Annotated in this window: 54 protein-coding genes and 1 tRNA gene (2 of these 55 cut by a window edge); 19 read left to right on the top strand and 36 right to left on the bottom strand. The window is 73.4% G+C overall.

The annotated features are described in order from the left end of the window. The 11 genes from trpA to AC1DXT_RS19095 form a co-directional block, all read right to left on the bottom strand. A protein-coding gene (gene trpA / locus AC1DXT_RS19145; protein WP_477062877.1) for a tryptophan synthase subunit alpha crosses the window boundary here: on the bottom strand, positions 1-448 show its 5' portion. It extends 362 nt beyond the left edge of the window; 448 of the gene's 810 nt are visible here — the first part of the coding sequence; the start codon lies at positions 446-448; the stop codon falls past the left edge of the window. After that, positions 445-1,722, bottom strand: a complete 1,278-nt coding sequence (gene trpB / locus AC1DXT_RS19140; protein ID WP_477062901.1) for a tryptophan synthase subunit beta — start codon at positions 1,720-1,722, stop codon at positions 445-447. The genes trpA and trpB overlap by 4 nt, the downstream gene beginning before the upstream one ends. 35 nt (positions 1,723-1,757) lie before the next feature. Beyond that, entirely contained in the window at positions 1,758-2,570 is an 813-nt protein-coding gene (gene trpC, locus AC1DXT_RS19135) for an indole-3-glycerol phosphate synthase TrpC (protein WP_056094097.1), read from the bottom strand. 136 nt (positions 2,571-2,706) lie between these two features. Further along, entirely contained in the window at positions 2,707-3,180 is a 474-nt protein-coding gene (locus AC1DXT_RS19130) for a DUF2752 domain-containing protein (RefSeq protein WP_477062876.1), read from the bottom strand. A gap of 1 nt (position 3,181) precedes the next feature. After that, positions 3,182-3,700 carry a DUF4190 domain-containing protein gene (locus AC1DXT_RS19125; protein WP_477062875.1) on the bottom strand — a complete coding sequence of 173 codons (519 nt, stop codon included), beginning with the start codon at positions 3,698-3,700 and terminating at the stop codon, positions 3,182-3,184. 57 nt (positions 3,701-3,757) lie between these two features. Then, positions 3,758-4,063, bottom strand: a complete 306-nt coding sequence (locus tag AC1DXT_RS19120) for an HGxxPAAW family protein (protein WP_477062874.1) — start codon at positions 4,061-4,063, stop codon at positions 3,758-3,760. Positions 4,064-4,154: 91 nt separating this feature from the next. After that, positions 4,155-4,745, bottom strand: a complete 591-nt coding sequence (locus AC1DXT_RS19115) for a Trp biosynthesis-associated membrane protein (protein ID WP_477062873.1) — start codon at positions 4,743-4,745, stop codon at positions 4,155-4,157. Beyond that, entirely contained in the window at positions 4,742-6,310 is a 1,569-nt protein-coding gene (locus AC1DXT_RS19110; protein ID WP_477062872.1) for an anthranilate synthase component I, read from the bottom strand. The genes AC1DXT_RS19115 and AC1DXT_RS19110 overlap by 4 nt, the downstream gene beginning before the upstream one ends. Beyond that, the gene (gene hisI / locus AC1DXT_RS19105) at positions 6,307-6,708 is read right to left on the bottom strand and encodes a phosphoribosyl-AMP cyclohydrolase (RefSeq protein ID WP_477062871.1); all 402 of its coding nucleotides are present in this window, start codon (positions 6,706-6,708) and stop codon (positions 6,307-6,309) included. Before hisI ends, AC1DXT_RS19110 begins: the two co-directional genes overlap by 4 nt. 47 nt (positions 6,709-6,755) lie before the next feature. Further along, on the bottom strand, positions 6,756-8,573 hold the full coding sequence (locus AC1DXT_RS19100; protein ID WP_477062870.1) for an ABC transporter ATP-binding protein: 1,818 nt from the start codon (positions 8,571-8,573) through the stop codon (positions 6,756-6,758). Continuing rightward, positions 8,570-10,366: an ABC transporter ATP-binding protein gene (locus AC1DXT_RS19095; protein WP_477062900.1), complete on the bottom strand. Its 1,797-nt coding sequence runs from the start codon at positions 10,364-10,366 to the stop codon at positions 8,570-8,572. Before AC1DXT_RS19095 ends, AC1DXT_RS19100 begins: the two co-directional genes overlap by 4 nt. A gap of 187 nt (positions 10,367-10,553) precedes the next feature. Between AC1DXT_RS19095 and AC1DXT_RS19090 the strand changes: the two genes are divergently transcribed. Further along, positions 10,554-11,201: a TIGR03085 family metal-binding protein gene (locus tag AC1DXT_RS19090; RefSeq protein ID WP_477062869.1), complete on the top strand. Its 648-nt coding sequence runs from the start codon at positions 10,554-10,556 to the stop codon at positions 11,199-11,201. On the opposite strand, the gene AC1DXT_RS19085 is transcribed toward AC1DXT_RS19090, so the two are convergent. The 9 genes from AC1DXT_RS19085 to AC1DXT_RS19045 form a co-directional block, all read right to left on the bottom strand. Further along, on the bottom strand, positions 11,198-12,082 hold the full coding sequence (locus AC1DXT_RS19085) for an FKBP-type peptidyl-prolyl cis-trans isomerase (protein ID WP_477062868.1): 885 nt from the start codon (positions 12,080-12,082) through the stop codon (positions 11,198-11,200). The two genes, AC1DXT_RS19090 and AC1DXT_RS19085, sit on opposite strands and share 4 nt — an antisense overlap. 80 nt (positions 12,083-12,162) lie before the next feature. Beyond that, entirely contained in the window at positions 12,163-13,524 is a 1,362-nt protein-coding gene (pafA, locus tag AC1DXT_RS19080) for a Pup--protein ligase (protein ID WP_056094063.1), read from the bottom strand. A 34-nt stretch (positions 13,525-13,558) separates the two neighbouring features. Further along, complete coding sequence (gene prcA / locus AC1DXT_RS19075; RefSeq protein WP_477062867.1) at positions 13,559-14,260, bottom strand: proteasome subunit alpha; 702 nt, start codon at positions 14,258-14,260, stop codon at positions 13,559-13,561. Continuing rightward, positions 14,257-15,090 carry a proteasome subunit beta gene (prcB, locus tag AC1DXT_RS19070; protein WP_477062866.1) on the bottom strand — a complete coding sequence of 278 codons (834 nt, stop codon included), beginning with the start codon at positions 15,088-15,090 and terminating at the stop codon, positions 14,257-14,259. The genes prcA and prcB overlap by 4 nt, the downstream gene beginning before the upstream one ends. A 6-nt stretch (positions 15,091-15,096) precedes the next feature. After that, positions 15,097-15,294 (bottom strand): ubiquitin-like protein Pup, encoded by a 198-nt coding sequence (locus tag AC1DXT_RS19065; protein WP_056094052.1) that lies wholly within the window; start codon positions 15,292-15,294, stop codon positions 15,097-15,099. Positions 15,295-15,421: 127 nt separating this feature from the next. Next, a complete protein-coding gene (gene dop / locus AC1DXT_RS19060; RefSeq protein ID WP_477062865.1) occupies positions 15,422-17,029 on the bottom strand; it encodes a depupylase/deamidase Dop in 1,608 nt (535 codons plus the stop codon). Positions 17,030-17,075: 46 nt separating this feature from the next. After that, the gene (gene arc / locus AC1DXT_RS19055) at positions 17,076-18,710 is read right to left on the bottom strand and encodes a proteasome ATPase (protein WP_477062864.1); all 1,635 of its coding nucleotides are present in this window, start codon (positions 18,708-18,710) and stop codon (positions 17,076-17,078) included. A 127-nt stretch (positions 18,711-18,837) separates the two neighbouring features. After that, positions 18,838-19,851, bottom strand: coding sequence for a tRNA (adenine-N1)-methyltransferase (locus AC1DXT_RS19050; protein WP_477062863.1), 1,014 nt, complete (start codon positions 19,849-19,851; stop codon positions 18,838-18,840). 11 nt (positions 19,852-19,862) lie between these two features. Further along, positions 19,863-20,954, bottom strand: coding sequence for a site-2 protease family protein (locus AC1DXT_RS19045; protein WP_477062862.1), 1,092 nt, complete (start codon positions 20,952-20,954; stop codon positions 19,863-19,865). 186 nt (positions 20,955-21,140) lie between these two features. Between AC1DXT_RS19045 and AC1DXT_RS19040 the strand changes: the two genes are divergently transcribed. Further along, positions 21,141-22,007, top strand: coding sequence for a RecB family exonuclease (locus AC1DXT_RS19040; protein WP_477062899.1), 867 nt, complete (start codon positions 21,141-21,143; stop codon positions 22,005-22,007). Between the two features lie 9 nt (positions 22,008-22,016). Here the strand turns inward: AC1DXT_RS19040 and AC1DXT_RS19035 are convergent, their stop codons facing one another. Continuing rightward, a complete protein-coding gene (locus tag AC1DXT_RS19035; protein ID WP_477062861.1) occupies positions 22,017-22,709 on the bottom strand; it encodes an HAD family hydrolase in 693 nt (230 codons plus the stop codon). Positions 22,710-22,802: 93 nt separating this feature from the next. Between AC1DXT_RS19035 and AC1DXT_RS19030 the strand changes: the two genes are divergently transcribed. Further along, positions 22,803-23,660 carry a PAC2 family protein gene (locus AC1DXT_RS19030; RefSeq protein ID WP_477062860.1) on the top strand — a complete coding sequence of 286 codons (858 nt, stop codon included), beginning with the start codon at positions 22,803-22,805 and terminating at the stop codon, positions 23,658-23,660. Here the strand turns inward: AC1DXT_RS19030 and mshC are convergent. Continuing rightward, complete coding sequence (gene mshC, locus AC1DXT_RS19025; protein WP_477062859.1) at positions 23,657-24,916, bottom strand: cysteine--1-D-myo-inosityl 2-amino-2-deoxy-alpha-D-glucopyranoside ligase; 1,260 nt, start codon at positions 24,914-24,916, stop codon at positions 23,657-23,659. The genes AC1DXT_RS19030 and mshC overlap by 4 nt on opposite strands. A 40-nt stretch (positions 24,917-24,956) precedes the next feature. Between mshC and AC1DXT_RS19020 the strand changes: the two genes are divergently transcribed. After that, positions 24,957-25,967: a CorA family divalent cation transporter gene (locus AC1DXT_RS19020; protein WP_477062858.1), complete on the top strand. Its 1,011-nt coding sequence runs from the start codon at positions 24,957-24,959 to the stop codon at positions 25,965-25,967. A gap of 4 nt (positions 25,968-25,971) precedes the next feature. Here the strand turns inward: AC1DXT_RS19020 and AC1DXT_RS19015 are convergent, their stop codons facing one another. Further along, positions 25,972-26,859 carry an undecaprenyl-diphosphate phosphatase gene (locus tag AC1DXT_RS19015; RefSeq protein WP_477062898.1) on the bottom strand — a complete coding sequence of 296 codons (888 nt, stop codon included), beginning with the start codon at positions 26,857-26,859 and terminating at the stop codon, positions 25,972-25,974. 78 nt (positions 26,860-26,937) lie between these two features. Between AC1DXT_RS19015 and AC1DXT_RS19010 the strand changes: the two genes are divergently transcribed. Then, a complete protein-coding gene (locus tag AC1DXT_RS19010) occupies positions 26,938-27,897 on the top strand; it encodes an aldo/keto reductase (protein WP_477062857.1) in 960 nt (319 codons plus the stop codon). Here the strand turns inward: AC1DXT_RS19010 and AC1DXT_RS19005 are convergent. Then, positions 27,894-28,196 (bottom strand): primosomal protein, encoded by a 303-nt coding sequence (locus tag AC1DXT_RS19005; protein ID WP_477062856.1) that lies wholly within the window; start codon positions 28,194-28,196, stop codon positions 27,894-27,896. The genes AC1DXT_RS19010 and AC1DXT_RS19005 overlap by 4 nt on opposite strands. A gap of 100 nt (positions 28,197-28,296) precedes the next feature. Here AC1DXT_RS19005 and AC1DXT_RS19000 point away from each other — a divergent pair, with 100 nt between their 5' ends. Next, positions 28,297-28,545 carry a DUF5703 family protein gene (locus AC1DXT_RS19000; RefSeq protein WP_056094012.1) on the top strand — a complete coding sequence of 83 codons (249 nt, stop codon included), beginning with the start codon at positions 28,297-28,299 and terminating at the stop codon, positions 28,543-28,545. Here AC1DXT_RS19000 and AC1DXT_RS18995 read toward each other — a convergent pair. Continuing rightward, complete coding sequence (locus AC1DXT_RS18995) at positions 28,542-29,750, bottom strand: NAD(P)/FAD-dependent oxidoreductase (protein WP_477062855.1); 1,209 nt, start codon at positions 29,748-29,750, stop codon at positions 28,542-28,544. The two genes, AC1DXT_RS19000 and AC1DXT_RS18995, sit on opposite strands and share 4 nt — an antisense overlap. Positions 29,751-29,759: 9 nt before the next feature. Further along, positions 29,760-30,320, bottom strand: a complete 561-nt coding sequence (gene folE / locus AC1DXT_RS18990; RefSeq protein ID WP_477062854.1) for a GTP cyclohydrolase I FolE — start codon at positions 30,318-30,320, stop codon at positions 29,760-29,762. A gap of 67 nt (positions 30,321-30,387) precedes the next feature. On the opposite strand from folE, the gene AC1DXT_RS18985 reads away from it, so the two are divergent. Beyond that, positions 30,388-31,089, top strand: a complete 702-nt coding sequence (locus AC1DXT_RS18985) for a helix-turn-helix transcriptional regulator (protein ID WP_477062853.1) — start codon at positions 30,388-30,390, stop codon at positions 31,087-31,089. 4 nt (positions 31,090-31,093) lie between these two features. Here the strand turns inward: AC1DXT_RS18985 and AC1DXT_RS18980 are convergent, their stop codons facing one another. From AC1DXT_RS18980 to ald, 4 genes are read right to left on the bottom strand one after another with little or no spacing between them, the layout of a single operon-like run. Further along, positions 31,094-32,437, bottom strand: a complete 1,344-nt coding sequence (locus AC1DXT_RS18980; RefSeq protein ID WP_477062852.1) for a M20/M25/M40 family metallo-hydrolase — start codon at positions 32,435-32,437, stop codon at positions 31,094-31,096. 39 nt (positions 32,438-32,476) lie between these two features. After that, on the bottom strand, positions 32,477-34,561 hold the full coding sequence (locus AC1DXT_RS18975) for a M3 family metallopeptidase (RefSeq protein ID WP_477062851.1): 2,085 nt from the start codon (positions 34,559-34,561) through the stop codon (positions 32,477-32,479). A gap of 37 nt (positions 34,562-34,598) precedes the next feature. After that, positions 34,599-35,603: an NAD-dependent epimerase/dehydratase family protein gene (locus AC1DXT_RS18970; protein WP_477062850.1), complete on the bottom strand. Its 1,005-nt coding sequence runs from the start codon at positions 35,601-35,603 to the stop codon at positions 34,599-34,601. Between the two features lie 9 nt (positions 35,604-35,612). Next, positions 35,613-36,731, bottom strand: coding sequence for an alanine dehydrogenase (ald, locus tag AC1DXT_RS18965; protein WP_477062849.1), 1,119 nt, complete (start codon positions 36,729-36,731; stop codon positions 35,613-35,615). A gap of 109 nt (positions 36,732-36,840) precedes the next feature. Here ald and AC1DXT_RS18960 point away from each other — a divergent pair, with 109 nt between their 5' ends. Continuing rightward, complete coding sequence (locus AC1DXT_RS18960) at positions 36,841-37,353, top strand: Lrp/AsnC family transcriptional regulator (protein ID WP_477062848.1); 513 nt, start codon at positions 36,841-36,843, stop codon at positions 37,351-37,353. Here AC1DXT_RS18960 and AC1DXT_RS18955 read toward each other — a convergent pair whose 3' ends face one another. Then, positions 37,354-38,253 (bottom strand): aminoglycoside phosphotransferase family protein, encoded by a 900-nt coding sequence (locus tag AC1DXT_RS18955; RefSeq protein ID WP_477062847.1) that lies wholly within the window; start codon positions 38,251-38,253, stop codon positions 37,354-37,356. A gap of 155 nt (positions 38,254-38,408) precedes the next feature. Here AC1DXT_RS18955 and AC1DXT_RS18950 point away from each other — a divergent pair, with 155 nt between their 5' ends. The 3 genes from AC1DXT_RS18950 to AC1DXT_RS18940 all read left to right on the top strand — a co-directional run bounded on the left by AC1DXT_RS18950 (position 38,409) and on the right by AC1DXT_RS18940 (position 41,481). Further along, positions 38,409-39,314 (top strand): matrixin family metalloprotease, encoded by a 906-nt coding sequence (locus tag AC1DXT_RS18950; protein WP_477062846.1) that lies wholly within the window; start codon positions 38,409-38,411, stop codon positions 39,312-39,314. 123 nt (positions 39,315-39,437) lie between these two features. Continuing rightward, the gene (locus tag AC1DXT_RS18945; RefSeq protein ID WP_477062845.1) at positions 39,438-40,082 is read left to right on the top strand and encodes an alpha/beta fold hydrolase; all 645 of its coding nucleotides are present in this window, start codon (positions 39,438-39,440) and stop codon (positions 40,080-40,082) included. Between the two features lie 46 nt (positions 40,083-40,128). Further along, positions 40,129-41,481: a DNA polymerase IV gene (locus tag AC1DXT_RS18940; RefSeq protein WP_477062844.1), complete on the top strand. Its 1,353-nt coding sequence runs from the start codon at positions 40,129-40,131 to the stop codon at positions 41,479-41,481. Here the strand turns inward: AC1DXT_RS18940 and AC1DXT_RS18935 are convergent. Continuing rightward, a complete protein-coding gene (locus AC1DXT_RS18935; RefSeq protein WP_477062843.1) occupies positions 41,474-41,896 on the bottom strand; it encodes a ChaB family protein in 423 nt (140 codons plus the stop codon). The genes AC1DXT_RS18940 and AC1DXT_RS18935 overlap by 8 nt on opposite strands. A gap of 214 nt (positions 41,897-42,110) precedes the next feature. Between AC1DXT_RS18935 and AC1DXT_RS18930 the strand changes: the two genes are divergently transcribed. The 7 genes from AC1DXT_RS18930 to AC1DXT_RS18900 all read left to right on the top strand — a co-directional run bounded on the left by AC1DXT_RS18930 (position 42,111) and on the right by AC1DXT_RS18900 (position 48,118). Next, positions 42,111-42,554, top strand: coding sequence for a transferase (locus AC1DXT_RS18930; RefSeq protein WP_477062842.1), 444 nt, complete (start codon positions 42,111-42,113; stop codon positions 42,552-42,554). Between the two features lie 36 nt (positions 42,555-42,590). Continuing rightward, positions 42,591-43,274, top strand: coding sequence for a helix-turn-helix domain-containing protein (locus AC1DXT_RS18925; RefSeq protein WP_477062841.1), 684 nt, complete (start codon positions 42,591-42,593; stop codon positions 43,272-43,274). A gap of 85 nt (positions 43,275-43,359) precedes the next feature. Then, positions 43,360-44,490, top strand: coding sequence for an epoxide hydrolase family protein (locus tag AC1DXT_RS18920; RefSeq protein WP_477062840.1), 1,131 nt, complete (start codon positions 43,360-43,362; stop codon positions 44,488-44,490). 84 nt (positions 44,491-44,574) lie between these two features. Further along, complete coding sequence (locus AC1DXT_RS18915; RefSeq protein WP_477062839.1) at positions 44,575-45,186, top strand: dihydrofolate reductase family protein; 612 nt, start codon at positions 44,575-44,577, stop codon at positions 45,184-45,186. 4 nt (positions 45,187-45,190) lie between these two features. Beyond that, complete coding sequence (locus AC1DXT_RS18910) at positions 45,191-46,282, top strand: DNA glycosylase AlkZ-like family protein (RefSeq protein ID WP_477062838.1); 1,092 nt, start codon at positions 45,191-45,193, stop codon at positions 46,280-46,282. Between the two features lie 116 nt (positions 46,283-46,398). Then, a complete protein-coding gene (locus AC1DXT_RS18905) occupies positions 46,399-47,757 on the top strand; it encodes a uracil-xanthine permease family protein (RefSeq protein WP_477062837.1) in 1,359 nt (452 codons plus the stop codon). Between the two features lie 157 nt (positions 47,758-47,914). Beyond that, a complete protein-coding gene (locus AC1DXT_RS18900; RefSeq protein WP_477062836.1) occupies positions 47,915-48,118 on the top strand; it encodes a hypothetical protein in 204 nt (67 codons plus the stop codon). A gap of 65 nt (positions 48,119-48,183) precedes the next feature. On the opposite strand, the gene AC1DXT_RS18895 is transcribed toward AC1DXT_RS18900, so the two are convergent. Then, positions 48,184-48,266: transfer RNA gene (locus AC1DXT_RS18895), tRNA-Leu, on the bottom strand. A gap of 146 nt (positions 48,267-48,412) precedes the next feature. Here AC1DXT_RS18895 and AC1DXT_RS18890 point away from each other — a divergent pair. After that, positions 48,413-49,639 carry an AI-2E family transporter gene (locus AC1DXT_RS18890; RefSeq protein ID WP_477062835.1) on the top strand — a complete coding sequence of 409 codons (1,227 nt, stop codon included), beginning with the start codon at positions 48,413-48,415 and terminating at the stop codon, positions 49,637-49,639. Positions 49,640-49,642: 3 nt separating this feature from the next. Here the strand turns inward: AC1DXT_RS18890 and AC1DXT_RS18885 are convergent, their stop codons facing one another. The 3 genes in view from AC1DXT_RS18885 to AC1DXT_RS18875 are tightly spaced (each overlapping or abutting the next) and all read right to left on the bottom strand, a layout consistent with a single transcriptional unit that may run on beyond the window. Beyond that, on the bottom strand, positions 49,643-53,221 hold the full coding sequence (locus AC1DXT_RS18885) for a PHP domain-containing protein (protein ID WP_477062834.1): 3,579 nt from the start codon (positions 53,219-53,221) through the stop codon (positions 49,643-49,645). Further along, entirely contained in the window at positions 53,214-55,076 is a 1,863-nt protein-coding gene (locus AC1DXT_RS18880) for a DNA polymerase Y family protein (RefSeq protein ID WP_477062833.1), read from the bottom strand. Before AC1DXT_RS18880 ends, AC1DXT_RS18885 begins: the two co-directional genes overlap by 8 nt. Further along, on the bottom strand, positions 55,073-55,644 hold the 3' portion of the coding sequence (locus AC1DXT_RS18875; RefSeq protein WP_477062832.1) for a hypothetical protein. The gene runs 223 nt beyond the window's last position; only the last 572 of its 795 coding nucleotides appear in the window; its start codon lies off the right edge, out of view — the gene reads right to left on this strand; its stop codon occupies positions 55,073-55,075. The genes AC1DXT_RS18880 and AC1DXT_RS18875 overlap by 4 nt, the downstream gene beginning before the upstream one ends.

Raw genomic sequence — 55,644 nt, 5'->3', positions numbered from 1 at the left:
CGAGCCCGTGCGCGTCCGAGGCGGCGATCCAGTCGGCGGCCTCGTCGGGGATGAGGTCCGGCGTGATCAGACCGGCCCCGCCTGCCGCGGCGAGGTCCCGCGCGAACGCGTCCACCCCGTACCGCAGGACAAGGTTCCAGTAGGTCATGACCAGCACGGGAGCACCGCGGCCGGCCACCTGCTCGACGGCGCGGATGGTGTCGCCGACGCGCGTACCGCCGGCCAGCGCCGCGTCGACCGCGCGCTGGATGACCGGACCGTCCATGACCGGGTCGCTGTACGGCACGCCGAGCTCGACGATGTCCACGCCCGCGTCGATCATCGTCCGGACCGCAGCTACCGATCCGTCCACCGACGGGTACCCGACGGGCAGGTACCCGATCAGCGCCGCGCGCCCGAGGGCGTCGAGGTGCTCGGCGACCTGCGACCGGACGGCGACGGCGCTCACAGCTGCTCCCCTTGGTCGGCCAGCACCACGGGCTCGTCCTCGAGAAGGTCGAACCATGCCGCGGCGGTGGCCACGTCCTTGTCCCCACGTCCCGAGAGGTTGATCAGGAGCACGGGCTCGTGGCCGTCGTCGCCGGTCCAGCCGGACAGCTCCTCGCCCAGCTGGATCGCTCCGGCCAGGGCGTGCGCCGACTCGATGGCCGGGATGATGCCCTCGGTCCGGCACAGGATCCGGAACGCCTCCATGGCCTCGTCGTCCGTCACCGGCCGGTAGTCGGCGCGCCCGATGTCATGCAGCCAGGCGTGCTCGGGTCCGACGCTCGGGTAGTCCAGGCCTGCCGACACCGAGTGGCTGGGCAGGGTCTGTCCGTCCTCGTCCTGCAACAGGTACGACTTGGCGCCGTGCAGCACGCCGGGCTGTCCGCCCGAGAACCGTGCGGCGTGCCGGCCCGAGGAGATCCCCGCGCCGCCCGCCTCGAAGCCGAAGAGCCGGACACCCGGGTCGTCGAGGAACGCGTTGAAGATGCCCATCGCGTTCGAGCCGCCACCGACGCACGCGGCGACGGCGTCGGGCAGCCGCCCTATCTCCTCGAGGAGCTGGGCCCTGGCCTCCTCGCCGATGATCTTGTGGAAGTCGCGCACCATCTCCGGGAACGGGTGCGGCCCCGTGACGGTACCGAGCAGGTAGTGCGTCGTCTCGACGTTGGCCACCCAGTCGCGCAGGGCCTCGTTGATCGCGTCCTTGAGCGTCCGCGTGCCGATGGACACCGGGATGACCTCGGCGCCCAGCAGCCGCATGCGGGCCACGTTCAGGGCCTGCCGGCGGGTGTCCTCCTCGCCCATGTAGACGACGCACTCGAGGTCGAGCAGCGCGGCCGCCGTCGCCGTCGCGACGCCGTGCTGGCCTGCGCCGGTCTCCGCGATCACGCGCGTCTTGCCCATGCGCTTGACCAGCAGGGCCTGCCCGAGCACGTTGTTGATCTTGTGCGAGCCGGTGTGGTTGAGGTCCTCGCGCTTGAGGAACACCCGCACGCCGGGTGCCACGTGCTGGGCGAACCGCGGCACCTCGGTGAGCGGGCTCGGCCGACCCGTGTACGTGCGGTGCAGACGGGCGAGCTCGCGGCCGAACGCCGGATCCGTCAACGCCTTGTGGTACTCCGTGTCCAGCTCGTCCAGCGCCGCGATGAGCGCCTCGGGCACGAACCGGCCCCCGAACTCACCGAAGTACGGTCCCGCGTGGGTGGACAGCGGACCGCTGGCCGTGGCCTCGAGCAGCTTGTCCGACAGCGGGCCGACGGTCGACCGACCGGTCACTGCCGCACCGCCCGCAGAGACGGGTGCGCACCCGCGGCCACGAGGTCGGCGACCGACTCGCGCGGGGCGTCGTCCGTGACCAGCGCCTCGCCGACGAGCACCGCGTCGGCACCGGCGCGGGCGTAGTCCATGACGTCGTGCGGGCCGCGGACCCCGGACTCGGCGATCTTCACGATGTGCGACGGGATGGCAGGGGCGACGCGCGCGAACGTGGTGCGGTCCACCTCGAGCGAGCGCAGGTCGCGGGCGTTCACGCCGATCACGCGCGCACCGGCGTCGGCGGCCCGGGAGACCTCCTCGGCGTCGTGCACCTCGACCAGCGCGGTCATGCCCAGGGAGTGCACCCGCTCCACCAGCGACTCGAGCACGGTCTGCTCGAGCGCGGCGACGATGAGCAGCACGAGGTCGGCGCCGTGCGCGCGCGCCTCCCACACCTGGTACGGCGTGACGATGAAGTCCTTGCGCAGGACAGGGATGTCCACCCGGGCGCGGACCGCGTCCAGGTCGGCCAGCGAGCCGTGGAACCGGCGCTCCTCGGTGAGCACCGAGATGACGGCGGCGCCGCCCTTCTCGTACTCGGCGGCCAGGGCCGCCGGGTCCTTGATGGTCGCTAGTGCGCCCTTGCTGGGGCTGGACCGCTTGACCTCGGCGATCACCCGGACCGCGTCCTCCGCACGCAGGCGACCCACGCACTCGATCGCCGACTCGCGGCGGCGCGCCCGCTCCTTGACCGTCGCGAGCGGCGTGGCCTGCTCCCGGACGGCGAGGTCCTGCCTGACTCCCGCGACGATGTCGTCCAGCACGGTCATCGACAACTCACCTTCTCCCCCGGTCGATTCCGGACCACTCTGCTCGCTGCCGAGCACCGCTGTGGCCCTGCGCCTCATCGTAGGGCGGTCCGCGAGTGACCCCGACCACAGGCCGCGTACTGGACACCCCGGTCCGTCAGGGCGCCAGCCACGGCGCGAGCACCGGCACGTTGCGCAGCACCCCGAACACGACGATCACCGCCAGGAACGCCCACGCGGCCCGTGCGGGTGCCGGCCGTACCGCGCGTCCCTGGGCGCGGAGCACCACCAGGCGACCCCAGAGCGCGATCACCACCGGGACGGCGAGCACCCAGAGCGGGTTCATCGACCACGCCGCCGCCAGGTCCCCGTGCGCCAGGTCGTGGGTCGCACGAAGTCCACCGCACGCGGGGCACCACAGCCCGGTGAGCGTGTACAGCGGGCACACGCCGTAGCTGCCGGTCGCGTGCGGGTCCCGCACCGCGAGCACGACGGTCGCCGCGACGACGACGGCCCCGGCGACGAGCGGACCGCGCACCGACGCACGACGGCCCGCCGCCGCCGGCGCGGGTGCGTCGGTCGGGAGCGGGCCGGTCGGCTGAGGCTGCGGACCGTCGTCGACGGTCGTCACGTCAGTAGTCGGAGTAGTTGTAGCCGTCGGTGAACGCGTCGCGGAAGTCCGCGTTCGAGAACAGCACGGCGAACACGATGATCCCGAGCACCGAGAGCACGATCGCGATCCAGCCCAGGATGACGCCCGCCGTGGCCATGCCACCGTTGTTCGCCTCGCCGCGAGCGACGGCCTTCTTGGCGTTGTTGCCGACGATCACCGCGGGGATCCCGGTGAAGAGCCCGCACGACAGCACGAACGACGCGATGCCGAGGACCAGCGACCAGACGGCGAGGCTGTTCTTCGGGTACACGTAGGCGCCGCCGTACCCCGGAGCGGGCTGCTGGTAGCCGGGAGCCGACCCGTACGGCGTGGCCGCGGGGTACTGAGGAGTTCCGCCGGCCTCCGGGTACGGCGCCGCGGGGTACTGCGGCTGCGGCGGCGGGGGCGCTGCCGGGTACTGCGGCACCCCGGTGGGGTCCTGCGGCGGCTGCGGCTCTCCGCTGCCGTACGGGTTCTGCGGCTCGTTGGGGGTGGACATCGGTCCTCCTGGGTCGCGTGCGCCATCCGCTTCCCGGGTGGCGGTGGAACGGGCGGGTCAGTGCCCGCCGGTGCGTGCCTGCCGGGCACGCGTCTTGGCGCCGCCCTGGCCGTGGCCGGAGGCCTGCAGGGCCTTGCCGCCGATCAGCACGAGGGCGACCAGGGCCATGCCGACCCAGAACAGCCACACCTGCGCGAACAGCACGCCGAGGGCAGCGACGACGAACGCGATGACCACGCCGTACGTGGTGAACCACGCGGCGAGCGTCTTGCCGTGGTTGGTCGGTGCGGCCGTCGGCGGCAGGTGCATCGCCTCGGTCGTCGTGGCGTTCTGTGCGCGGTGCGCCAGGGTGTCGTCAGCCATCAGTGGGTGCCCTCCGTGCTCGGTTCTGCGCCCAACCCTATCCGACCATCGGAACGCCGTCCGGCACCCGACGGACGAGTCGGACCGCACGTCAGGACGGGTCGTCGCCCCGGGTGAGGGCGTCCCAGTCGGACCGCTCGTCGGGTGTGGTCGGTGCCGCCGCGCCGGCGACGTTCTCGTGCCGCCGCGTCGGTCCGGACCACGTACGGGACGCGACCACGAGCCACACCCCGGCGAGGACGTCGAGCACCCCGACCGCGACGGCTAGCCAGGGCCACACGCTCGTCGTGACCGGTCCGGCGAGCTTGCCCACCCCGGTCTCCGCCGCGACGACGGGGATCACTGCACCCTCCGGGTCGCCGAGCACACCGAGCGTCGTCCCGACGACGAGCACCCCGCACGCGACGACGACGGCGGCGACCACCCAGCGCCCGACGCGACCGACCAGCCCCACGGCGGCCACCGCGGCGAGGATCGCGACCGCGGCCGCGAGGATCGCCGGTGCCACCTGGGAGCCCGCGGCCTGCACGGTCACCGTTCCCTGCAGCGCGGTCATGCCGGTCGTCGTGAACCACGTGGGCACGGCGACGAGGGCGGTCAGGCCGGCGAGCAGGAGCAGCAGCCCGGCGGCACGGCCACGTCCCGACGGACGCGACCGGGCGGCGTGCGCCGGAACCGTCACGCGCCCGCCCGCCGCAGCCGGGAGGCGATCTGCACCGCCCGGACGGCAGCCGCGGCCTTGTTGCGCGACTCCTCGTACTCCAGCGCCGGCACCGAGTCCGCGACGATCCCGCCGCCGGCCTGCACGCTCGCGCGCCCGTCCCGGATCAGGGCGGTCCGGATGGCGATCGCCATGTCCATGTCCCCGGCGAAGTCGAAGTACCCCACGGTGCCCCCGTAGATGCCCCGTCGGGCGGGCTCGATCTCGTCGATGAGCGCGATCGCGCGCGGCTTCGGAGCGCCCGAGAGCGTGCCCGCCGGGAAGGTGGCGACGAGCGTCTGCAGGGCCGTCGCGCCCTCGCGCAGCCGACCGACGACGGTCGAGCAGATGTGCATGATGTGCGAGTAGCGCTTGACCGCCATGAACTCGACGACCTCGACGCTCGCCGGCTCGCACACCTTGACCAGGTCGTTGCGGGACAGGTCGACCAGCATGATGTGCTCGGCCCGCTCCTTGGGGTCGGCCAGGACCTCGTCCTGCAGGCGGCGGTCCTCGTCGGGCGTGGCGCCGCGGGGTCGCGACCCGGCGATCGGGAACGTGACGACCCGCCCCGACGTGACCTTCACGAGCGTCTCCGGGCTGGAGCCGACGACCGCGAAGTCCCGGCCGTCCGCGTCCTGCAGCTGCAGGTAGTACATGTACGGGCTCGGGTTGATGGTGCGCAGGACGCGGTAGACGTCGAGCGGCTCCGCCGGGCAGTCCAGGTCGAGCCGCTGCGAGATGACCACCTGGAAGACGTCGCCCTCGTGGATGGCCTCCTGGCCTGTGCGCACGGCGTCCTCGAACTCCTGGCGCGTGGTCCGGAACGCGAGCTCGGGCTCGGCGACGTCCGCCAGGACCGCGACGGCCGACTCGGCGGGCTGCAGCAGCGCCGCTTCCATCGCGTCGATCCGGGCGACCGCGTCCGCGTGCGCGTCGTCCACGCGCTCGTCGGTGTCGTCGAAGTTGATGGCGTTCGCGATCAGCCAGACCGAACCGTCGTGGTGGTCGACCACCGCGAGGTCGGTGGCCAGCAGCAGCGTGAGCTCTGGGACGCCCAGCTCGTCGGGGGCGTTCGCGGGCAGGGTCGGCTCCCAGTGCCGCACGATGTCCCACCCGAGCGCGCCGACCAGCCCGCTGGTCAGGGGCGGCAGTCCCGCGATCGACGGGGTGCGCAGCGCGTCCAGCGTGCGCTCCAGCACGTCCAGGGCGTCGCCCTCGGTCGGGACCCCGACCGGGACGTCTCCGACCCAGACCGCCGAGCCGTCGCGGACGGTCAGGGTGGCGCGGGACCGCACGCCCACGAACGAGTAGCGGTCCCAGCTCCCGTCGGCCTCGGCCGACTCGAGGATGAACGTCCCTGGCCGCCCGTCGGCGAGCGTGCGGTACAGGCCGACGGGCGTCACGTCGTCCGCGAGCAGCCGGCGTACGACAGGGACGACCCGGCGGTCGCGCGCGAGCCCGCGGAAGGCCTCGAGCGACGGCCACGTGCTCCCCCAGGGAACCACGGCGACGGTGACGTCGGTGGGGACGGCGGGGGCGGTCACAGGGGTCCTCCGGTCTCGGTGGGACGGGATCCGACGACGACGGGCAGCGGGCCGCCCGCCTCGAAGCACGTGCGGGCGCCGGTGTGGCAGGCAGCGCCCACCTGGTCCACCTCGACCAGCAGCGCGTCCCCGTCGCAGTCGATGTTCACGGCCTTCACGTACTGCGCGTGCCCGGACGTGTCGCCCTTGCGCCAGTACTCCTGGCGCGACCGGCTCCAGAACACGACCCGGCCGGTGGCCAGGGTGCGGCGCAGCGCCTCGTCGTCCATCCAGCCGAGCATGAGGACCTCGCGCGAGTCGTGCTGCTGCACGATCGCCGCCACCAGGCCGTGCTCGTCGCGCTTCAGGCGCTCGGCGACGGCGGGATCGAGGAGGGGTTCGGTGGGGCTGGAAGGCACGTCCCGATCCTGCCACGCAGCAGCGACGGGCACGGACCCGTCCACGGTCAGCGCGTCTGCGACACCCAGGCGGCGTGCATCGCCGCGTAGTGCCCGTCGCGCGCGACGAGCTCGTCGTGGTGCCCGACCTCGACCACACGGCCCGCGTCGACCACGATCACCGTGTCCGCCGCCTCGGCCGTCGACAGCCGGTGCGCGATGGTCAGCGTGCTGCGCCCGCGCGTGAGGGAGTCGAGCGCACGTGCGATCCGGACCTCGGTCGCCGGGTCGACCGCGGACGTGGCCTCGTCGAGGAGCAGGAGGTCCGCCTCGGCCAGGTAGGCACGCGCAAGGGCCACGAGCTGCCGCTCCCCCGCCGACAGCGACTCGCCGCGCTGGCCGACCGGGGTGTCCAGGCCGTCGGCGAGCTCGTCCACCCAGCCGTCCAGACCGAGCGCCTCGACCGCCGCACGGATCCGCACGTCGTCGTCCTGCGCGGCCGTCGTCCCGTCCTCGTGCCGGAGGCCGTACGCCACGTTCTGCGCGAGCGTGCCGTCGAACAGGAACCCTTCCTGCGGGACGAGCACCACCCGGCGCCGCAGGTCGGCGACGGGGATGTCGCGCAGGTCCACCCCGTCGAGCAGCACCGAGCCGCTCGTCGGGTCCATGAACCGCGCGACCAGCTTGGCGATGGTCGTCTTGCCCGAGCCGGTCGCACCGACGACCGCCACCGACGCCCCCGCGGGGATCGCGACGTCGACGCCGCGGAGCACCGGCGGACCGTCCGGGTAGGCGAAGCCGACGTCGCGCAGCTCGACGTGCGCGGGCCCACGGGGACTGGGCACTCCCGAGGCGCCCGCGTCGACCACCTCGATGGGCGTCTCCAGCACGCCGAGCACCCGGCGCCACCCGGCGACCGCGTTCTGCAGCTCGTTGAGGATCTCCGTCGCCATCTGCACGGGCCCGGTGAACAGCTGCACGAGGAACAGGAACGCCAGCAGCCGCCCGACGGACATCTCCCCGGCGATGCCCAGGTACGTGCCCGCGACGACCACCACGGCGAGTACCAGGTTCGCCACCAGCACGCCGCTGGAGAATACGGCGGCAACCAGGTTCTGCGCGCGCACCATCGACGCGCGGGTGGCACCGATCGCCGCGTCGATCCGACGCTGCGTGCGCCCGGCCACCCCGTACGAGCGGATCGTCTCGGCGCCGACGACGGCCTCCGAGATGGAGCCCAGCATCGCGCCGACGCGCTCCCGCACTGCGGTGTAGCGGGCGTTGACGCGCTTCTGCAGCGGCTGCAGGACCAGGAACAGAGGAACGAAGCCCGCCCACACGATCAGGGTCAGCTGCCAGGAGTAGACCGACATGAGCACGGTCGCCACGGCGATCTGCAGGACCGAGACGAGCAGCATGATGCCGCCCCACTGGACGAACAACGAGATCGTGTCGACGTCGGAGGTCACCCGCGAGACCAGCGACCCGCGCCGCTCGGTGTTCTGCGTGAGCACCGACAGGTCGTGCACGTGCCGGAACGCGCGGGTGCGCAGGGCGAGGAGCCCGCTCTCGCTCGAGCGGAAGAGCCGCACGTTGACGTAGGCCGAGCAGACGGCGCCGAGCAGCAGGCCCAGCGCGGCCAGGCCGGCGAGCGCCACGACGCGCGGCACGTCCGGTCCACCGTCGGCGAGGATCCCAGTGTCCACCGTCTGCTGCACGGCGATGGGCACGAGCACGCGGCCGATCGACGCGGTGACGGCGAGCAGCACCGTGACCTGCCAGCCGACGAGCAGCTGCGGGGAGACCTGGATCCCGCGGCGCAGCGTCGCGAGCACGCCGAGGGTGCTGGCCGGGGCGAGGCGGTTCTCCGGGCTCTGCTCGCTCATGCCCGCTCCTCCACGACCTCGAGGGCCTCCTCGTCGGCGACCTCCGCGGCACGGCGCGCGGTCTCCTGCTCGTACGCGGTCGCCAGCTCGCGGTAGCCCGGGTCGCGCTCCAGCAGCTCGTCGTGCGTGCCGCGGTCGATCACGCGGCCACCGTCGACGTGCACCACCTCGTCGGCCAGCAGCACGGACGACATCCGGTAGGCGACCAGGAGCACCGTCGGGCTCGACGCCTCGCCGTCGCCGCGCAGGCCGCGCAGGATCGCCTGCTCGATGCGCGGGTCGACGGCCGACGTCGCGTCGTCCAGGACGAGGACGGACGGGTTCCGGACCAGCGCGCGGGCGAGCGCCAGACGCTGCCGCTGGCCGCCGGACAGGTTGGCTCCCCGCTCCCCGAGGGGGGCGTCCAGACCTCCGGGCAGCGCGCGGACGACGTCGTCGACCCGTGCCAGGTGCAGCGCGGCCCAGACGGCGTCGTCGTCCGGGGAGCCCGGCTCGCCGTCGTCGGCCAGCGTGACGTTGGAGCGCACGGTGTCCTCGAAAACGAACGTGGACTGCGAGACGAGCGCCACGTGCCGCGCGAGGTCGGCAGGACGGACGTCACGCAGGTCGAGGCCGTCGACGTGCACCGAGCCGTGCGACGGGTCGTACAGCCGGTTCACCAGCGACACGAGCGTCGTCTTGCCGGCACCGGTCGGGCCGACCACCGCGATCGTGCGGCCCGCGGGCACGTCGAGGTCGATCCCGTGCAGCAGCTCCAGCTCGCCGCCGCTGGGCAGCGGGACCGAGAGGCCCACGTGCCGCAGCTCGACGCGCGCTCCCCCGGACGGCGCCCACGGCGTGCTCCCCACGCTCAGGGCACCGTGCGAGTCGATGACGCGGGCGATCCGGTCGTAGCCGACGAGCGCCCGGGGCAGCTCACCGAGCACCCAGCCGAAGGCGCGGACCGGCACCGCCAGCAGGGTGAGCAGGTACGCAGCCGCGACCACGTCCCCGGTCTCCACCCGCCCGGCGCGGATCTGCACCGTGCCGACGACCAGCACGAGCAGCGTGCCGATGCTGGGGAGCAGGTCGATCACCGGGTCGAACAGCGCCCGCACGACGCCCACCCGGACGTTGGCGTCACGCAGCTGCTCGGCCCGCTCCGCGAACCTGGCCTCCTCGCGCGCCTCCGTGCCGAGCGACGTGACCAGCACAGCCGCCTCGAAGCTCTCGTGCGCGATGTCCGCGACCTCCGCGCGCAGCTGCTGCGCGCGGATCGCCGCCGGTGACATCCGGTTCTGGAACACCACGTTGGCGATGACCGCGAGCGGCAGCACCACCAGCGCCGCCAGCGCCAGCCAGACGTCGGTGCGCAGCAGCTCGACGGTGGCCACGACGAGCATCACCACGACGCCGATCGCGAACGGCAGCGGGTTGAAGATCGAGGTCGCGGCCTCCACGTCCGCGCTGGCGTTCGACAGGAGCTGACCGGTGGGGTGCTGCCGGTGCCACGACATGGGCAGGCGCAGGTACTGCCGCGTCACCGCGGCGCGGTGGTCCTCCTGGATCAGCGCGAACCCCTTGCCCGCGAACATGCGCCGCCCGGCGACCGTCACCGCGAGCGTCACGGCGACCAGGGCGATCGCCAGGCCCGCCAGCCAGATCCGGTCGCGCGCCTGCGCCGATCCCGCCAGCGCGGGGACGACGACCTGGTCGGTCACGGCGCCGAGCACACGGCTCACCACCACGGTGAGCACCCCGAAGACGGCCGAGGTGCCCACAGCCAGGGCGTAGGTGCCGGGGTGGGCGCGCATCCCCCGGCCGATGAGCTGGAACGCTCGACGAGGGACGGAGCCGGTGAGTGCCACCGACGGCGGTGACGCGTCTCGCGAGGGCACGACAGGACCTTCCGTGGAGCTGTGGGGGTGCCGTCATCCTCTCACGGTGGTGCGAGCGCTTACCCGTCACGCGTCGCCCCTGCTCGCGTGCGATCCTGCGGGGATGACCTGGCACGAGATCGAACGCGAGCAGCTCGCGCAGGCCCTCCGCGACGTCGCTCCCGACGCACCGACGCTCTGCGAGGGCTGGCAGGCGCGCCACCTCGCCGCGCACGTGGTGCTGCGGGAGCGCAACCCCGTGGTGGGTGCGGGGATCGCCGTGCCCGCCCTCGCGGCCCTCGCCGAGCGCAGGATCGCCGCGCTCGCCGACCAGGCGACCACCGAGGGCACCTACCGGGACCTGGTGGCCCGGGTGGCCGACCGCCCCGCGGCGTGGCACCCGGCCGCCTGGGCCGCCGAGGCCAGCAACCTCATCGAGTTCTTCGTGCACACCGAGGACGTGCGCCGGGGCGCCGGACCGGTGGCTGCGCGTGAGCTGGACCCCGACCTCGTCGAAGCCCTGTGGAGCCAGCTCAAGCGGACGGGAGGGCTGCGCCTGCGCAGCGTCCCGGTGGGCGTCGTCCTGGTCCGCTGCGACGGCGTGCGGCACCACCTGCGCTCACCGAAGGGCGATCACGGCACCGTCGTGGTCCACGGGGAGGTCGGCGAGCTCGCGCTCTACCTGCTCGGGCGCGGGGCCGCCGCCGACATCACGATCGACGGTGACCGGAACGATCTCAGCACGATCCAGAAGGTCCTGCCCTCGAGCTAGCCGGCAGCCTGCTCCGGGTGCCCGGTGGCCAGGATGTCGACCACGAAGGCGACCGTCTGGCCTGCCAGCTCCTCGCTGTCGGTGACGCCGAGGGCGTAGGTCGGCGGGACGACCAGCATGACCTGGCTGCCGACCGGTTGGTCGACGAGGCCCTCGGCCCAGGCCTGGACGTCCTGCAGGGAGAACGAGACCGGGAGCCCGTGCGACCACGTGGAGTCGAACGCCTCTCCGGTCGTCCAGGCGAAGCCCGTGTACTGCACGGTCACGACGTCGCTCGCCCCGACCTGCTCACCGGAGCCGCGGACCAGCGGCTGCGCGACGAGGGTCGTCGGTGGCTCGGTACCGGTCGGGGTGATCGACGGGGCGCCCGAGGCGTCCAGCGTCACCACCGGGAGGTTCGGGACCGGCGGCACGGGCTCACCCTCCGCGCGGGTGGGCAGCACGTCGACGACCGTCACGGTCGGGTAGTCCGACGCGCCCGAGCCGCTCCCCGGGCTCACCTGGAGCAGCCGTGCCCCGACCTGCTGCCCCCGGAGCGTCTCGTACAGGTCCGTGCCGAGGTCCTCCTCCGTCAGCAGCATCGCCGTCGGGTTGGACGAGTAGCTCTCCTTGACCAGGGACGCGTCCGTGGCGTCCTCGAGCCAGAAGTCGATGAGCACCGGCGCTCCCTCGGCCAGCTCGGCGCCCGTGCCCGGCCAGATCTGCTCCGTGCGCGTCGCGTCGACCTGCAACGGCGTGACGTAGGTGATCGTCGGCGCCTCACCCGGCTCCCCCGACACCGTGACCGCGGCGGGTTCGGTCTCCGGGGTGGTGCACCCGGTGAGGGTGATCAGCGCGATCGCCAGACCGGCGACCAGGGCTCGGCCCTGCAGTCGTCGCACGTCGTTCCTTCCAGCTCCTGGGTCCGTCACGCGATCGCGCAGGACCGCCACACTGTACGGCGCCGTCCTGGGCGCTCGTCCTACATGGACTCGATGAGCCGGTCCACCCGCTCGTCCACGCTCCGGAACGGGTCCTTGCACAGGACGGTGCGCTGCGCCTGGTCGTTGAGCTTGAGGTGCACCCAGTCGACGGTGTAGTCACGGCGGGCATCCTGCGCGGCCCGGACGAAGTCTCCCCGGAGCTTGGCCCGGGTGGTCTGCGGCGGCACGGCGGTGGCCTCGAAGATCTCCAGGTCCGTGGTCACGCGCTCGACCATGCCCTTGGCGGCCAGCAGGTTGTAGAGGCCCTCGGTGCGGGAGATGTCGTGGTACGCCAGGTCGAGGCGCTGCACCCGGACGTCGGACAGCTCCAGGTCGTGCTTGGCGCGGTAGCGCTCGATGAGCTTGTACTTGATCACCCAGTCCAGCTCGCGGTCCACGAGCGTGAGGTCGCCGGTGCGCATCGCACGCAGCCCGCGCTCCCACAGGTCGAGCACCTGCTTGTTCTCCGGGCTCGGACCGCCCTCGGAGGCCAGGAAGTCCGTCACCCGCGTGAGGTACTCCTCCTGCAGGTCGATCGCGGTGACCGTCCGGCCGTTCGCCATGGTCACCGGGTGCATGCCCGTGAGGTCGTGGCTGATCTCCCGGATCGCGCGGATCGGGTTCTCCAGGGCCATCTCCCGCATGGGGACGCCGGCCTCGATCATCCGCAGCAACAGGTCCGTGGTGCCGACCTTGAGCATCGTGGTGGTCTCGGACATCGACGAGTCGCCCACGATCACGTGCAGGCGGCGGTAGTGCTCGGCGTCCGCGTGCGGCTCGTCGCGCGTGTTGATGATCGGCCGGGACCGGGTGGTGGCGCTGGAGACCGCCTCCCAGATGTGGTCCGCGCGCTGCGACAGGCAGTAGACCGCCCCCCGCGGCGTGGTGAGCACCTTGCCCGCGCCCGTGAGGATCTGGCGCGTGATGAGGAAGGGCACCAGCACGTCCGACAGCCGCGAGAAGTCGCCCTGCCGGCGCACCAGGTAGTTCTCGTGGCAGCCGTAGGAGTTGCCGGCCGAGTCGGTGTTGTTCTTGAACAGGTGGATCGTGCCGGGCAGGCCCTCGTGCTCGAGCCGCTGCTGCGCGTCCGCGACGAGCCCCTCGAGGATCCGTTCGCCCGCACGGTCGTGCGTGACCAGCTGGCGGACGTCGTCGCACTCGGCGGTGGCGTACTCGGGGTGCGAGCCGACGTCGAGGTACAGGCGCGACCCGTTGCGCAGGAACACGTTCGACGAACGACCCCAGGCGACGACCTTGCGGAAGAGGTAGCGCGCGACCTCGTCGGCCGACAGCCCGCGACCGTCCTGGGCGGCGCACGTCACGCCGTACTCCGTCTCCAGGCCGAAGATCCGCCTGTCCATCGCCGTGCTCCCTCCGTCGCCCGGTCCGGTGTCCTCAGTCTGCGTCCAGCAGGTCCTCCAGCAGCGCCCCGGCCAACCGCCGGAAGGTGCGTCGGAGTCGCGTCCGGTCGAGCACCGCGACCTCCAGCTGCGCCGCGGGGATCGTCCGCGCCTCGCCGCCCTCGTCCGCCGGTGAGCCGAGCGTGCGCACGGCGAGCGCGAGAACCTCGGGCAGCGTGAGCCCGGCACGCCACTCCTGGGCGAGCAGCCCGCCGAGCCGTTCGGCCTGGCCGCCCATCACGACGTAGCCGTGCTCGTCGGTCACGGAGCCGTCGTACGCCAGCCGGTAGATCTGGTCGCCGGCCGGGGCCCGCCCCACCTCGGCCACGACGATCTCGACCTCGAGCGGCTTGGACTCCGTCGTGAACGAGGTGCCGAGCGTCTGCGCGTAGGCGTTGGCCAGCCCGCGCGCGGTGACGTCCTCCCGGTCGTAGGAGTAGCCGCGCAGGTCGGCGTAGCGCACACCGGCGACCCGCAGGTTCTCGAACTCGTTGTACTTGCCGACGGCCGCGAAGCCGATCCGGTCGTAGATCTCGGAGATCTTGTGCAGCGCGCGCGACGCGTTCTCGGTGGCGAACGCGATGCCGTCGTCGTACTGCAGGACCACGACGGACCGTCCGCGGGCGATGCCCTTGCGCGCGTAGTCCGCCCGGTCCTTCATCAGCTGCTCGGGCGAGACGTAGAACGGCATGCTCATCGCGCACCCCCACGGCTCTCGTGCGAGCGGCGTCGTTCCTGCTCGACCTGCTCCGCGACCGCGGCCAGGTCGGCATCGCTGACCCGCAGATACCCGGACTCCGTGACGGTCGCGACGACCGGCCAGATCCCCCGCGTGTGGTCCGGACCGCCGGTTGCCGAGTCGTCGTCGGCCGCGTCCACGAGCGCCTCGACGGCCACGCGGATCGCACCGGGGGCGTCCAGCCCCGGCCGCCACAGCTTCTTGAGCGAGCCGCGCGCGAAGACGGAGCCCGACCCGACCGCGTGGTGGTCGTGCTCCTCGTACCGGCCGCCCGTGACGTCGTAGGAGAAGATCCGCCCGAGCCGACGGTCCAGGTCGAAGCCGCCGAACAGCGGGACGACCGCCAGCCCCTGCATGGCCATGCCCAGGTTCCCGCGGATCATCGTCGCGAGCCGGTTCGCCTTGCCGTCGAGCGACAGCAGGCTGCCCTCGATCTTCTCGTAGTGCTCGAGCTCCAGCTGGAAGAGCCGGACCAGCTCCACGGCGAGCCCCGCGGTGCCGGCGATGCCGACGGCTGAGTACTCGTCGGCCGGGAAGACCTTCTCGATCTCCCGGCTCGCGATCATCGACCCCATGGTCGCGCGGCGGTCACCGGCCATGACGATCCCGCCCTCGAAGCCGAGCGCCAGGATGGTGGTGCCGTGCGGCGCGTGCACCTCTCCGGCCGGCCGGTTACCCGGCAGCAGCTGCGGGGCGTGGCCGGACAAGAACTCCACGAACGACGACGAGCCGGGGGTCGTGAACGCGTGCGGCAGCCGCCCGGAAGCGGACGTGTCGTGTGAGCTCATCGGCGGTCACTGACCGCCCTTCTGCACGAACCCGCGCACGAACTGCTCGGCGTTGGACTCCAGGACGTCGTCGATCTCGTCGAGCAGCGCGTCGACCTCCGCGTCCCGCGACTGCGCGCTCGGCGCTGCCGGGGCGGGCGTGTCCGGGCCGTCGTCCGGCTCCGCGTCCTCGCGGCGCGGGCGTACGTGTTCCTGACCAGCCATGGTGACCTCCCGGGGTGCCAGACGACGTGCTGACGCCCACCCTAGGCCCATCTCCCGACGCTCCCGGTCCCGACGCCCACGGTGCGGACGAGCGAGCGGGCGAACTCGTGCCGGCCGGCCGGCGTCGCTACGCGCCGAGCGCGTCGAGCAGGGCCGTGGCGTCGGGGCTCCGGTCCAGGAGCTCGCCCACGTGCGCGTGCGTCCCGCGCAACGGGTCGCGCATCGGGACCCGCTGGAGCGTCGCCGCGCCCGGCACGTCGAACACGACGGAGTCCCAGCTCGCCGCGGAGATCTCGCCGCCGTACCGCGCGACCGCCTCGCCGCGGAAGTACGCCCGGGTGTCGCGGGGCGGGTGCAGCACGGCGTCGGCCACCTGCTCGGGGGTCACCAGCAGCTCGACCGCACCGGCCTGGACCAGCCGGTGGTACAGGCCGCGTTCGGGCCGCACGTCGGACCACTGCAGGTCCATCGCCGCCAGCCGCGGGTGGTCCCACGCCAGCCGGTCGCGGCGGCGCATCCCCTCCAGCAGCCGGAGCTTGGCCAGCCACTCGACCTCCCGGGCGCACGACGCGGGGTCCGTGTCCAGCCGGTCGAGCAGGGACTCCCACCGGGTCAGCACGTCCGTCGTCTGGGCGTCGGGCTCGTCGCCGACGTGAGCCAGCGCCGTGCGCACCGCCGCGAGGTACTCGCGCTGCACCTCCAGGGCCGTCAGCCGACGCCCGTCGGTGAGCTCGAGGCGCGCGGTGAGGCTCAGGTCGTGGCTGACCACGTGGACGGCCTGCACGGGGTCCCGCAGGGTCAGCCGGTCGATCGCAGCCAGCGCTCCCCCGGCACCGCCCTCGGCGACCGCGCGCTCGATGAGCCACAGGACCAGCGACGTGGTGCCCAGTCGCAGATAGGTGGCCACCTCGAGCATCGTCGCGTCGCCGATGATCACGTGCAGACGCCGCCACCGGTCCGGGTCTGCGTGGGGCTCGTCGCGCGTGTTGATGATCGGGCGGCGCAGCGTCGTCTCCAGGCCGATCTCGGCCTCCACGTAGTCGGCCCGCTGCGACAGCTGGAAGCCCTGCTCCTCGCCGCGCTGACCGAGACCGACGCGGCCGGCCCCCGTGAACACCTGGCGGGTGACGAAGAACGGGATCAGCCGGGCCGCCAGGTCGCTGAAGGGCACGGCCCGGTCGACGAGGTAGTTCTCGTGCATGCCGTAGGTGGCGCCCTTGCCGTCCACGTTGTTCTTGTACAGGGCGACGTCCGGCAGCGCGGCGGTGGACGCCAGGGCCCGCACCGACGCCAGCATGACGCGCTCGCCGGCGCGGTCCCAGCGCACAGCGTCGAGCGGGTTGGTGACCTCGGGCGACGAGTACTCCGGGTGCGCGTGGTCGACGTACAGGCGTGCGCCGTTGGTGAGGATGACGTTCGCCGCGCCGGGGTCCTCGTACTCCTCGGTGGTGGCGCGCGGCAGGGCCTGCGGCCCGTCACCGGAGGGCGCCGGCTTCTCCGGGTCGTCCGTCAGCAGGGACGGGTGGGCCGACGCGCGCTGCAGGTGGAACCCGCGGGCGTCGTGCAGCGGGTCCTCGTCGTCGTAGTCCCACCGCGCCTTGGTGCGGGCACCCTCGCGGGCCGCCGCGTGCACCGCGACCACGTGGCTGGACAGCAGCATGGGGTTGGCCAGAGGACGTCCGGGCTGGAGGATCCCGTACTCGGTCTCGATCCCCATCACGCGGCRCACGGTCACCCGTCCACCCTAGGACGGTGCGACCGCGCGCCAGGACATCCGTCCGTCAGAGGTACTGCCCCGTGCTCGTGACGTTCTCGATGGTGCGCGAGCCCTCCGCGCCCTTCTTGCCCTGCACGATCGTGCGGATGAAGACGATGCGCTCGCCCTTCTTGCCGGAGATGCGCGCCCAGTCGTCCGGGTTGGTGGTGTTCGGCAGGTCCTCGTTCTCGCGGAACTCGTCCACGCACGCCGTCAGCAGGTGCTCGACGCGGATCCCGCGCTGACCGTTCTGCAGGAAGTCCTTGATCGCCGACTTCTTCGCCCGGTCGACGACGTTCTGGATCATCGCCCCGGAGTTGAAGTCCTTGAAGTACAGGACCTCCTTGTCGCCGCTGGCGTACGTGACCTCGAGGAACCGGTTCTCGTCGCTCTCCGTGTACATCCGCTCGACCACACGCGTGATCATCGCCTCGACGGCCGCCGACGTGGAACCGCCGTGCTCGGCGATGTCGTCGGGGTGGATGGGCAGCGTCGGCACCAGGTACTTGCCGAAGATCTCCCGCGCGCCCTCCGCGTCCGGTCGCTCGATCTTGATCTTCACGTCGAGACGGCCAGGCCGCAGGATCGCGGGGTCGATCATGTCCTCGCGGTTCGACGCGCCGATGACGATGACGTTCTCGAGCCGCTCGACGCCGTCGATCTCGCTGAGCAGCTGCGGCACGATCGTCGTCTCGACGTCGCTGGACACGCCGGTCCCGCGGGTTCGGAACAGCGACTCCATCTCGTCGAAGAACACCACGACCGGGTGCCCCTGCGACGCCTTCTCGCGGGCCCGGGCGAAGATCAGCCGGATGTGCCGCTCGGTCTCGCCGACGTACTTGTTGAGCAGCTCCGGACCCTTGACGTTGAGGAAGAAGCTCTTGGTGTCCGCCGTGTCCTCGCCCCGCGCGGCGGCGGCCGTGGCGGCCAGCGAGTGCGCGACCGCCTTGGCGATGAGCGTCTTGCCGCAGCCGGGAGGGCCGTAGAGCAGCACGCCCTTGGGCGGCTTGAGGCCGTGCTCGAGGAACAGCTCGGGGTGCAGGAACGGGAGCTCGACGGCGTCGCGGATAGCCTCGATCTGCGGACCGAGCCCGCCGATGTCCTCGTAGTCGATGTCCGGCACCTCTTCGAGCACCAGCTCCTCGACCTCGGCGCGCGGGATGACCTCGAACACGAAGCCGCTGCGCGAGTCGATCGTCAGCGCGTCGCCGATGCGCACGTGCGCGTCCCTGACCTGGCCGGCGAAGCGCACGACGCGCTCCTCGTCGCCGCGGCCGACCACCAGGGCGCGGTCGGTGCCCAGCAGCTCCTTCACGGTGACGAGCTCGCCGACCTCCTCGTAGCCACCGGCCTCGACCACGGTCAGGGCCTCGTTCAGCATGACCTCCTGGCCCGGCTGGAGGCGCGAGACGTCGAGGGACGGGCTGGCGCCGACGTGCATCTTGCGGCCGGAGGACACGATGTCCACGGTGCCGTCGGCACGTGAGCCGAGGAACGTCGCGTACGTCCCGGGAGGCTTGGCCAGGTCGTCCACCTGGCGCTTGAGGTCGATGATCTGCTCACGAGCGGCCACGAGCGCGTCGCTGAGCCGCTCGTTCTTGGCCGCGAGCAGAGAGAGCTCGCGGTGCAGGTCCCGCCCAGGGGCTGCCGGATCAGTCATCTCGTCGGCCTCCGTTCCGCATGGTGCGTGGTCGTCACTCCGTCCACCGTGCACCGCGCTGTGCCTGCTGGTCCGATGACCCTAACCACCAGTGTCAACCGTCGGCGCACGACGCGCGCGAGCCCGTTCAGATGGTGGGAGGCGCCTGGCCGACGTCGCGGCGCGCGCGGCGCAGCTTCTTGTCGGACACCAGCCGCTCCCCCATCGCCTCCGGCGACCACAGCTCGGAGTCGTCCACGGCGGGCGCGCCGTCGGGGGCCACCGGGTACGCGCCCTTGGCGGGCCGGCGACGCCGCTGCGGCGCCTCGACGCCGTCCGCGAGCCGTCGCGTGGTGATCAGGAAGCCGGTGTGCCCGATCATCCGGTGCTGCGGACGCACGGCCAGCCCCTCGAGGTGCCAGCCGCGCACCATCGACTCCCACGCCTCCGGCTCGGTGTACCGGCCGTCGCTGCGGATGTCCTCCGCCAGCCGCGAGAGCTGCGTCGTCGTGGCGACGTAGGAGATGAACACGCCACCGGGTGCGAGCGCCTCGGCGACCGCGTCGAGGTTCTCCCAGGGCGCGAGCATGTCGAGCACCACGCGGTCGATGGTGCCGGGCTCGGCCACGGTCGGCAGGACGTCCGACAGGTCGCCGACCGACAGCTGCCACGCCGGGTGGGGTCCGCCGAAGAACCCCTCGACGTTGCCGCGGGCGATCGCCGCGAAGTCCTCGCGACGCTCGATGGAGTGCAGCGAGCCGCCGTCGCCCACCGCGCGCAGCAGCGACATGGTCAGCGCGCCGGAGCCGACGCCCGCCTCGATCACACGGGCGCCCGGGTAGATGTCCGCCATGGCGACGATCTGGCCGGAGTCCTTGGGGTACACGACGGCGGCGCCGCGCGGCATGGACAGCACGTAGTCGGCCAGCAGCGGGCGCACCGCGAGGTACTCGATGCCGGCGGTGTTGCGGACCACCGAGCCCTCGGGCGCTCCGAGCAGCAGGTCGTGGCTCAGGTAGCCGCGGTGCGTGTGGAACGAGGCGCCCTCGGCGAGCGTGATCGTGTGCAGCCGCCCGCGCGGGTCGGTGAGCTGCACGCGGTCGCCCGCACGGAGGAGGCCGCGGCGTTGCGCGGCCCCGGTGGACGTCTGGTCGGGGTTCACGGTGCCCGAGTCTAGGAGCGGATGGCGGCGACGACGTCCATCGCGCGGATCAGCCCGACCACCCGACCGTCCACCATGGCGACGACCACGGGTGAGTGCTCGGTGGCGCGACCGACGGCGGACACGAGCTCCTGACCCGTGAGGAGCCCGTCGACGACGGCTCCGCCGGGCAGCGGGACGGCGACCGCGGTCACCGGGGTGGTGCCGGCCACGTCCGGCGGCACCGACGCGGCCGCGGCACGGTCGACGTAGGCCGCGGGTCGTCCGTCGGGCGACAGGATGACGACCTCCTCGGCGCCGGCCGACGCGGCGAGCGCCCCGGCGTGCGCGATCGACTCGGTGTGCCCGACGCCGATCGCCCGGCGGCCCACCGAGCTGACGGTGATCAGACCGACCGCCCGCTGCGTCCGGCCACCGCGCACGGCCGCGGAGGCACCCGACCACAGGAACGCGCCGATGAGCGCGCCCCAGACCACGTCGTAGAGATCCGGCTGCTGGTTCAGCGCCAGGGGCAGCAGGAGCGCCCAGGCGAACACGAGGATCGCGACGCCCCGGCCGACCCACCCGGCGGCGACAGTCCCGGTGTGCCGGTTCTTGGTCGCCCCCCACACGGCCGCCTCGAGCAGGTAGCCGCCGTCGAGCGGCAGCCCGGGGACGAGGTTGAACAGCCCGACGAACGCGTTGGTCAGGCACCCGGACCAGATGAGCAGCCCCACGAGGCTCCGCTCGTCCACGCCCTGCGCGACCGCGAGGAACCCTCCGGCCAGCACGAGGTTCGCGATCGGTCCGACGACCGCGATCAGCGCGCTGCTGCCCGGCGTCGGGGTGGCGCCGCCGAACGCGGTGTGCCCTCCCCAGAGCGTGAGCACGAACTCGCGCGGCTGCTGTCCGCGGGCGCGCGCCATGAGCCCGTGCGCCAGCTCGTGCACGAGGACCGAGGCGAACAGCAGGACGACGAAACCGAGCGCGACGACGTACACGAGCCCGCCGAGGTTCTCGGAACGGGCACGGACGGTCGGGGCGAAGATGAGGGTCAGGACCACCGCGGCGATGAGCCAGCTCGGGGCCAGGATGATCGGGGCGCCGACGGCGCGACCGATCACCCAGCCTGAGGATCGTCGTGCGGGGGGTCGGGAGGCGCTCACCGCTCAAGAGTAGGTGGGTCGCTGGCCGGTCGTGTCGGCGGTCGCGCCTACGCTCGAGGGGTGACGGTGCAGCATCTCGACCAGGACTCCCCCGACGTCTCGCCCGACCTCGGCGTGACGGTCGACGACGCGGTGGAGACGGCGATCGAGGTCGCCGTCGAGGAAGCCGTCACGGAGCGTCCCCCGTCGCGTCCGGGGCTGTCCCCCTCGCGCGCCAACGACTTCCTGCAATGCCCGCAGCTGTTCCGGTTCCGGGTGATCGACCGGCTCCCCGAGCCGCCTAGCTCGGCCGCGGCCCGCGGGACGCTCGTGCACGCGGTCCTCGAGCACCTCTTCGACCTGCCCGCCACCGAGCGCACCCTCGCGGCCGCGCACGGGCTGCTCCCCGACCAGTGGGCGACCCTCCTGGAGCGCTCCCCGCAGATCGGCGAGCTGTTCGCGGAGCCGGCCGACCTGGCCGAGTGGCTGACCAGCGCCGAGGTGCTGCTGGCGACGTACTTCACGCTGGAGGACCCCACGCGGATCGAGCCGCGCGAGCGCGAGCTGCTGGTGTCCACCGAGCTCGACGAGGGCGGCCCGCTGCTGCGCGGCATCGTCGACCGGGTCGACGTCGCGCCCAACGGGTGGGTCCGGGTGGTCGACTACAAGACCGGCCGGTCGCCGCGCGCGGGGTTCGAGAGCTCGGCGCTGTTCCAGATGCGCTTCTACGCCTACGTCATCTGGCGCACCCGCGGGGTGCTGCCCAAGCGCCTGCAGCTCGAGTACCTGGGTGACGGCGTCATCCTCACGCACGAGCCCACCGAGCCGGAGATGGCCACCATCGAGGCGCGGGTCCGCTCCATCTGGGCGGGCATCGAGGACGCGGCCCGGTCCGGGGACTGGCGTCCGCGGACGTCGAAGCTGTGCGACTGGTGCTCGTTCAAGGCGCTCTGCCCGGCGTTCGGCGGCACGCCGCCCGAGATCCCCGCCGGCGCGGTGGAGCGGTCGATCGGCGTCGTCCCCGCGGCCTGAGCGCGCTCGTCAGCCCGCGCGGCGCAGGTCGAGCACGTCGCCGCGCACCATGCGCGCCACGGCGGGGAGCGTGAGGTCCGTCAGCGACGCGATCCGGCTCAGCCCGGGCTGCGGGGCGACCGCCTGCAGCACCTCGATCGCCACCGTGCGAGCGCCCGACGCGAGCGCGCTGGCGATGCCGGCGTGCGAGTCCTCGACGGCGACGCAGTCCGCGATGTCCACACCGAGCAGCCGCGCCGCGGTCAGGTACGGCTCGGGGTCCGGCTTCGGCTGCGAGACCTCGTCGCCGCTCACCACGACGTCGAACATCCCCGCGGCCGCCGCGAACGGTTCGGCGAGCATCCGGAAGGACGAGGTGACCAGCGCCATGGGCACCCCGGCATCGCGCAGGTCGGCGAGCACCTGCTGAGCCCCCGGCTGCCACGGGATCCCCGCGGCAACGGCGGCGGCCACGCGGTCGTTGAGGAAGTCGACGATCGCGTCGGCGGACAGGTCGACGCCCCGCTCCTGCAGCCGCGCGGCGGACGCGAGCATCGGGTTACCGACCAGCGACAGGCCGTCCTGGTGCGTCCAGACACCGCCGTGGGCCTCGACGAGCTCGGTCTCGGCGCCGATCCAGTGGGGCTCGGTGTCGATGAGCGTCCCGTCCATGTCCCACAGGACGGCGGCGGGCAGCGTGAGGTCGGCGAAGGCGCGGGGCATCGCTCCATCGTACGAGCCCGCTCTCCCGTCGCCGACGCGCGAGCGGGCACGCCCGTCCGGGGTCGTCGCTCCGAGTCGCTCTAGGCTGGACGGATGAGCGAGACCCCACCGGCGGACCTCCCCGCCCGCGAGACCGTCCTCCTCGCCGCGTTCGAGGGCTGGAACGACGCAGGATCCGCGGCGACGCAGGCTCTGGAGCACCTGCACGAGGTGTGGGACGCCGAGCAGGTCGACGAGCTCGATCCCGAGGAGTACCACGACTTCCAGGTCAACCGGCCGGTGGTGGGGCCCGGCCTGGACGGCCGCCGCGAGATCACCTGGCCGACCACCGCGGTGGCCGTCGCGACCACCCCCGTCAGCGGGCGGCGGGTGGTCCTGGTGCACGGCATCGAGCCCTCCATGCGCTGGCGCCGGTACTGCACCGAGCTGCTCGACATCGCCGCCGGGCTCGGCGTCGACACCGTGGTCACGGTCGGCGCCCTCCTGGCCGACGTCCCGCACACGCGCCCGATCCCCGTCAACGCCACCAGCGAGGACGCCGACGTCCGCGACGTCTTCGGGCTCGAGCCCAACACGTACGAGGGGCCGACGGGCATCGTCGGGGTCCTCCAGCACGAGGCCGCGGCGCGCGGCCTGCGGTCCATGTCCCTGTGGGCGGCCGTCCCCCACTACGTCGCGCACCCGCCGTCGCCGAAGGCCACGCTCGCGATCCTGCACCGCCTCGAGCAGCTGCTCGGCGAGCCGGTGCCCCTGGGCGAGCTGCCCGACGACTCCGCCGCCTGGCAGCACGGTGTCGACGAGCTGGCCGCGGAGGACTCGGAGATCGGCGAGTACGTGCACCAGCTCGAGGAGGCCAAGGACACGGCCGACCTGCCGGAGGCGAGCGGCGAGGCGATCGCGCAGGAGTTCGAGCGCTACCTGCGCCGCCGCGACAAGGGCACCGGCGGCTAGAGGCGGATGCCCAGCAGGGCGTCGAGGGTGCGGCTGATCACGCCGGGAGCACCCTCGACCGGGTCGGCCGTGCCTGCCAGCGACAGGTGCGACCAGTCGTCGATCAGGGCCAGCGCGGTCGGGGTGTCGAGGTCGTCGGCGAGTGCCGCACGGACGCCCGCGAGCGTGCTGTCCGCGTCCGGTCCCCCGTTGCCCGACACCGCGCGGCGCCAGAGCTCGATCCGCTCCTGCGCCGAGCGCAGGGACTCGTCCGTCCAGTCCCAGTCGTCGCGGTAGCGGTGCGCCAGGATGGCCGCGCGTACGGCCATGGGGTCCACGCCCTCCTCGCGCAGGCGGGAGACCAGCACGAGGTTCCCCCGCGACTTGCTCATCTTGTGCCCGTCGAGCCCGACCATCCCGGTGTGCAGGTGGACGCGGGCGCCCTGGCCCTGGTCGAGCAGCCGGGCGTGCGAGGTGCTCATCTCGTGGTGCGGGAACTGCAGGTCGGAGCCGCCGCCCTCGACGTCGAAAGGCAGCCCGAGGGCGTCCCGCGCGATGACCGCGCACTCGATGTGCCAGCCCGGCCGACCGCGACCGAGCGAGCCGCCGTCCCAGGCGGGCTCGCCGGCACGCTCACGCCGCCAGAGCAGCGGGTCGAGCGGTGCGCGCTTGCCGGGCCGGTCCGGGTCGCCGCCCCGCTCGTGCGCGAGGGTGCGCATGGTGTCGTCGTCGAGCCCGGCGACCGCACCGAAGTCGATGTCGGCCGTGAGGTCCGCGTACACGTCCCCGAAGCCGTCGTCGACGAGCGCGTCGGGGGTGGGGACCCGGTAGGCCGCCCCTGCGGCGAGCAGCACCTCGACGGCCTCGACGACCGCGGGGATGACCTCGACCACGCCGGAGTACACGTCGGGCGGGATCACGGCCAGCGCGGTCATGTCCTCGGCGTACAGGGCGGTCTGCTCGGCAGCCAGGTCCCGCCAGTCGACGCCCGTGGCCGCCGCGCGCTCCAGCAGCGGGTCGTCGACGTCGGTGACGTTGGACGCGTAGCGCACGCGGTGGCCGGCGTCCCGCCATGCGCGGCCCAGCACGTCGAACGCGACGTAGGTCGCGGCGTGGCCGAGGTGCGTCGCGTCGTACGGGGTGATGCCGCACACGTAGAGCGTCGCGTCCTGACCGGCCGCCGCGACCACCAGCCGGTCGGTCGAGGAGTCGCGCACCTGCACGGGGAGACCTCGTCCGGGGAGCTGCGGGATGTACGGGGTGGGCCAGGTGAGCACGGCGGAAGCCTAACCGCGTCCCAAGGTCCACAATGCCCAGGTGACGCACGAGACCTCGATCGACGACCCCCGTGAGCGCGTCTGCGTGAAGACGTCGGACGGCTGGACCCTGCGCGCGCCGGGCGAGTCGTCGAGGGGTCCCCGGTGGGTGATCGTCGGGTCGATGGCCGACCTGCCCGACGCGGCCCGCCGGCACGGCATCGGTGAGCACGCGATCGCCCTTCTGCTGCACAAAGGGCCCGGCGCGCACCCGGCGTCGGCGGACCACCCGTTGCGTGCCCGGCTCGACCGGTCCCCGGACGGCGAGTTCGTGCTGACCGCGCCGACGCTCTCCTTCGTCGAGGCCACGAACGACGTGAACACGGGGGCGCTGACCTGCGTCGTCGGCAAGGACGTCGTCCTCATGTGCGAGCTGGGCGACGCCGACGTGATCGGGCACGCGGTGGAGAAGCTCACCGGCGGCTACCCGGTGCCGGACGAGGGCGTCCACCAGGTGCTCGCCGCGGTCGTGCTCTCGCTGGTCGCGGAGGCGTCCGACGTGGAGATCGCGCTCGGCGACGCGGTGGCGGACGTCGAGCGGCTGGTGTTCTCCTCGACCCGGCACCACAACCCGCTCGAGAAGATCTACGACCTCAAGCGCGAGATCGCCGAGGCCCGCCGCGCGCTCGGCCCGGTGACGTCCGTGCTGCCGGAGCTCATCGCCGAGGCCGAGGAGTCCCGCGAGCGCCGGCACTCCCAGCCGTGGCTGGGCCGCGCGGTCGCGTGGGTCGACCGCCTCGACAAGCATCTCGACGGCTACGACGACCTGCTGGGCGACATGCTCTCGGTGCACCTGTCGCAGGTGTCGGTCCGGCAGAACGAGGACGTCCGCAAGATCTCGTCCTGGGCGGCCATCGCGGCGGCGCCGACCCTCGTCGCCAGCATCTACGGGATGAACTTCCACCACATGCCGGAGCTGTCCTGGACGTTCGGGTACCCGCTGGCGATCGCCGTGATGGGCGGCGTCTGCTTCACGCTCTACCGGCTGTTCCGCCGGTCCGGCTGGCTCTGAGCCCCTACGTCGTGACGGGCGCGCTGTTGGCGTCGAGCGCGCCGGTGAGCAGCAGGATCACGACCAGCGCGGCGAGGCCGAGCCGGTAGTACACGAACGGCTTGTAGCTGAAGGTCGAGACGATCTTCAGGAACACGATGATGACGAGGTACCCGACGACGAAGGCGACGAGCGTCGCGACGAGGGTCGCCCCGAAGCCGGGCGTGCCGCCCTTGCCGAAGTCGTCCACGCTCTTGGCGAGCTGGAACAGCCCGGAACCGAACACGGCGGGGATGGCCAGCAGGAACGAGTACCGCGCGGCCGCCGACCGGGTGTAGCCCATGAGCAGCCCGCCGGTGATCGTGCCGCCGGAGCGGGACACCCCGGGGATGAGCGCGAGCGCCTGCCAGAAGCCGAACTGGACCGCGTGCCGGCCGGTGAGCTGGCTGAGCTCGCGCTGCTTGGCGCCCCGTCCGTCGGCCCAGCCGAGCACGAGCGCGAAGCCGGCGAGGGTCAGCGCGATGAGCCACAGGTTGCGGAACGTCTGCTCGATCGCGTCCTGGAACAGCAGACCCAGGATGACGATCGGCAGAGACCCGAGGGCGATGAACCAGGCCATCAGGGCGTCGTGGTCGGCCGTCTGCCCCGCCGGCATCCCCGCCCGCGACCGCCAGTCGGTGCCGTAACCACCCCGCAGCGCCCGCCACCATGCCGTCGCGATGCGCACGATGTCGTGCCGGAAGTACAGGAGCACCGCCGTCTCGGTGCCGAGCTGGGTGATCGCCGTGAACGCCGCCCCGGGATCGGACCCCATGAGGTCACCGACGATGCGCAGGTGCGCGCTCGACGAGATCGGGAGGAACTCGGTCAACCCCTGCACGAGCCCCAGAAGGATCGCTTCACCCAGTCCCATGGCCTCAGTCACGACCGGAACGATAGCCGGGGTGCGTTGCCGCGGATGACACGCGCGCGCCGATTAGTGTTGCGCCTCATGGAACAGCGCCACCTGGGCCGCACCGGTCTGCGGGTCTCCCGGCTCGGGCTCGGCACGATGACCTGGAGCCGCGACACCGACGCGCACGACGCGACGGAGCAGCTGCGGGACTTCACCGACGCCGGCGGCACGCTGATCGACACGTCGGCCTCCTACGCCGACGGCGGCGCCGAGGAGCTGCTCGGTGAGCTGCTCGACGACGTCGTCCCGCGCGACGAGGTCGTGCTCTGCACCAAGGCGGGCATCCGGCGCACCAGCAACGGCGGGGTCGTGGACGCGTCGCGCGGAGGGCTGCTCGCGTCGCTCGACGGGTCCCTGCGGCGCCTGCGGACCGACCGCGTGGACCTGTGGCTGGTGCAGACGCCCGACCCGCGCACCCCGCTCGACGAGACGGTGTCGGCGCTGCGGCTGGCCGTCACCAGCGGGCGCGCACGCTACGTCGGGCTGTCCAACCACGCCGGCTGGCAGGTGGCCCGCGCGGCCAGCCTGCTGGAGGGCGAGGTCGGCCTCACCGCGGTCGAGGCCGAGTACTCGCTGCTGCAGCGCGGCATCGAGCGCGAGGTGGTCCCGGCCGCAGTCGCGCTCGGTGTGGGCGTGCTCGCCTGGTCCCCGCTCGGACGCGGGGTGCTGACGGGCAAGTACCGGCGCACCATCCCCGCGGACTCGCGCGCGGCGTCCCCCCACCTGGCCGGCTTCGTCGAGCCCTACCTCGCGCGGGCGTCGGCGACGATCGTCGAGGCCGTGGCCACCGCGGCCGAGGGGCTCGAGCGCACGCCGCTGGAGGTCGCGCTCGCCTGGGTGCAGGCGCGGGGTGTCGCCTCGGCGATCGTGGGCGCCCGGACGGCGACCCAGCTGCGAGGGTCGCTGGCGGCCCAGGACCTCGTGCTCCCGGACGAGCTCCGGCGGGCGCTCGACGAGATCAGCGCGCCGACGCTCGGGTACCCCGAGCGGTTCTAGCGGGTGGTGGTCTCGTCGGCCAGGTCGTCGACGTCCGCGTCGTCGTAGTCCTCGTCGTCCTCGTCCTCGTCCTCGTCGTCCTCGTCGTCGCCGTCGTCCTCCTCGGCGAGGTAGAACGGCGTGGCCTCGCCGTGCACGGTGCCGAGGGCGTCGTCGTACACCTCGAACGCGTCGGCCAGGATGTCGTAGGCGTCGTCGACCGCGGGGTCGTCCTCGCCGTGCGGCGCGGCGACGGCGGTGTAGTGGGCCTCGAGGGCTGCGATCAGGCGGTCCAGCGCGGCACGCGGGTCGACGGTCATGCGATGACCGTAGCCTTACGCGAGGCACAATGGCAGCGCGTAAGGTTCTTCGGCACCAGCAGTGAGACGTGGGCGCAGAGCGCGCGGGACGGGGTGGTCGATGGCTTCGAGTCAGACAGGGACGAAGCGGCCCGACTGGGTCGCGCAAGGCGGTCAGTACGAGTACCGCGTGCTCCGGATCCCGGCGACGACCTCCCGGAACGACGCGCGGCGGATGCTGACCGAGCACGCGGAGCTGGGTCGGTGGGAGCTGTCACGGACGCTGCTGTTCGCCGGGGGCGAGCGCAAGGTCTGGCTGCGTCGCAAGGTCATCCGCGTGCGCAGCACCCTGGCGGAGACCTCGGACTAGAGCTCGTCGAGCGGCACGTCCTGCCGGGTGAGCCGGTCGGGCGCGATCTCCCGGCCGACGAGGCCGCGCAGCTGTTCGTTGACGTCCCAGACGTTGACGTTCATCGCGGCACGGACGCGCCCGTCCCGCAGCCAGAACGCGATGAGCTCACGGGTGCCCCGGTCTCCACGGATGACGACGGTGTCGTCCGCGTCGGCATACCCGACGTACTCCATGCCGAGGTCGTACTGGTCGGTGTAGAAGTACGGCTGCCAGTCGTAGACGGCGTCCTGCCCCAGGATCGACCGGGCTGCGAGGACGCCCTGTCTGATCGCGTTGTCCCAGTGCTCGACGCGCAGGCTGCGCCCGAGGGCGGTGTTGTGGGCGTTCGCCACGTCGCCCGCCGCGAGCACCGCCGGGTCGGAGGTGCGCAGGTGCTCGTCGACCGTGATCCCGGCCGCGGCGTCCGCCGCGAGGCCCGCCCGCACTGCGAGCCCCACGTTCGGTCCCGCGCCGACACCGACCAGCACCGTGTCGGCGGGCACGAGGTCGCCGCCCACGCGGACGCCCGTGACCCGACCGCCGGAGCCCTCGAACCCCGCGACCCCGACGCCCGTGCGCACGTCCACCCCGTGGTCCCGGTGCAGGGTGGCGAAGAACGCACCGAGCTCCGGGCCGAGCACGCGCAGCAGCGGCTGGGCGGCGTACTCGAGAACCGTCACGTCGAGCCCGGCCAGCCGCGCGGCCGCCGCGACCTCCAGCCCGATCCACCCGCCGCCGACGACCACCAGGCGTGACCGCGCGGCCAGCTCGTGGCGCAGGGCGTCGCTGTCGGTCAGCCGGCGGAGCGTGTGGACGCCGTCGAGCCCCGCCCCCGGCACGTCGATGGTGCGCGGGCTCGATCCGGTGGCCAGCACCAGCTGGTCGTAGCCGAGTGCGGAACCGTCCGCGAGGGCGACGGTGCGCGCCGCCCGGTCGATCGCGGTCGCTTCAGTGCCGAACCGGGTGGTCACCTCGTTCTCGGCGTACCAGCCGGGCTCGTGGACGAAGACGTCCTCGCGCGGTGATGCCCCCTGCAGGTAGCTCTTGGACAGCGGCGGTCGTTCGTAGGGGCGGTCACCCTCGTCGCCGACGAGGGTGACCGGGGCGTCGTACCCCTGCTCGCGCAGCGTCGCGACGACGTGCGCCGCGGCGAGCCCCGCTCCGACGACGACGGTTCCTGCCATGTCGACCCCCTACGAACGCACCGCGGCGAGGAACTCGGCGCGGCTGGACGGCGAGTCGCGCAGGACGCCGGACAATGCCGACGTCGTCGTCACCGCCCCGCCCGCGCGCACTCCTCGCATGGTCATGCACAGGTGCTCGGCCTCGATGACGACGCCGACGCCCTGGGGTGCCAGCTGCGCGTCGATCCAGTCCGCCACCTGGCGGGTGAGGCGCTCCTGCACCTGGGGGCGACGCGCGAACATCTCGACCACCCGAGCGAACTTGGACAGGCCGAGGATCCGACCCGCCGGCAGGTAGCCCACGTGGGCGACACCGACGAAGGGCAGCAGGTGGTGCTCGCACAACGACTGGACCGGGATCGAGCGGACGACCACCAGCTCGTCGTACTGCTCGTCGTTGGGGAACGTCGTCATCTGGAACGGGCGGGGCGTGAGCATCGCCGCGTACGCCTCGGCCATGCGGCGGGGGCTCTGCTCGGTCCCGGGGCTGTCGCAGGGGACGCCGAGCGCCTCGAGGAACGCCCGCGCTGCTTCTGTCGCGACGTCGGTGCGGGTCGGGGCGAGGGTCACCGCGGGGCCTCATTTCTATCGGACGCTTTTCTGTACGTTAGAAACTTCCGCCGGTAGTGTCAAGGTCATGGGAGGCACGCACACCGGCACCTTCGCCGCCGACGCCGAGACCGTCGGAGCGCTCGCGGACCCCGTGCGGCTCGCCCTCTACCGGTTCGTCTGCGCCCAGCCCGAGCCCGTCAGCCGGGACCAGGCGTCCGAGGGCGTCGGCATCCCGCGGCACCAGGCCCGGTTCCACCTGGACAGGCTCGCCTCCGACGGTCTGCTGCAGACCAGCCACGCCCGGCTCACCGGTCGGTCAGGTCCCGGCGCAGGCCGGCCGGCCACGCTCTACCGGCGCGCCGCCCGCGAGATCGCGATCTCGCTCCCCGACCGCGAGTACGAGCTCGCGGCGCGGCTGCTGGGCGACGCCGTCGCGGAGTCGGCGCGATCGGGGACGCCGGTGATCGACGCGGTGAACGGGGCCTTCGCGGCGTACGGCGAGGCGGCCGGACGGGCGGCCGCGCCGACGGGATCGGACGGGGACGCGCTCGGCACGGCCGTCCGCGTGCTCGCCGAGCACGGCTACGAGCCGCGCCGGACCGAGGACCACGTCGACCTGCACAACTGCCCGTTCCACGCGCTCGCCCAGGTGCACACCGAGCTCCTCTGCGGGGCGAACCGCTGCCTCGTCGCGGCGCTCGCCGACGGGATCGCACCCGACCGGCTCGACGCCCGGCTCGAGCCGCGGCCCGACCGCTGCTGCGTCGTCCTCGACGCGCGCCCGTAGCCGCTCAGCAGGTCCGCAGGAGCCGGTCGAGCACGCGGGTGCCGAAGCGCAGCGCGTCGGTGGGCACGCGCTCGTCGACGCCGTGGAACATGCCGGCGAAGTCGAGGTCGGCCGGCAGGCGCAGCGGCGCGAAGCCGTAGCCCTTGATGCCCAGCCGAGACAGCGACTTGTTGTCCGTGCCGCCGGACAGCGTGTACGGGAGCACGGTGGCGTCCGGGTCCTCGGCCAGCAGCGACTCGACCATGCGGTCCACCAAGTCGCCGCTGAACGGCACCTCGAGGGCGGTGTCGTGGTGGATCCGCTCGATCCGCACGTGCTCGCCGGCCAGCTCCGTGACGGTCCGGACGAACTCGTCCTCGAGGCCCGGCAGGTAGCGGCCGTCGACGGTCGCCTCCGCGGAGCCCGGGATCACGTTGGCCTTGTAGCCGGCGGTCAGCTGGGTGGGGTTGGTGGTGTGGCGCAGCGTGGCGCCGACGAACTTCGACGCGGGGCCGAGCGCGGCGACGAGCCGGTCGACGGCCGCCGGGTCCTCCGGGTCGAACGGGAGCCCGGTGAGCCGGGCGACGCCGTCGAGGAGCGCACGCACCGTCGGGGTCAGCTGCAGCGGCCAGGGGTGGCGACCGAGCCGCGCGACCGCCTCCGCCAGGTGCGTGACCGCGTTGTCGGTGTTGACCTGGCTCCCGTGCCCGGCGCGGCCGTCGGCCACGAGCCGCAGCCACGACAGGCCCTTCTCCGCGGTCTGCAGCAGGTAGGCGCGGTGGCCGTCGACGTCGACCGAGAAGCCGCCGACCTCGCTGATCGCCTCCGTCGCGCCCTCGAACAGCTCCGGGCGGTGGTCGACCGCCCAGCGCGCACCCAGGCTGCCGCCGGCCTCCTCGTCCGCGAACATCGCGACGACGACGTCACGCGCAGGCCGGCGGCCCTCCCGGGCCATCTGCCGCACGACGGACAGGATCATCGCGTCCATGTCCTTCATGTCCACGGCGCCGCGACCCCAGACCAGGCCGTCGGACTCCTGCGCGCCGAAGGGGTCCACGGTCCAGTCCTCGGCCCGCGCCGGCACCACGTCGAGGTGCCCGTGCAGGACGAGCGCCGGCCGGGTCCGGTCTGCGCCCTCGAGGCGGACCACCACGTTGGCCCGACCCGGGGTGCTCTCGAACAGCTCGGGGTCGAGGCCCACCTCGGTGAGCAGGCCCATGACGTGCTCAGCGGCGGCGCGCTCCCCCGGTCCCGAGTCGTCGCCGTAGTTCGACGTGTCGATGCGGATCAGGTCGCGGCAGATCTGCACGACCTCGTCCTGCGCGGTCACGGTGACGGGCGTGCCGGAGGCCGGGTGGGTGACGGGCATGCCGTCCACCGTACCGGCCCCCGGGACAGGCTCCGCCGCTCAGTGCGCGGAGGCCCCGAGCAGGCCGCGGCGGGCCAGCAGCGGGTCGATGAGCGGGTCGCGACCGCGCAGGTCGCGGAACGCCTGCATGGGGTCGAGCGAGCCGCCGCGGGAGAGCAGCCGTGCCCGGAACGTGTCGCCGTTGGCCCGGTCGAGACCGCCGTTCTCGCGGAACCACTCGACCGTGTCCGCGTCCAGCACCTCGGACCAGATGTACGAGTAGTAGCCGGCCGAGTAGCCGCCACCGAACACGTGGTTGAAGTAGGTGCTGCGGTAGCGGGGCGGCACGGGGGCGTAGTCCACGCCGGCGCGCTGCAGGGCGGCCGCCTCGAACGCCTCGACCTCGTCGACGTCCGTCGGCACCTGGTCGGGCGTCAGCCGGTACCAGGCCTGGTCCAGGAGCGCGGCGGCGAGGTACTCCGTCGTCGCGAACCCCTCACCGTCCTGCCGGGCTGCCAGCAGGGTGTCGATCCACTCCGCCGGCATCGGCTCGCCGGTCTCGTGGTGCAGCGCGAACGACCGCACGATCGACGGCTCCCACGCCCACATCTCGTTGACCTGCGAGGGGTACTCGACGAAGTCCCGCGGCACCTCGGTGCCGGACTGCGACGGCCAGCGGACCGCGGAGAACAGACCGTGGAGGGCGTGGCCGAACTCATGAAACATCGTGATGAGCTCGTCCCACGTGAGCAGCGTGGGCTCGCCCGGTGGCGGCTTGGGGATGTTCAGGTTGTTCACCACCACGGGCCGCTCGTCCAGCAGCGTCGACTGGTCCACGAGGTTGTTCATCCAGGCGCCGCCGCGCTTCGACTCGCGCGTCCAGTAGTCGCCCAGGAACAGGCCGAGCCCGCTGCCGTCCGCGTCGAACACCTCGAAGACGCGGACGTCCGGGTGGTAGCCGACGAGGTCGTGGCGCTCCGCGAACGTGAGGCCGTACAGCTCGGTGGCGGCGCGGAACACCCCGTCCGCCAGCACGCGCTCGAGCTCCAGGTACGGGCGCAGGACCGAGTCGTCGAGCGAGCGCCGCTCCTTCTTGACCTGCTCGGCGTAGAACTGCCAGTCCCACGGCTGGAGCTCCGCGCCGGGGTGGTCGTGGTCGAGCGCCTCGGCGAGGTCCGCTCCCTCGGCGCGCGCGTTGGCGACCGCCACAGGCGCGAGCCGCTCGAGGATGTCGGCGACCGCCTCGGCGGTCTTCGCGGTCGCGTCCGCGGCGATGTACTCGGCGTGGTGCGCGTACCCGAGCACCTGTGCGCGCTCGGCCCGCTTGCGCGCCAGGCCCAGCAGAGACGCGCGCGTGTCGTGCGGACCGGAGGTACCCCGGCCGGCTGAAGCCCGGAACACCCGCTCGCGCAGGGCACGGTCGCGAAGCACCGCCAGGGGCGCCTGCTGCGTGGGCAGGGCCAGCTCGAGGAACCAGCCGTCGTCGTGGCCGCGGTCGCGCGCCGCCTTCGCAGCGGCGGCACGGGCGTCGTCCGCCATCCCGTCCAGCTCGTTCTCGTCCGTGACCAGCACCCCGGCCGCGTTCGTCGCCGCCAGCACGTCCCGTCCGAACGCGGTCTCCAGGCTCATGATCTCGGCGTTGAGGGTCCGCAGCCGGTCCTGGGACGCGTCGTCGAGACCCACCCCCGAGCGCACGAACTGCGTGTGCGTGCGGTGCAGGAGCCAGGCGGTGTCGGGCTCGAGCTCGAGGGCGCCGGAGTCGACGTCGGCCTGGAGCGCCGAGATCCTCGCGAACAGCCTGGGGTCCAGGTAGATCGCGTCGTGGTGGGCCGCGAACAGCGGCGCGATCTCCTCCTCGATCGCCTCGATCCCGGGCGTGGAGTCCGCGCTCGACTGGTTGTAGAAGCTCACGGCCGCGCGGTGCAGCAGGCGTCCGGACCGCTCGAGCGCCTCGAGGGTGTTCTCGACGGTCGGCGGGGCCGGATCGGCCGCGATCGCGTCGATCTGTGCGCGCTGCTCCGCCATGCCGGCGAGCAGGGCCGGGCGGTAGTGCTCCTCGCGGATCTGCGCGTGGTCGGGAAGGCCGTACGGAAGGGTGGACGGTGCGCCGAAGGGGTTGTCGGCGGCGAGGTCGGTCTGCTGCATGGCGGCAATCATCGCCGAGCTTCGCGGCCTCCGCTCGTCACGACGACCGCGCCAGGTAGGCGTCCTCGGCGGCGTACGCGAAGAAGTCGCCCATCGCCTCCATCCGCACGAATCCGGGGAACGCCTCCCGCCAGTCACGCGCCGACGCCGCCTCGACGAGCCACTCGACGCACGCACCGACGGTCTCCTCGTAGCCGCCGGGAGCCACGTACCCGAGCTCGTCGGCAGCGCGCTGCAGGTCGAGCACGACCGGTCGCGGGACCGCCCAGGGTGTGAGTCCCACTCCGTCCACGGGGTCGCCAGGCACGGTGACCAGCCGTGACGTGACGCCCATCGTCGCGTCGACGGCGGCGGCGATCTCGGCGACCGTGAGCGCGCGCGGGTCGGCGGCGTTGAGCACCCGGTGGCCCTTCCGCTGTGCCGCGAGCCGGACGAGCTCGCCCAGGACCACGGTCGCCGTCGTGTGGAACCGGCTCGCCCCGTCGTACGCGAGCACCCGCACGTCACGCCCGTCGAGCACCCGCTTCACGAACGTCCACTCGCGCGGCTGGATGCAGCCCGGGCCGTGGATGGCCCCCGGCCGCAGGATCGTCGTCGGGACGTCCGAGGACGCCCACGCCTGCTCGAGCGCGACCTTGCCCGTGGCGTAGGAGTCGCGTCCGGGCGGGACGGTCGGCTGGTCCTCGGTGAGCGGGACCGGGAACGCGGCGAACTCGTCGGTCTCGAACCCGCTCCCCGCGGCGTCGACGTACACCGCGGCGCTGGAGATCACGACGGCGGACCCGATGCGGTCCGCCCTCGCGAGCAGCGGCGCCGCCTGCCGGTCGTCGTACGCCACGACGTCCACGAGCACGTCCACGCCGTCGGCCAGGGCGTCGTCGAGCGCGTCCGGATCCTGGCGATCACCGAGGACGAGCTCCGCCCCGCCGACGTCCACGGGGTGGCGGGCGAGCACCCGCACGTCCCACCCGTCCGAGAGCAGCGCGGGCACCACGGCCCGGCCGATCTGTCCGCTGCCACCGATCACCAGGGCCGTCGCCATGGAGCGAGGCTAGGCGAGGGCGCTGGTCCGGGTCGCGTGCGTCGGGTAGCCGTGCGCCTGACCGACCGCCGCGTTGTAGAGCTCCCCGGCGTGCGTCGTGAGTCCCGCACCGAGCGCGGGGTCCGCCGCGACGGCGGCCGTCCAGCCGAGGTCCGCGAGCGCGCTCAGGTACGGCAGGGTCACGTTGGTGAGCGCGCGGGTCGAGGTGACGGGGACGGCGCCCGGCATGTTCGCCACGCAGTAGAAGACCGAGCCGTGCACGCGGTAGGTGGGCTCGTCGTGCGTGGTGGGGCGGGTGTCCTCGAAGCAGCCGCCCTGGTCGACCGCGACGTCGACCAGCACGGAGCCGGGGCGCATGCGGGACACCAGCTCGTTGCTGACCAGGTGCGGTGCGCGCGCGCCGGGGACCAGCACGGCGCCGATCACCAGGTCGGCGTCGAGCAGCTCGCGCTCGACGGCGTAGGCGCTGGAGGCCACGGTGCGCACGCGCCCGCCGAACGCGGAGTCCGTGTCCCGCAGGCGCGGCATGGACACGTCGAGCACCGCGACGTCGGCGCGCATGCCCACGGCGATCTCGGCGGCGTGCCGGCCGACGACCCCGCCGCCGAGCACCACCACCTTCGCGGCGTCGACGCCGGGCACCCCGCCGAGGAGCACTCCCGAGCCGCCCTCGTTCTTCATCAGGTGGTACGCCCCGACCTGCGTGGACAGCCGGCCGGCCACCTCGCTCATCGGCGCCAGGAGCGGGAGCGTGCCGTCGGGCAGCTGCACGGTCTCGTAGGCGATCGATGTCGTGCCCGCGGCGAGCAGCGCGTCGGTGGCCGGACGGTCCGCGGCGAGGTGCAGGTAGGTGAACAGGAGCAGGTCGTCGCGCAGGTACCCGTACTCGGACGCCACCGGCTCCTTGACCTTGCAGACGAGGTCGGCGCTCCCCCACACCTCGGCGGCCTCGGCGACCACCTGGGCCCCGGCGGCGGCGAACTGCTCGTCCGTGATCGCCGAGCCGGTACCGGCACCGGCCTGGACCAGCACCTGGTGACCCGAGCCGACCAGCTGGTGCACGCCTGCTGGCGTCACCGCCACGCGGTACTCGTGGTTCTTGACCTCGCTGGGGATGCCGACCTTCATGGTGGTCTCCGTCCGGGGTGGTGTTCTGCAGATGCCTCGATTCTGAACTTCCTGTGTTGCGAACGCGTGACGACGATCCAAGATTCGCTATGTTCACCCCATGTCGATCATGGATTCGCCACAGCGGCCGTCGACCGGTCCGCACCGAACCGCGTTCGGCACCGTCGTGCTCGACGACGTGGACCGCCGGCTCCTGAGCGAGCTCGAGCGCGACGGACGGATCTCCAACAAGGAGCTCGCCGCCCTGGCCGGCATCGCCCCGTCCACCTGCCACGCACGGGTCCGGGCGCTGCGCGAGTCCGGCGTGCTCCGCGGGTTCCACGCCCAGGTGGACCCCGAGGCGGTCGGCCGAGGCCTGCAGGCGATGATCGCCGTCCGCCTGCAGCCGTCGGCACGCGCACGGCTCACCGAGGTGGCGCACCGGTTGGCGCAGCGGCCCGAGGTGCGGGACGTGTACCTGCTGGCGGGTGTCGACGACGCGCTCGTGCACGTGGCGGTGCGGGACTCCCCCGAGCTGCGGGCCTTCGTCCTCGAGCACCTGAGCACCCGGCCCGAGGTGGCCCACACGCAGACGAGCCTGGTGTTCGAGCACGTGCACGCGCCCGGCACCGCCTCGCTCTGATCAGGCGAGCAGCCCGCCCCAGACGGCCGCCTGGTCGAGGCTGCGTCGGGCGCCGGGCTCGTCGCGCAGCTCGTCCCACACCCACAGCGCCGACTCGGTGCACCGCGCGAGCCCCCACGCGCCGACACGGTCGGGGTCGAGGTCGAGCATCTCGGCCATCAGCTCGATCCGCGCGCGCAGGACGGTGGCGGGGTCGGGGTGAGCGAACGGGTCGTCCACCTGCTCGAGCAGCGGCCACAGGTCGTACGCCGGGTCCCCGCGCAGGGGCTTCGGGTCGATGGCGAGCCAGCGGCCGTCACCGCCGGCCAGGATGTTGCCGGGGTTGAGGTCGCCGTGCACGAGCACGTCCGACGCACCGGGGAGGCTGCGCAGCAGGTCCGCCGCGACCCGGACGTCGACCCCGTGCCGGGAGCCGCGCTCCTCGAGCAGGTCCGCCCACCCGGAGCAGACCTCCCGCATGTCCGGCACCTCGATGTCGGTCCGCGCGGACCACAGTGCCCGCGCCACCGAGGCTGCGGTCGCCAGGCGCTCCTCGGCCGATCCGGGTGCCACGCTCAGAGCCGTGCCGGGACGGACCCGGTCCACCAGCAGGGCCCAGTCGTCCCGCTCGAACCCGAGCAGCCCGGGGACGCCGTGCCCGTGCCAGGCGCGCAGGGCCGCCGCCTCGTGCCGCGCCTCGTCGTGCGGGAACGAGATCTTCAGGACGACGGGCCGCCCGTCCCGGAGGGTTCCCGGCGCGCACCACGACGCGGCGCCGCTCGTGAACGGGTCGTCGAGCGTGAGCTCCCACCGCCCGGTGGCGCGCTCGACGAGGTCCGGCAGCCGGTCGATCCAGGCGCGGCCGGCGGCGGTGCGACCCAGCCCGTCCCACAGGATCACGGGGACGACGAGACCGGTCACGCCCTGCTCCTCCCCCGGTCCCGCTCCTGGCACCGACGCGACGCCAGTATCGCCGCCGTGGACACGTTGCTCCTGCCGGGTGAACGCCGGGCCCCGGGCGGCACCGTGTGCGATCCTGCGCGCACCGACGGGCACAGCGACAGAGAGGGCACGGCGTGAGCGCTGGCGAGCCGCAGGGGCTCAATCCCTGGGTCGGCGCGCGCGGCGAGGACCCGTTCCCGGTCCTGCTGCCCCATCCCCGCGGCCCGGCCGAGGAGCGTGTCGTGCGCTTCCTCGGTCCGGCGGTGCGCGTCCGGCGCGGGCCGAGGCTCGGCTTCCTGCTGGTCATGGCCCTGATGGTCGGCGGGCTGTTCCTGGGGGGTCAGTGGTGGATGTCGACGTCGTCCGCGTTCGGGCCTCCGTCCGGATGGGAGGAGGAGGCCCAACCACTGGGCACCCCGCCGCCGGTGCCCGCCACGCCGGGAGTCTTCGCCTTCACCGGGCTGCAGCCCGAGGGCGGCGGACCGATCACGTACAGCCCGTGCCGACCCATCCACTACGTGGTCCGGCCGGACGGCGCTCCCCCTGGCGGCGAGGAGCTGGTCCGAGGAGCGATCGCGAGCGTGTCGGCCGCGACCGGCCTCCAGTTCGTCGACGACGGCGCGACGCAGGAGGCCCCGAGCGCCGACCGCAAGGCCTACCAGCCCGACGCGTACGGTCGCCGGTGGGCACCGGTCCTCATCGCCTGGTCCACCGCCACCGAGTCCCCCGACCTGGCCGGTGACGTCGCGGGGGTCGCCGGCTCGGCCTCGGTGACCCGCGCGGGGCGCTCGGTCTACGTCACCGGGTCCGTCACGCTCGACGGCGACGACATCGGGGCGCTCGCCGCGGTGCCGGCCACCCAGGCCACCGCCCGCGGGATCGTGACCCACGAGCTGGCGCACCTCGTCGGGCTCGACCACGTCGACGACCCCACGCAGCTGATGTACCCGAGCACCCAGCTCCACGTCACCGAGCTCGCCGCGGGTGACCTGACGGGCCTCGCCGCCCTCGGCGCCGGCGAGTGCGCGCCGCACCTCTGACCGAACTCTTCACACCGGGCGTGCAGCTCCACCCGGGCGCCTCCCAGGTCGCACGCGTACGCTCGCCAGAGGCCACCCCCGCCTCTGCCCCTCGAGGAGTCCCTCATCCACCGTCGACCCATCGTGCTGGTGCACGGCACGCGGACGTCGTCCGTCATCTGGCGACGACAGGTGGAGGCCCTCGAGCGATCGGGTCACCGCACGATCGCCCTGGACCTGCCCGGGCACGGGCTGCGGGCGCACGAGCGCTTCAGTCTCGCGGGCGCGCTGGCCGCCATCGACGACGCCGTGGACTCCTGCCCCGAGCCTCCACTGCTGGTGGGCCTGTCCCTCGGCGGCTACACGAGCCTGGCGTACGCGCGCCAGCACGAGGACAAGGTCGCGGGCGTCGTCCTGGCGGGATGCTCGACGGAGATCAAGGGCAAGCCCTTGAACGCGTACCGGCGCGCCTCCGGCATGCTCACGCGCGCGCTGCGGATGGGCGGTCCCGACTGGCACGTGGTGACCGACATGCTCACGGAGCTCGCCGGGTACTCCCCGCTGGCGGACCTTCGTCGCACCGCGGTGCCCGTCTGGCTGGTCAACGGGCGGCGCGACCCGCTGCGGCTCGACGAGCGCCGGTACCTCGACGCACGTCCCGGCACCCGGCTCACCGTCGTCCCGCGCGCCGGCCACGACGTCAACTCGCACGCGCCCGTCGCGTTCAACCGCATCCTGCTCGACGCGCTGCACGAGCTGCGCAACCGCGGCGGACTCGCGATCGCCTGAGCGCGCGCGGCGCAGCAAGGCGCCCACCGCCAGGCACAGTAGGGGTGTGGACCCCGCGCAGCTCGCCGACGCCTCGCGGCTGCGCACCCGTGCGACCGTGCTGCACGCCGACGCGGACTCGTTCTTCGCGGCGGTCGAGCAGCGCGACAAGCCGTCGCTGCGCGGCCGCCCGGTGCTCGTCGGCGGCACCGGGCCCCGAGGCGTCGTGTCCACCGCGTCCTACGAGGCACGCCGCGCCGGCGCACGCTCGGCGATGTCGATGAGCAGGGCGCGCCGGCTCAGCCCGGCGGCCGCGGTCCTGTTCCCCCGGTTCGAGGCGTACTCGGCGTACTCGCGGATCATCATGGCCACGCTGGGCACGCTGTCGGAGCTGGTCGAGCCGCTGAGCATCGACGAGGCGTTCGTCGACCTGGAGGCGGGTCCCTTCGCCGACGACCCCGCCGGCGCGGCCGCGGACGTCCGGGCGCAGATCCGGGAGCGCACCGGCCTCGCCGTCTCGATCGGCGTCGGCCGGAGCAAGCTGATCGCCAAGCTCGCGTCGGACGCCGGCAAGCCGGACGGGCTGCTGGTGGTCGAGCCTGCCGACGAGGACGACTTCCTCCTGCCGCTGCCCGTGCGCGCGGTGCCCGGCATCGGACCGGCGACGGCGGCGGCGCTCGAGCGGCTGGACGTCCGCACGGTGGCCGACCTGCGCCGGCAAGAGCTCGACGTCCTGACGATGACCGTCGGCGAGTCGTCCGGGGTCAACCTCTTCCGGCTGGCCCGCGGCATCGACCTGCGCCCCGTGGCACCCGGCGGCGAGCGCAAGTCGGTCGGTGCGGAGCGCACGTTCGCGGAGGACATCTTCGGTGCCGAGCTGATCGCGGCCGCGATCGACCGGGTGGCCGACGAGGCGCTGCGTCGGCTGACCGCGCACGGCGGCGGCGCGCGGACCGTCGTCGCGAAGGTGCGGTTCGCCGACTTCACCACCCTGACCCGGTCGGTCACGCTCCCCCAGCCCTCCGCCGAGCCCGCCGAGCTCCGGGCGGCCGCCCACCAGGCCGCGCGCGCCGCGGGGATCAGCGACTCCGTGCGGCTGCTCGGGGTGTCGTTCCATAACCTGTCCGCGCACGCGCAGCTCACCCTGCCGTGGGGCGACGACGAGCCCGCTCCGGATGTCGACGACGACCTCGACGACACCCCGGCGACCCTCGGCCTGCTCACGGAGGAGAACGCGCGACCCGGCCTGGACGTCGAGCACCCGAGCCTCGGCCGCGGCTGGGTGGTGCACGTCCGCGGTCGGCAGGCGACCGTCCGGTTCGAGAGCGTGGACACGCCCCCGGCACGATCACAGGTGCTCGACCTCGACACCGACCCGCTGCTGCTGGTGCCGCCGCTGCCCCCTGAGGGGGTCACCTGAGCACCTGACGGCTCCGTCGGTCGTTCTCCCGGTCGATGGCCTCGACCAGCTCGGCCTTGCTCATCCGCGAGCGCCCGTCGATCCCCAGCTCCTTCGCGAGGTCGTACAGGTGCGCCCTGCTCGCGTTGGCGTCCACCCCGCCCGCCGTCGGGGCGTCCGAGCCGTACCCCTCCTCGGCGCGCCGGTCGGACGGCCCGGACTCCGCCTTGGGCCGCCAGCTGTCGCCGACCTTCTCGTGGGTGTGCTTGAGCGCGGCGAACGCGACGCGGTGCGCTCGCTCCTCGTCGCCGTCGTACTGGTCGATCGCCGCGTCGTACGCCTGCGCGTACGTGCGCTGCGCCTTGGCGTCGGAGCGCTGCAACGTGCTCGGCAGCTCGCTCTGCTTCGCGTCCCCGGATCGTGTCGTCTTGGGCACGGTGCACCCCCTCACGTGTCTCCTTGCGACGATCGTGGTCCGCCCACCGCGGCACCGCCACCGCGCCCGCAGGCCGTGGGCCGTTGGTCACTGGTCCGCGGGGCGGCTCCCTCGGACGATGGATCTGTCCCTGTCAGCCGGTCGCCGGACGTCCGCGCCCTCGGGGGCCTCGGGCGACGGCGCCCGAGCCGCCGCGACGACCGGGAGAGCAGACGTGTCACGCAGCAAGGCGCAACCCAGGCCCGGGCACGTCGAGATCGAGAGCGCTCACGGCAGGGTGGCCGCGTACGCGCGGCACCCGAACGGCGGCGGGCTGGTCGAGGTCACGGCGCGCGTGCACGTGGGCGCGACCGTGCACGAGTCCGCGTACGTCGAGGCCGGTGCGGTCGTCGGCGACGGCACCCACATCGGCGCCAGCAGCTGGATCGACTCGGACGTGATGATCGGCGCGCGCGTGCACATCGGCCGCAACGTCCACCTCGGCGCGGGGTCGCGGATCGCCGACGGGGCTCAGATCAACGCCGGAGCCCGCATCGGCGAGGCCGCCGTCGTCGCCACGGGGGCGCGGGTGAGCACCGACACCGTGGTCCCGCACGGGGCGGTCGTGCTCGGGCCCGCCCGCCGGTCGCCCCGCTCGGACTTCGGCACCGCCGCCTAGGTCCACGCCGGACGGGCCGGTCTACGCTGGGCGGGCATGAGCTTCCTCTACGAGGAGCGCACCTCGCCGTCCCGCTTCGTCGACGTCGTCTGGCACACGGTCGACACCACCGACGGCACCTATGTGGCGTCCGCCGACGCGCGGTGGGACATGATCTTCACCGTCATGGGCAACGCCCACCGCGTCCTGCTCAGCGGTCCGTCCTCGCAGCCGACCCTCGTCCGCTACACCGCGGGCAACCGGAACCTCGGGATCCGCTTCGCTGCGGGCGCCTACTTCACGCACGTCCCCGTCGAGGCGATGCGCGACCAGACCGTCGAGCTCCCGATGGCCTCCCCCGCGAGCTTCGTCCTCGACGGGACGCGGTGGCCGTTCCCCGGGACCGACGACGACCGCGTCGAGGACCTCATCGGGTTGCTGGCCGGGCGCGGTCTCCTGGCGCTCGACGACGTGGTGGACTCCACGCTCGCCGGCCGTCCGGTCCCGCTGTCCACCCGCAGCGTCGAGCGGCACTTCACGCACTCCACGGGGATGAGCCCGCGACGCGTCCGGCAGATCGCCCGGGCACGCGAGGCCGTCGGACGGCTCCAGCACGGCACCGGCATCGCGGACGTCGCGCACGCCCTCGGCTATGCCGACCAGTCCCACCTCACGCGCGACCTCAAGCGGCTCACCGGGTACACCCCCGCGCAGTCCCAGGACCGCGACGAGCCCGTCTGAGTGTCGCCCGGGTTCAAGACACGGCGCCCCCTGGCGTGGCTGACTCACCAAGTCGGACACCAGCACGAGGGAGAGGACGCACGCCGTGGACATCCGACCGTACGAGATCGCCATCCCCGCCGCCGAGGTCGACGACCTGGCCGAGCGGCTCACCCGCACCCGATGGCCCGCCGACCTCACGTCCGGGTGGGAGCGCGGCACCCCCGTGTCCTACGCACAGCGTCTCGCCGAGCGCTGGCGCACGTTCGACTGGCGTGCGCAGGAGGACCGGCTCAACCGGCTGCCACAGTTCCTCGCCGACGTCGACGGCCAGCCGGTCCACGGCCTGCACGTGCGATCGAGCCAGGACGGCGCCACGCCGCTGCTCCTGTGCCACGGCTACCCCGCGTCGTTCGTCGAGTTCGCGACGCTCGCACCCGCCCTCGCCGAACCCGAGGACGGCGGCCCGGCGTTCCACGTCGTCGCGCCCTCGATCCCCGGGTTCGGGTTCTCCACCCCGCTCGCCGGCCACGGGTGGGACCTCGTCCGGACCGCCTCGGCGTTCGACCGGGTGATGGTCGGGCTCGGCTACGACCGGTACACGGTCTTTGGCGGCGACGTCGGCGCCGGCATCAGCGAGCAGCTCTGCCTCGATGCGGGAGACCGCGTGATCGCCTCGCTCGTGTCCACCGATCCCGGGGCCATCGCGACCGCGTACACCCCGCCGACCGACCACCTGACCCCCGAGGAGAAGGAGCGGCACGAGGCCCTCAAGGCGGCGCGCGCCGAGGACTTCGGCTACCTCCAGGTCCAGACGACCCGGCCGCTGAGCGTCGCCTACGGGCTGACCGACTCGCCGGTCATGCAGCTGACGTGGATCGCGGAGAAGTTCCAGGAGTGGACCGACCCGTCGCGCGAGCTGCCCGAGGACGCCGTGGACCTGGACGACCTGCTCACGCTGGTCAGCGTGGCGTGGTTCGGCCGCGGTGGGGACGGCGGCGCGAACCTGCTCTACGAGGCCGCGCACGCCCCCATGGCGTGGGGGCGCACGCACGACCGCCCGCAGGGCATGGTGGCGTTCGGTGAGGAGCCGCTGATGCGTCGCATCCTCGATCCGCACGGGCATCTCGCCTACTGGGCCGAGCATCCGCGGGGCGGTCACTTCCCCGCGATGGAGCGCCCGCAGGAGCTCGCCGGGGACATCCGGGCGTTCCTCGCGTCGGTCCCGGTGGGCTGAGGGTCTGTCGGGATGTGGGTGGTGTGCGGTCTGATCGTGTCGGGCGGTCGCGTGGGCGGCCGCTGACGACCCAGGAGGACCGCGATGGCGACGATCGTCTCGACCCTGTTCATCTCTCTCGACGGCGTCGCCGAGATCGACCCGGCGTGGCACTTCCCCTACTTCGACGAGAACATGGGCGCCGCGGTCGGCGAGGACTACGAGGACGTGGACGTGCTGCTGCTCGGGCGCGTCACCTACGACAGCTTCGCGGGCGCGTGGCCGGAGCGGGAGTCGGCGGGCGGCCAGGACGCCACGTTCGCCGCGCAGCTCGGTGACGTCCGCAAGGTGGTGGCGACACGCGGTGCGCAGGAGCTGGGCTGGCGCAACGCCGAGGCGGCACCGGACGTCATCGCCGCCGTCACGGCGCTGAAGGCCGACCCCGGCATCGGGAAGGTCCTCGTCGCCGGGTCGATCTCCGTGGTCCGCCAGCTGCTCGCCGCCGGACTCCTCGACGAGCTGCGCCTGCTGGTGCACCCCGTCGCCGCGCGCGCCGGCGAGCGGCTGTTCGACGACGGCGAACCCATCTACCCCCTGCGGCTGCTGCGCTCGGACGTCTTCCCCACAGGGGTCGTCCGGCTCGTCTACGCGCCGAGCCAGCTGCCGGGAACCCAGGGGTACGACGACGTCACCGACAAGGTGCCCGGTGCCGCCTGACCGCGTGACGTGGCCCCAGGCGCTCGCCTGGCGCATGCGACGACAGCTGCTGGACCCGATCGGCGACGCGACGCCCGCCGAGGTGGTGCGGACGCTGGGCGCCGTCCCCGCGCAGAACGACGCCTCGACGGAGCTGGCGATCGGCGCCCGGCAGCGTCGCCCGGAGCCGGGCGCGGTGGCTCGCGCGATCGCCGAGGGCGCGCTCGTCCGCACGTTCGCGTTCCGCGGCGCCGTCCACCTGGCGACGCCCGAGGACGCCGGCGTCTACCTCGCGCTGCGCGCGTCCAGCCGGATGTGGGAGCTGCCCAGCTGGCGGACCTACTACGGGCTCGCCCCGTCGGACTGGCCCGCGTTCCGGCAGGCGGTGCGCGACGCCCTCGCCGGCGGGCCGCTCACCCCCGCGGCTCTCGGGGCCACGCTCACCGCCGAGCCCACGTTCCACCATCTGGAGAAGGTCTTCGCGGACAACCCGTGGACGCTGATCAAGGCGCTCGCCTGGCAGGGCGACCTCTGCTTCGGTCCGTCGCGCGACGGCCAGGCGACGCTCCAGCGGCTGGACGCCAACCCGCTCTGGGCCGGTCTCGTGGAGGTCGACGACGCCGGACCCCGGGCGGTCGAGTCCTACGTCCGGGCGTACGGGCCGACGACACCCACGCACCTGCAGTACTGGCTCGGCGAGGGGCTGGGCGTCCGGCGCGGGCACCTCCGGACCTGGATCGCCGGTCTCGGGGAGCAGCTGGCCACCGTAGAGGTGGAGGGCGAGCCGGCGCTCGTCCTACAGGAGGATCTGGAGGAGCTGGTGGCGGCCCGCCCGACGAGGACCGTCCGGCTGCTGCCGCGGTACGACCAGTGGGTGCTCGGACCTGGGACGGCCGACCTGCACGTCCTTCCTCCCGCGCAGCGCGCTGCGATCAGCCGGGGCGCGAACATCGCCGTGGTCGGGGGCGCCGTGCGCGGGACCTGGTCCCAGTCGGCCGACGAGGTCCGGGTGACGTGGTTCGACGCGGCGCCCCCGCGGGCTGCGGTCGAGGACGAGGTCGAGCGGCTGGGGACGATCCTCGCGACGCCGCTGAGGCTCGCCGCCGACCCGCGCTGAGCGTGCGAGACCGCGCTGCTGGCGCAACCGCTGGCCGCGTTGCTAGCGTCCGCGTGCCGCACAGGCGCACGGGGCGACCGTTGCCCCATCGACTTCCACGAGTAGGGACTGGCCCCATGAGCATCGGATGGCGTCTGCACGGCGATGGACGCACGGTCCCTGTCGGCGAGGTCGTCGCCCCCGACGAGCGCCTCAGCTGGCCCCGCACGGTCGGCATCGGCATGCAGCACGTCGTGGCGATGTTCGGGGCCACGTTCCTGGTCCCGCTGCTGACCGGCTTCTCCCCGGCGACGACCCTGTTCTTCTCCGCCGTCGGCACGGTGGTGTTCCTGCTCATCACGCGCAACAAGCTGCCGAGCTACCTGGGCTCCTCGTTCGCGTTCATCGCCCCCATCGCCGCAGCGACCGCCACCGGCGGGCAGTCCGTGGCACTGGGCGGCATCGTCGTCGTCGGTGTGCTGCTCGCCGCCATCGGCGCCGTGGTGCACTTCGCCGGGTCGGGGTGGATCGACACGCTCATGCCGCCCGTCGTCACGGGCACGATCGTCGCGCTCATCGGCCTGAACCTCGCCCCGGTGGCCTGGGGGACGTGCTCGCAGAGCGTCGTCGATGGGGCCATCGTCGAGACGTGCAGCAACGGCTTCCGCGCGGCACCCATCACCGCGCTGGCCACCCTGCTCGCGATCATCCTGAGCACCGTGCTCTTCCGCGGCATCCTCGGTCGGCTGTCGATCCTGGTCGGCGTCCTGGTCGGCTACGCGGTGGCCAACCTGCGCGGCGAGGTCGACTTCTCGGGTGTCCGCGCCGCCGACTGGGTCGGGTTCCCCCAGTTCCTCACCCCCCGGTTCGACGTCGCCGTCCTCGGGCTGTTCGTCCCCGTCGTACTGGTCCTCGTGGCCGAGAACATCGGCCACGTCAAGTCCGTCGCCGCGATGACCGGGCACGACATGGACCCGCTGGCCGGCCGCGCCCTCTTCTCCGACGGCATCGCGACCACCCTGGCCGGGCTCGGCGGCGGCTCGGGCACCACCACCTACGCCGAGAACATCGGCGTCATGGCCGCCACCAAGGTGTACTCCACGGCCGCATACTGGGTCGCCGCGGCCACGGCCCTGGTGCTCTCCCTCTCGCCGAAGTTCGGTGCGGTGGTGGCCTCGATCCCCGCAGGCGTCCTCGGCGGGGCGACGACCGTCCTCTACGGGATGATCGGCATCCTCGGCGCCCGGATCTGGGTGCAGAACAGGGTCGACTTCTCCGACCCGAAGAACCTCACCACGGCCGCCGTCGCCCTGGTCATCGGCATCGCCAACTTCACCTGGGCCCCTGGCGACCTCGTCTTCGGCGGCATCGCGCTCGGCACCGCCGCCGCGCTGATCATCTACCACCTGATGCGCGTGCTGGCCGACTGGCGCGGCACCAGCCAGGAGCCCGCCTCCCCGGCCTCGGTCCCCGCGGTCGACCCTGTGGGCCGGTAGCCGCCGCCGGACCCCGCCGGACCTGACGGGTCCGGCGGGTCCGGATCCCAAGACGGTGGATGACGTCCGCGCCGTCTGGTCGCATCATGGCTGCACGCCGGCAACGGGGCCGGCGTCGCACCGGTGACGACACCGGACCCGAGCTGGGCGGTCGACGATGACGAACCCGCGAACGACGGCCCTCTGGGCGGCCGCTGCCCTCGCCCTCGCCCTCCTGGTCGTGCTGGTCTCGTCCAGCGACACTCTCTGGACGTCGTGGCCCGGCGCCGCCGTGCGGTTCGGGGGCATCGTCGCCGTCGCGGTGGGGCTCTACACGCTGGCCGGTCGCTGGGACCGCCGAGCCCGGTCCGAACGGGCCTGAGAGACGAACAAACCCCCGATCCGCGTCTCCGCAGATCAGGGGTTGCTCGTCGCTGTCTCAACGAGTGTCCGGAGGGGGACTTGAACCCCCACGCCCGTTAGGGCACTAGCACCTCAAGCTAGCGCGTCTGCCATTCCGCCACCCGGACAGGTGGACCGCAGGGCACCCGGAGGCGCCCTCAGGTGCGGCAGAAAAGATAGCACGGCGCGGCGGGCGAGCACGCATCGGCCCCCCGAGGCAGACTGGCGGCAGACGCCGAGACAGCAAGCCCTCGGCCGCGAAACAAGGAGCCCGATGACCGACACGAGCACCTCGACGGGACGGGCTCCTGCCAGCCCCACGGCGCGGAAGGTTGCCGGTGCCCGCCGCAACCCGAGCGCCTACGGCACGGAGCACACCGCCCCGCGCTGGCTTCGTGGTGCTGCGGGTGTCTCGTGGCGGCTGCTCGTGGTCATCGCGATGGTGGCGCTCATCTTCTACGCCACGTCCCAGGTGCAGCTGCTGTTCATCGCCGTGTTCCTCGCGTTCGTGTTCACCGCGGTCCTGCGGCCGGTCGTCGACTTCCTCGCCCGGTGGATCCCCCGCGGGGTCGCGACCGCGCTCGGCCTGCTCGGCGGGATCGTGTTCTTCCTCGGGCTGCTGACGTACGTCGGCTACTCGATCGCCAACCAGTGGACCGACCTGACCAAGCAGTTCAGCAACGGCATCGACCAGATCACCGAGTTCCTGGAGAACGGCCCGCTGCCGTTCACCATCACGAACGACCAGATCGCCGAGTGGATCAGCAACGGTCAGCAGTGGGTGCAGGAGCACGCCGGGGACCTGGCGGGCCAGGCGGCCGCGGGTGCGGGGTCGGTGGTCGAGGTGTTCACGGCCCTGGCGCTCGCGATCTTCTGCACGGTGTTCTTCCTGGCGCGGGGCCGCGAGATGTGGACCTGGTTCCTCAACCAGCTCCCGTCGCGGGTGCGCGAGAGCTGGAAGACGGCAGGTGGCGCCGGCTGGTACACGTTCTCCGGGTACACCCGCGGCACCGTGATCATCGCGGTCACCGACGGCATGCTCGCGTTCATCCTGCTGAGCATCCTGCGCGTCCCGCTGTCGGCGCCGCTCGCCGTGCTGGTGTTCATCGGTGCGTTCATCCCGCTGATCGGTGCGCCGCTGGCGATGGTCATTGCGATGATCGTCGCCCTCGCCGCGAACGGCCTGCTCTCCGCCGCGATCGTCGGTATCGGCATCGCCCTGATCGGGCAGTTCGAGGGGCACATCCTGCAGCCGATCGTGATGGGCAAGCAGGTGTCGATCCACCCGGTCGTCATCGCGCTCGCCGTCACCGCGGGAACCTTGACCGCCGGCATCCTCGGCGCGGTCATCTCGGTGCCGCTCGTGGCGGTGTGCTGGGCGATCTTCTCGCGGCTGCGCACGCTGGACCCGCCGATGGAGGAGGACGAGTCGGACGACGCGGTCGAACCCGTGGAGAGCGTCGAGGAGATCGACGACGACGAGGCCGTCAAGCAGCCCTGAGCCTCAGCGGAAGTCGCGCGACGCCGACCTGACCTTCAACGACATCGGGGCCAGGTGCTCCGCCACCAGGTTGGTGGCACCGTCCGCCCGTTCCAGCCGACCGCGCACCACCAGGGCGCGGGACGTCCGGGCGACCTTGCGGAACTTCTGCCACAGGCCGGCCGAGCAGATGACGTTGAGCAGCCCGGTCTCGTCCTCCAGGGACAGGAACGTGGTCCCGCCGGCGGTGCCGGGGCGCTGGCGGTGCGTGACGACGCCGGCGACAGCCACCCGTCGGCCGATCTCGTGCGTGTACGCCTGCTCGACCCGCAGGACGCCGGCTGCGTCGAGCCCGTCGCGCACGAACTGCGTCGGGTAGGAGTCGACGGACACGCCCGTGGCCCACACGTCCGCGGTGGCGATCTCGACGTCGCTCAGCCCGGGCAGCGTCGGCGCACTCACCCCCACCGAGACGCCGGGCAGCGTGTCCGGCCCTTCCTGCGCGAGCGCCCCTGCCGCCCACAGCGCCTCCCGCCGCGTGACGCCCAGGCTGTCGAGCGCCCCGGCGGTGGCGAGCGCCTCGAGCTGCGCGGTCGACAGCTGCACCCGCCGCACCAGCTGCCGCAGGTCCGCGAACGGGCCGTGCGCGCGGCGCTCGTCGACCACCCGCTGCGCCACGTCCTCCCCCACCGACCGCACCGACGCCAGCCCGAGCCGGACCGCCAGCGACCGGTCGCCGTCCCCCGTCCGCACCCCCGGCGCGGTCACCGGACCGGTCCCGCTGGGCGTCGGGACCAGCCGCGGCTCACCGCCCGCGGGCGTCGGACCCAGGCGCTCGACGCACGCCTGCACGTCGGACGCCTGCACGTCCGGGCGCAGCACCTCCAGGCCGTGCCGACGGGCGTCGGCGGCCAGGCTCTGCGGGGAGTAGAAGCCCATCGGCTGCGCCGCGAGCAGCCCCGCGTAGAACGCGGCCGGGTGGTACACCTTCAGCCACGCGCTGGCGTAGACCAGGAACGCGAACGAGTACGCGTGCGACTCGGGGAAGCCGAAGTCGGCGAACGCCTTGAGCTTGTCGAAGATCTCCGTCCCGGTCTGCTCGTCGATCCCGTGCCCGGCCATGCCCGACATCAGCCGGCCGCGCATCGCCTCCATCCGCTCGGTCGACCGCTTCGAGCCCATCGCGCGGCGCAGCTGGTCCGCCTCCGCGGGGGTGAAGTCGGCGACGTCGATGGCCATCTGCATGAGCTGCTCCTGGAACAGCGGCACGCCCTTGGTCTTGGCCAGCGACTTCTCCAGCAGCGGGTGCAGGTACGTGACCGGCTGGCGGCCGTGCGCGCGCTCGATGTACGGGTGGACCGAGCCGCCCTGGATGGGACCGGGGCGGATGAGGGCGACCTCGATGACGATGTCGTAGAACGTCCGCGGCTGCAGGCGCGGCAGCGTGCCCATCTGCGCGCGCGACTCCACCTGGAACACCCCGACGGTGTCCGCGGCGCTGAGCAGGTCGTACACGCGCGGGTCCTCCGCAGGCAGCCCGTGCAGGTCCAGCTCCTCGCCCTCGTGGTCGCGCACGGACGTGAACCCGATGCGCAGCGCGGTGAGCATGCCGAGGCCCAGCAGGTCGAACTTCACCAGCCCCGCGTCCGCGCAGTCCTCCTTGTCCCACTGCAGCACCGTGCGGCCCGGCATGCGTGCCCACTCCACCGGGCACACCTCGATCACCGGCCGGTCGCACATGACCATGCCGCCCGAGTGGATGCCGAGGTGCCGCGGGAGCCGCAGGAACCGGTCCGCGAGGTCGATGACGTGCTCGGGGATCTCGTCGAGGTCGCTGGCCGACGGTGGTCGGACCGCCGGGACCACGTCGTGCCCGTCGGCGGTGGCCAGACCCGGCGTGTCGACGCCCTTCGGCGCGCGCAGCACCGACGGCGGCTCCCACGTGTTGCCCCACATCGAGGCCTGCGTGCGGCGACGCACCTCGCGGTCCGTGGTGGGCACGGGACCGACGTGGTCCACGTGCGGGCGCGCCGGCCGTCCCGATGACGACGGCTTCTCGGGCGGAGGCGGAGGCGCGTCCGACCGCAGGCTCCCCCACCGCTCGATCGACGACGCCCACGCATCCTGCTGCCCCGCGTCGTACCCGAGCGCCCGCGCCGCGTCCCGGACGGCCGACCGCGGCCGGTAGGAGATGACGTTGGCCACCTGCGCGGCGTGCGTCCGCCCGTGCTTCTCGTAGACGTACTGGATGACCTCCTCGCGGCGCGCGGACTCGATGTCCACGTCGATGTCCGGCGGACCGTCCCGCTCGGGCGCCAGGAACCGCTCGAACAGCAGGCCGTGCCGTACCGCGTCCACGGCCGTGACCCGCAGCGCGTAGCAGACCGCCGAGTTGGCGGCCGAGCCGCGGCCCTGCGCGAGGATCCCGTTCCTGCGGCAGAAGTCGACCAGGTCGTAGACCACGAGGAAGTAGCCGGGGAAGCCGAGGTCCTCGATGACGGTCAGCTCGTGCGCCAGCTGCGCGTACGCCCCGGGCACCCGCTCCGACTCCGGCGGCCCGTACAGCTCCAGCGCGCCCCGGCGTACCAGCTCGCGCAGCCACGTGGCCTCCGTGTGGCCCGGTGGCACCGGGTAGGGCGGGAGCTGGGGCGCGACGAGGGACAGATCGAACGCGCACTCGTCGGCCAGGTCCGCCGCGGTCACCACGGCCGACGGGTGCCGCCGGTGCAGCGCGAGCATCTCCGTGGCCGACCGCAGGTGCGCCATCGGGCCGCCGGGCAGCCAGCCGTCCAGGTCCTCCAGCGAGGAGCGCGCGCGGACGGCGGCGAGCGCGGCAGCCAGGTCGGCGTCCCGCGGGGTGGCGTAGTGCACGTTGCCCGTGGCCACGAGCGGGAGCCCGGCGTCGGCCGCGAGGAGCGCGAGGGCGTCGGCGCGGTCGGCGTCGTACGGGTCGCCGGCCGCGGTGACCTCGACCGCCACGTTCTCCCGACCGAACAGGGCGACAAGCTTGTCGAGCTCGGTCCGGGCCGCCTCGACGCCGGCCGCGGTCACCTCGGTGACCCCCGACGGGTCGCCGCCGGCGAGCGCGCGCCGGACCGACCCCTTGCGGCAGCCGGTGAGCACCAGCCACTGCCCGGCCGCGGTCGCGGCGAGCTCGTCGAGCCGGTAGTCCGCGGCGCCCTTCTTGCCGGTGCGCAGGTGGGCCTCCGCGATCGCGCGGGACAGTGCACGGTAGCCGTCGGGTCCGCGCGCGAGCACCAGGAGGTGGGACGCGCGCGGGTCGGGGACGCCCGTCGGCAGGTCGAGCACGGGCGGTCCGGGCGTGACGCGTGCGGCCTCCCGGGGGTGCCGCCGACCGTCCGGCGCGGGCAGGTGCAGCTCTGCCCCGAACACCGTGGGCAGCCCGACGGCCTTGGCCGCCTGCGCGAACCGCACCACGCCGTACAGCCCGTCGTGGTCCGTGAGCCCGAGCGCGCGCAGGCCGAGCCGGGACGCCTCCGCGGCGAGCTCCTCGGGCTGGCTGGCGCCGTCGAGGAAGCTGAAGGCGGAGTGGGCGTGCAGCTCCGCGTACCGCGGCGGGAACGCCGCACCACGGTCAGTCATACGTCGCCTCGCACGTCCAGCCGGTCGCCGTGCAGGCCAGGAGCACCGCCCGGCCGTCGTCGAACGTCACCTGCAGGTGCGCCCGCAGGCCCGGGCGGTCGTCGGCCGCCACCCACCAGCGCTCGCTCAACAGCCACGGCCCGGCCCACCCGACGACGGCGCGCGGCTCGTCGGCGGCGGACCGCGCCCGCTCGACAGCGACGTCCCACGGCTCGGCCCGACGACGCCCACGTGACGCGTCCACGGGTGCCTCGCGCCCATGCGGGGCACCCCTGCGCCGGTCTGGGCGTGCCACACGGTCGTCGTCGAACTCCCGCGGCAGCCACCGCACCCACGCCGGCTCCCTGCTCATCCCGCTGCGCACGTCGAGCACCACGGGTTCCCCGCTGGCGTCGCGCACGTCCACCCGGTCGGGCGGGTCCAGCACGGTGGCCGGCGCCGGATCGGGCAGCCGCCCGGGCCAGGGCCGGTCCACCGGCCGCGCCGGCTCGGTCTGCTCGCCCCACGGCTGCAGGTGCACCTGGTCGCGCACGTCCCGGCCGCCCTGCAGCGTCGCGACGAGGATCCCCGACCCCCCGACGATCCCCTGCACCCGGTCGAGCGCTCGGTGCGCACGCAGGTCACCGCCCGACGGTCCGCCCCACAGCCGCCCCTGCTCGGCGCCCGCGGAGGCGACGTCCAGAGCGGTGATCGCGAGGTGGACCAGGGTGACCGGGCGGGACTCGTCGTCGGGCCACGGATTGGTCGGCAGGTCATCGTGCGCCCACGGGTCACGCCCCGACGCGACGGCGTCCCGCGCCGTCCGCGAGCGGGCGCGGGCGGCGGGGTCGTCGGCCGCCCGGCTCCGCGCGGTCTCGATCGCGCTCGACGCCAGCCAGCCCTCCAGCTGCCACCGGATGCGGTCGGTGATCCGGGCGGGGGTCAGCCCGCCCCAGCCGCCCAGGTCGGTCCGCCAGGTGCGCACCAGGTCGGTGCCCTCGTCGGTACGTGCCGCGATCTGCAGGCGGCCGCACGTCACGGAGTGCTGCATGAGCAGCGCGTGCAGCTCCTCGGCCAGGCGGCGACCGGCGAACGTCGCCGAGTCGACCCGGTCGAGCGGCGGGTCGAGGGCGGTGGCCACCTCGAGGTCGGCCTCCGGTCGACGCCGGGCGGGCGGGCGTTCGTCGTCGCCGCGTGCGAGCAGCTGCGCCCACGCGCCCAGCCGGCCGAAGCGGGCGTGCACGTCCGTGGGCGGCAGGGCGGCGAGCTGCCCGAGCTGCCGCAGCCCCAGGCGGTGCAGCAGGTCCACCAGCTGAGCCACCGCGGTGGCGGCCTCGTCGGTGACCGCCGCGTGCACCAGCTCGCTCATCGCCCGAGGCGCCAGGTACGCCGCCGACGCCCCCGCAGGCACCACCGCGCCGGTCCGGGTGGCCAGCACCGCGGCCAGCAGCCCGTCGGCCGTGCCCACCGCGCACTCGTGCCCCGACCCGGCCGCGACCGCGTCGATGAGCAGCTCCGCGAGCGCCTCCTCCGACCCGTGGTACCGGCTGGCCCCGCCCGCGGGCAGCAGCAGCATCCCGGCGCGGACCACCTCGATGCCCGCCACCACGGTCTCTGCCGCCGCCGCGACCGGCTCGAACAGCCGCACGTCCCGGGCGTCGTCCGCGGGCAGCAGCACCAGCTCGGGGCAGACCCCCTGCGCCTGCCGCCGCCGCATCCCCCGGCGCACCCCCTCCGCCCGGGCGAGCGCCGACACCGCGGTGAGCTGCCGCCCGTCGTGCACGGCGGTCGGCACGTGCGGCGGCACCTCCTCGGACGTCGCCGCGGCCACCACGGGCCAGTCCGGGACCCACAGGACGGTCGTGCGCGTGCTCATCCGACGAGCCTCAGGCTCGGTGCCGGCGCCTCGACCTGCGGCGCCGCGGTCGAACCGATCGGCAGGGTCAGGTCGAGCGCGCGCGGCACGGCGGCACTCCCCCGTCCTGTGCGGACCAGCCGGATCTCGTGTGTGCGCAAGCGCCCCTCGCCGGCGTCGACCCCCGTCCACCGGCCCGACTCGACCGTGAGCACCACGCCCGCGCCCGGCCAGTCGGCGGTGGACAGCAGCACCGACCCGCGGTCCCGGGCGCGCGCGGACAGCTTCCTGCGGTCCGCGTCCGTCAGGGCTGCCTCGGGACCGACCACCACCACGTCGACACCGTCGAGCAGCGCGGCCACCACGGTCGGGGCCTCGAGGCCGGGGCGCGGCACCACGGCCAGCCGGTCGAGCGACACCCCCGCCTGGGACGCGGCGAGCAGGCCGATGGTCGGCTGGCCGACGACGGCCGCCCACGCTCCGCCGGCGCACGCGTGGGCGAGCATGGCCAGCACCAGCGACGTCGATCCCGTGACCACCGTGGTGCCTCCACGACGCAGCCCCTCGGGCAGGATCGGGGCCAGCGGCG

This window comes from Cellulomonas sp. P1_G12_2, from assembly GCF_056405535.1.
This window is presented reverse-complemented; position numbering and strand designations above follow the sequence as displayed.

What these genes read in the sequence shown, in the direction of transcription:
- trpC (WP_056094097.1), bottom strand. Translation starts at nt 2,570, where the DNA reads ATGACCGTGCTGGACGACATCGTCGCGGGAGTCAGGCAGGACCTCGCC.
- AC1DXT_RS19125 (WP_477062875.1), bottom strand. Translation starts at nt 3,700, where the DNA reads ATGTCCACCCCCAACGAGCCGCAGAACCCGTACGGCAGCGGAGAGCCG.
- AC1DXT_RS19120 (WP_477062874.1), bottom strand. Translation starts at nt 4,063, where the DNA reads ATGGCTGACGACACCCTGGCGCACCGCGCACAGAACGCCACGACGACC.
- AC1DXT_RS19100 (WP_477062870.1), bottom strand. Translation starts at nt 8,573, where the DNA reads ATGAGCGAGCAGAGCCCGGAGAACCGCCTCGCCCCGGCCAGCACCCTC.
- AC1DXT_RS19095 (WP_477062900.1), bottom strand. Translation starts at nt 10,366, where the DNA reads ATGCGCGCCCACCCCGGCACCTACGCCCTGGCTGTGGGCACCTCGGCC.
- AC1DXT_RS19090 (WP_477062869.1), top strand. Translation starts at nt 10,554, where the DNA reads ATGACCTGGCACGAGATCGAACGCGAGCAGCTCGCGCAGGCCCTCCGC.
- pafA (WP_056094063.1), bottom strand. Translation starts at nt 13,524, where the DNA reads ATGGACAGGCGGATCTTCGGCCTGGAGACGGAGTACGGCGTGACGTGC.
- prcA (WP_477062867.1), bottom strand. Translation starts at nt 14,260, where the DNA reads ATGAGCATGCCGTTCTACGTCTCGCCCGAGCAGCTGATGAAGGACCGG.
- prcB (WP_477062866.1), bottom strand. Translation starts at nt 15,090, where the DNA reads ATGAGCTCACACGACACGTCCGCTTCCGGGCGGCTGCCGCACGCGTTC.
- AC1DXT_RS19065 (WP_056094052.1), bottom strand. Translation starts at nt 15,294, where the DNA reads ATGGCTGGTCAGGAACACGTACGCCCGCGCCGCGAGGACGCGGAGCCG.
- arc (WP_477062864.1), bottom strand. Translation starts at nt 18,710, where the DNA reads ATGACTGATCCGGCAGCCCCTGGGCGGGACCTGCACCGCGAGCTCTCT.
- AC1DXT_RS19035 (WP_477062861.1), bottom strand. Translation starts at nt 22,709, where the DNA reads ATGCCCCGCGCCTTCGCCGACCTCACGCTGCCCGCCGCCGTCCTGTGG.
- AC1DXT_RS19030 (WP_477062860.1), top strand. Translation starts at nt 22,803, where the DNA reads ATGAGCGAGACCCCACCGGCGGACCTCCCCGCCCGCGAGACCGTCCTC.
- AC1DXT_RS19015 (WP_477062898.1), bottom strand. Translation starts at nt 26,859, where the DNA reads ATGGGACTGGGTGAAGCGATCCTTCTGGGGCTCGTGCAGGGGTTGACC.
- AC1DXT_RS19010 (WP_477062857.1), top strand. Translation starts at nt 26,938, where the DNA reads ATGGAACAGCGCCACCTGGGCCGCACCGGTCTGCGGGTCTCCCGGCTC.
- AC1DXT_RS19005 (WP_477062856.1), bottom strand. Translation starts at nt 28,196, where the DNA reads ATGACCGTCGACCCGCGTGCCGCGCTGGACCGCCTGATCGCAGCCCTC.
- AC1DXT_RS19000 (WP_056094012.1), top strand. Translation starts at nt 28,297, where the DNA reads ATGGCTTCGAGTCAGACAGGGACGAAGCGGCCCGACTGGGTCGCGCAA.
- AC1DXT_RS18995 (WP_477062855.1), bottom strand. Translation starts at nt 29,750, where the DNA reads ATGGCAGGAACCGTCGTCGTCGGAGCGGGGCTCGCCGCGGCGCACGTC.
- AC1DXT_RS18985 (WP_477062853.1), top strand. Translation starts at nt 30,388, where the DNA reads ATGGGAGGCACGCACACCGGCACCTTCGCCGCCGACGCCGAGACCGTC.
- AC1DXT_RS18980 (WP_477062852.1), bottom strand. Translation starts at nt 32,437, where the DNA reads ATGCCCGTCACCCACCCGGCCTCCGGCACGCCCGTCACCGTGACCGCG.
- AC1DXT_RS18975 (WP_477062851.1), bottom strand. Translation starts at nt 34,561, where the DNA reads ATGCAGCAGACCGACCTCGCCGCCGACAACCCCTTCGGCGCACCGTCC.
- AC1DXT_RS18970 (WP_477062850.1), bottom strand. Translation starts at nt 35,603, where the DNA reads ATGGCGACGGCCCTGGTGATCGGTGGCAGCGGACAGATCGGCCGGGCC.
- ald (WP_477062849.1), bottom strand. Translation starts at nt 36,731, where the DNA reads ATGAAGGTCGGCATCCCCAGCGAGGTCAAGAACCACGAGTACCGCGTG.
- AC1DXT_RS18960 (WP_477062848.1), top strand. Translation starts at nt 36,841, where the DNA reads ATGGATTCGCCACAGCGGCCGTCGACCGGTCCGCACCGAACCGCGTTC.
- AC1DXT_RS18925 (WP_477062841.1), top strand. Translation starts at nt 42,591, where the DNA reads ATGAGCTTCCTCTACGAGGAGCGCACCTCGCCGTCCCGCTTCGTCGAC.
- AC1DXT_RS18915 (WP_477062839.1), top strand. Translation starts at nt 44,575, where the DNA reads ATGGCGACGATCGTCTCGACCCTGTTCATCTCTCTCGACGGCGTCGCC.
- AC1DXT_RS18905 (WP_477062837.1), top strand. Translation starts at nt 46,399, where the DNA reads ATGAGCATCGGATGGCGTCTGCACGGCGATGGACGCACGGTCCCTGTC.
- AC1DXT_RS18900 (WP_477062836.1), top strand. Translation starts at nt 47,915, where the DNA reads ATGACGAACCCGCGAACGACGGCCCTCTGGGCGGCCGCTGCCCTCGCC.
- AC1DXT_RS18890 (WP_477062835.1), top strand. Translation starts at nt 48,413, where the DNA reads ATGACCGACACGAGCACCTCGACGGGACGGGCTCCTGCCAGCCCCACG.
- AC1DXT_RS18885 (WP_477062834.1), bottom strand. Translation starts at nt 53,221, where the DNA reads ATGACTGACCGTGGTGCGGCGTTCCCGCCGCGGTACGCGGAGCTGCAC.
- AC1DXT_RS18880 (WP_477062833.1), bottom strand. Translation starts at nt 55,076, where the DNA reads ATGAGCACGCGCACGACCGTCCTGTGGGTCCCGGACTGGCCCGTGGTG.